This is a genomic window from Klebsiella sp. 64, assembly GCF_018223915.1.
Classification (GTDB): Bacteria; Pseudomonadota; Gammaproteobacteria; order Enterobacterales; family Enterobacteriaceae; genus Klebsiella; species Klebsiella pneumoniae.
Window position 1 is genome coordinate 1 of sequence record NZ_JAGRQZ010000037.1, and the last position, 50,869, is coordinate 50,869.

Genomic DNA, 50,869 nt, shown 5'->3' on the forward strand with positions numbered 1-50,869 from the left:
ATCAAGGGGAAAGGGGAGTGGCTGGCAGGTGGAGTTGGATTTGCGGGAGGGTGAGAGGAGGGGGCTGGTGGCAGTCGCGCTATGGAACGGCAGCAAAAGGTGACGCCGCGCAGGATAGCGCTGTTTTTTTCAACACTTAGCGCAATGACGGCACGCTGTCGCTTGCATGACCGCCGCCGACAGGTATAATCCAGAACGTTTCCGCATCCCCTTCAGTGCCGAAGTGGCGAAATCGGTAGACGCAGTTGATTCAAAATCAACCGTAGAAATACGTGCCGGTTCGAGTCCGGCCTTCGGCACCATCGGAACATCAATAGACGTCAACGGACGTCTTTTTTTGTGCCTGAAATCCAGTATCCGCAAGGCTATCCTCGCTTTTTCACTCAACCTAAGTCAACCTGATTCAATCTACATCAACTTACTGATGCGGGTACAACTGCGGGTATATCCCGGTTCGATAATGTTTGTACCCACACAGAACCCTTGAAAGGATACTCATCATGGCTCTGAGTGATGTGAAGGTTCGTTCGGCTAAGCCTGAAGCAAAAGCCTATAAACTGACTGACGGTGAAGGCATGGTTTTGCTGGTTCACCCTAACGGTTCTAAATACTGGCGACTTCGTTATCGCTTCGGCGGCAAAGAGAAGATGCTGGCGCTGGGGAAATACCCTGAAGTCTCGCTGGCAGATGCCCGGGCACGCCGGGATGAAGCCCGTAAGCTGTTAGCTAATGGTGTCGATCCCAGTGAGAACAAGAAAGCCGTTAAGGTAGAGCAGGAGCAAGAGGCGATAACGTTTGAAGTGGTTGCCAGAGACTGGCATGCCAGCAATCAGAAATGGTCTACATCGCATAGTGCTCGTGTATTGAAAAGCCTGGAAGACAATTTATTTGCTTCAGTTGGGAAGCGAAATATCAAAGATATTGGTACTCGTGACTTACTGGTTCCAATTAAAGCAGTGGAAAAGTCAGGACGCCTTGAAGTGGCTGCGCGTCTTCAACAGCGAACAACGGCAATAATGCGCTTTGCGGTACAGAACGGCTTAATTGATTACAATCCTGCACAAGAGATCGCTGGTGCGATCGCAACTGCTAAACGAAAGCATCGCGCTGCGCTAGATCTCAACCGCATTCCTGAGTTACTCCATCGTATTGATAACTACACCGGCAGACCATTAACGCGGTTAGCTGTGGATTTGACGTTACTGGTTTTCATCCGTTCGAGCGAGCTACGTTTTGCTCGCTGGACAGAAGTGGATTTTGAAACGGCTATGTGGACGATTCCCGGAGAGCGTGAACCGCTGGAAGGTGTTAAACATTCTCAGCGTGGTTCGAAGATGCGGACTCCACATCTTGTTCCCTTATCGCGTCAGGCCTTAGCGGTTTTGGAAAAGATCAAAAGTATGAGTGGGAATCGAGAGCTGATCTTCGTTGGCGATCACGATCCAAGTAAGCCGATGAGTGAGAACACGGTGAACAAGGCTTTGCGAGTTATGGGCTATGACACCAAAACGGAAGTATGTGGACATGGTTTCAGGACGATGGCGTGTAGTTCACTTATTGAATCAGGATTGTGGTCGAGGGATGCAGTGGAGCGGCAGATGAGCCATCAGGAACGTAGCTCTGTTCGGGCTGCTTACATCCATAAGGCGGAGCATCTCGGGGAGCGTAGATTAATGTTGCAGTGGTGGGCTGATTTTCTGGATGCGAATCGGGAGAAGCAGACTTCACCATTTGATTATTCTAAGATTTACAAACAGTCTTTTGACGATAGATAAATATGAATTATTAAGAGAACCCAAGTCAAAATTTACAGAGATTAGTATTAATAATCAACTGCTGTTTGTTCAGACTTGGGTTGTATAATTAGAAAATAACCCCAGATTGTATTTCTTTAACGAGTTCTCCCACGGAGAATACTTTCCAACCATCGACTTTTACCGGTGTTAAATTTACTGCAATTTTTGAAACCGGCCAGGCAGCTTCTACGGTAGCAATAATTTCATGCTCCGCGTTTTGTAAGTCTAATCCCGGAACTGGTGGCGGGTATCCTTTGTGTTGCATAATGTTTATATCACCATGAATCGATGGATCTGTCAGATCGTAAATATCCTTCCAGGATTCGGCCTTCAAAAGCCCTTGTTGGGAACGTAAGCGTTGAATGATTGCCATGTCAGCCTGAGTGACAAATATTCCTTCGTGCAAAGGTTGCTTTCGATGGCAATCTTTACACAAGACGAGTAGATTTTCAGCTGAGTTATCATATTTAATACCATTTTTGTGGTGAACATCGCATAGACTTTTCATGGACATTAAATTCACACCACAATCATTACATTTGTAGTTAGCTTGTTCTCGAGTAGTTCTGGATATATCCTTCCAATTTTCTACATAGCCGCTATTTGATTTATCATAGATTCCTTTAGGCATATGGCGAAAGCAGGTACTATAATCTGAAAAAAATTCATTCAAAGAAAATGATTTAAATATTACTCTTTTCTGTTGTTTATCTATACTTCCTTTGTAATTAAGGCGTTCTAGGCAGTTCATACAAACTTTAAGAGCGACATCTTGGCTCCGACCGAGCCCATCATCAATTTCAAATAAGCCATCAACACGATTTGTTGCATGATACCGTTCAAATCGATTTTTTTGGCGCATGTCATCTAATGTTCTACACCAGGCAATATGAAATCGCTTCCCTTTCTCTCCATCTTCAATAGCCGCATCATAACGTCCGGTATGGTCTCTAATATACAAAAGAACCTGTCTCCCTTGGTAGGAAATAAGACCACTGCCGGGATCAAGATCTTCAATTCTAACTTCTTTACCTGCAGAAAGTTCGATATCAATTGGATCAAAAACTACAGACGTTTCGTCAAGGAAAAAATCAACGCCTTCCGGCAACATTTTTCTTCCTAACTGAATAAGTTCAGAAATGTCGATAGATAATTTCATCTCTTACTCCTGAATTATTTTTCTAATCTGCAACTCGGCATTTGTTACAACTTTAAATGTTACTCGGCGAGAGCGATTGGGATCTTCTTTACCAGATTTATCAAGAATAGGGTGTGCGGAAGAATATCCAACGGCAGCAAATTTACTTTTTACCCACTTCTGGTGTGCTGCGCTTTCTTTTAAACCATAGACATACTGCAGTACTGCTCGTGTTCGCCCTTGCGAGAGTTCCATGTTATTAAAATAGGCCATGTCAGAATTGGACGCTCCATTCCAGTCAGTACTTGTATGTCCCTCAATACGTACTTCAGTAATATGTTCCTGGTAGTTATCAAGAACTTTAAGGTAGCGAGGGAAGAAATTATCAAGGATCTGTTTAAATTTTGGCTTAAGCTCTGTGCTACCTAAACCAAATAAGACATCGGGTGATTTAAAACGGACCTCAAGAGTTTGTTTGTCAATTTCAGCATCCCAAGCTGGCAAATCCTTTGTAAACTCAGTTTCTAGTGCATTATAGAGTTGAAGTTGAGCATTTTCATAGGCGACAGCCACTTCTTTAATTTTTTCTTTTTCAATACGCACATAGTGCATGTAGGCGATAGAAATAAACATAAATACCATCATCAGACCTGCCATTAAATCTGACATTGAAACCCAATGTTCATTATCTTGATCTTTTTTAGGGGCCTGCTTGCCAAGGATTTTATCCATTAGCAATTATCCTCGTTTTTGATTAGCAGAAATTAATGTTTGCAGTTGTCCCATGACAGCTTGATACTCTTTGAGTAGTCGCTCGTAGTTACCGACAAAACCTTTGCTGATTGAGAGCAGAGCATTCCCTAGTGATTGCATCTCACGATTCATTTCGCGCTCTGTTGCTTGCTCAAAAGCATGTAACTGCTCGTTAATTGAACTACCAAATTTCTCAATTGACTCTTTCACCTGAGATGTCAGTCCCGCGCTTGCTTTATCAAACGAAGATTGCATTGAACCAAACATGTTATCGGCATTGCTGGATAATTGTTGATTAAATTTCTCACCTGTCTTACTGAACATATCAATAACATTAGTAGTGTTTTGTTCCATATTTCGATGCAATTCTCTTGAGTGTGTTTCCAGAGATTTCAGGAACTCATCACCACTTTGTTTCATCTCCGTAATAGTGTCTCCTAGCGTGCTGGTAAGAGTTTCAGAGGAATTGCTGACATCATGGGCCATTGATGCAAAAGCTTGCTGTGTCTGAGTCACTGACTGTCTGAAACCTTCAGTGCCTTCATCAAGGGCAACTCGCATCGAATCAGCATTGATAAGTATCTGCTGACTGGTTTGTTCAAGAGACGCGCTGACATTCGCGGCACCTAATTTTAAGAGTTCACCCACTTCAGACATTTTTGTTTGAATTTCAGGTAAAACATCAGTTGCCTTATCGCGTATGGCGACAAAGGTTTCCAGATGACGGGAGAGTTCACCAATTTGGTGCTGATTCACTTGCAGCACGTCACGAAGCTCAGCCATCGCAAGAGGAATCTCTTTGCATTCTTCCCAGATCCCTGCGACAGCTTTTCTGGTTTCGACTAAAGATTCAACACTTTGTTGGTATTGCTCACCCATCTGCTCAACTTGGTTTTTATAGTTTTCCTGCCAGTCGACAAGTTTTTTTACAGAAGTATCAAGTGCTTTGAAATTCTCACCGAATTGTTCAGTTAAATTATTGTTGAAATCAATAATAACTTGCCTAAGGGCATCGATAATTTGTTCGGTTGCTCCTTTTGCCATCAGGTCTGCAAATTGCTGTAATTGTTCCCAGAGCTTATTACTGAAATTAGAATGGTTAGATATTTGTGCCCGGGAAGCATCACTGATTTCATTACGCAGTAGTTTTATTTGGGCAACAATGGAACCCTCTTCGCTACCACTCATGCCAGAGATTAACTTCACTAAATGTTTATTTTGTTCTTTTAATTCTTGATGGATATGCTCAGGAGTAACCGACGCTGGAGTATTCGCCTCCAATAGGCGACGTTTATTGGCAAAAAAGAAAGCATCTAATCCATTAAACAAAATTGCGAAAAACATTCCAACAATACTGGTAATGAATGCTGTCTTAAGACCTCCTAATAATACAGGGATGCTGGTATCAATGCTTTCAGTATTAAAATTAAGCAATCCAATAATGATACCGATAAAAGTACCCAGTATGCCTAATGCTCCCATTAATGTTGGAGCGTACTCTCGGAATTTGTTATGAATATTTTTATGATCACACCACCAAGCAGCACAAAATACAAAGATAACAGCCCAAATAAAAATGTTTGTGACGAGTGTGGAATCAATTGATTGAAACAAATGTTCAAAAAGCTGAGCTAACATTGTTATTCCTGTAATAATCACAGTTAGTAATGCTGGTGTAAAAATTGTATGTACACCTTGTAAAATATGTGGCCTTTAAACCAGTGAATCTTCGTTGATTGTATCAACTTTCGCCAAGATATACATGATTTCTATCATATTTTGTTGGTCTCAGGCGTTGAGCTTTCCTGCAATCATAGTAATCTGTTACTAATTGTATCAATCGAAGGCAGGTTGCTTGTGAAAACTCCCGTTAACCCACTTTTGCGATGGCTCAATGCGTTTTTTAGCAGTCGTTCATTACCCGGAGCTGATGGGAGGGCGCTGTATGCTTACCGTTGTCATGATGCAGAGTATGAAAGTTTGGCTGCTCTTCTTCGTGCCCATGTTCCACGTAACTACCCCAAAACCATATTCATTTCTTACAGTGATGTTTTGTTCAGCATATACGCCGCTGAGTTTATCCGCCGTAACCATACTGCAGGACATCCAAGATGGGACGTTATTTTAGAATCGATTGGCTGGAAGGTACCTTACGCACATCGGCAAAAGCTGGTAAATGATGGGATTCGTTACTGGAAAAGAAAGGTGAGAAGTCTGGGTCAAGCATCGGGTTATCTGCATACTCTGGCTTGCGAAGGCGGTTTGCCCATCCGGATGATTGAAAATGAAAGTGGCTATTTAATAACCTATTTCAAACGAGTTTATCAGGCACTACGTGGGCAATCGTCAAGGCGTCCTGCGGAAATAATCGCACAAGAACTGGGCGACACTATTCCTGCGACAATGCAAAATGAACTCGTCTATGAAATAGCTGGTGAATTTTGCGAGACACTTCATACGTTACTCAATGAGCATCCCACTCATGGTCAGGACCCCGTTTCCTCACTACGCAAACAATATCCTGACTGGCATCTTCAACTTCCGTTGGTACTCCCGGAAGAGAATGCCTCAGAGATTGTAAGACGATTACTTTCTCAATCTTCAGAGCCCCGTATATCAAGCAATGTGCTGGTTGAAAGGATATGGGTTGATGTTGATGACAGTTGGTATTGCGATGCCCGGTTTCGATTTCCGGCCACAATGCGTACTGAACAGTTAATATCCCTGTTTGAAAGCAATATTCAGCCGGAACAGACACGACTCATCATTTCTGCAAAATGGAGAAATGGTGGGGCCCGGTTGGCAATGCTAAGCCGTTATGAACAGCAAGATTGGCGAGTAGAGTTATTACCCTTCGCTATGCAAAAACTCTCTGGGGCAGATGCGATGACCGAAATATCGTTGTCGCTCCATGAAGGGCCGATTCTGCTAGGTCACGTAATTCCCAAAGGGGGTTATGAGCTTACCGAAGATTTACCATGGGTTTTTGAAGCGATGAATGAGAGCGAGTCGCAGTTAAAACTTGTCGGCATGGGCTCTGTTAGTTCCAGGCAAAACTCTCTTTTTATTTCGCTACCGACAAATAGTCATTTGGATATTAGTGGAGAAGGTGAGTTTGATATCCCGAGGTTGCTGAAAAATAGTGAACGTAGCTTAACTAAAATAAGCGGAGTATTCAGCGTTGTTTTACATGATGGCGCAGTTTGTACGATTCGCACGCAGCAACTTTATGATTCTGCGATTGAGTATTATATAAAACCGACAGAGATCGATCTGGTAAAATCTGATTATCCTGTCCATCGTGCTTGGCCAAAGATCGGCTGGAAAAAGGATATGCAGCATGGCATTGTCCCAGAGAACGAACTTTTTTGGCGATCCATTCGTTCAGGTAACAACTCCTGGTTTTCTGTCGCATCAGTAATGCCGAAAGGGCAGATAGAAGTCAGGCGAATAGTCAATGGTGAGGTTTTATTTAGCGGTAAAGTTGTGATTTTGCCAGCAGATTTCGATATTCAAATTATTCCCGAGACTGCTCAGCAAGGAGTTATTGTACTCTCTGGTATAACGGATGCAAGGGTTGATAAATATTCAAACAATGAAAAAGTAACACTTAAATCAGATTATTTGCAAAACGAGTGTGTTATTGATTGTAATTCATCACAGATGCTAGAGAGCACCATCAATTTACGAGTATCCTGGAAAGATGGTTCTAATCTTAAATTGTTATTACCTAAGCCCGTTAGCGGTGGACGGTTTGTAAGTAATGATGGTTCTGTTCATTTTGACGGTGTTGCATCTATAGCACATTTGCATGGCGTGGACGCTGAGCTGTTAACAATATCTTGTGCCGGGAAAGGATATCTTAATATCGAGTTGTTGGATGAAAACCCGATGTCTGAAAAATTTCATTATTTACATGCGGATATTCCATTGTTATCTGGCCGTAATGAAAAATTGCAACAGATTTCACTTTATGAGAATTATAATCTGCTGAACGCCATGCTTGTATGTGCATGGAAAAATGATAGTACATTACGTGTTGATTTTTACTCTGACAGATTTGGTAAGGACAAAACAACACTCAATATTAAACGCTACGATGGCCGTTTTATTGAGGGTGATGAAAGATTGCTGGTTGATATAAAAGATTCTATTGTTTTTCCTTACCATAAAATAGACGACATGGTTGTTGAAGCCATTTCTCTTAATACTCCTGACTTATGCACAGTCCTGCTGAAAAAAGATGAGTCTGGTTATGATTTCTCGACGTTGAATAATCAAGGTGGCCCATGGTTAATTGTGGGTAAAATTGATGGTGCAATTCGTATTGCACCAGTGATTAAATGGATGCTACCTACATTACAGACAGATGATTTATTTCTAAATGCTATATGCAACGCATCGCCAGAACAACGCAAGGAATATTGTAATGCGCTGTTTTTGGAAATGAAAAATAATCCTTTGCAAAACTCTTGTTATTTGTTGGTTGAGTACATTAAAAAATATAAGTTGAATAATAGCTTGCCTTTGCTGGAACTGGATTTATTTAGAGAAATTTCGAGTAATTATTGCGTGGTTGTTCAGTTGTTAATATCATCATGTCTTTCTGGGGATAGTGATGCTATTTATGATATACAGGAGGAATTACCCTTCTCATGGGGATGGATTCCTGTTTCAATATGGAAAGATGTCTTTGAACAGTGTTGGTGTTCTCTGGAAAAACAGATTAATGATAAGGCATTTGCATTAAATATACTACAGCCATTTATTGCATTTATAAATCATCAAGCGCATATCGATCGTCGATTAGTTCCCATCGCTAATATGTTGCTTACACATAGTGAGATATTACCTGCAGGTTGCACTGTATTGCCATCTGTAAGCCGCGAGCAGTTTAATGATGCCAAACAGATGTTATTAAGAAACCCAGATAGTTTTGGACGTGTCAGCATTTTTTCTAAAGAGCTTTGGGATAGTGCTATTACTCCAGACCTTAAATCTGTTTTTAATAAATTTTGGATCGAAAACACATATCACACTCGTTTTGAAAAACGTTTTAATTTGATGTTAGTCGCGGCGCTGCTTTCCCAAAGAAACAATAAACTTATGCATCAGCTAACTGCACTTTTTGAATTTCACTATCAGCAAGCCCCGCAGCAATTGGGGGTTATCTATCAGTATTATTTTGAACAAGCAGGAGTATGTCATTGATGAACGTTCAGCAACTGCATTATGCGCCACTTCTAAATCAGCTTCATCAGCGTGCGGTGAGGTCGGTGGTAAGTCAGCTGGCATTGCGGAGCAAGTCGTTGAGTCAATATCTGGAATCTCAATATTTCCAGCCTCCAGGTCTGGGGGGGTCACTGCTTGCAGATCCGGTATTCGAAAGTACGTTTGGCTGGATGCCCGCGGATGAAACAATGGAGGATTTGCGTGACAAACTGATCTCCAGCCCGCTGGTTGATGCTTTGAGCAATGCGCCAGTGCCGTTTCGTCATCAGCTAACTGCGTGGCGAACGATTCTTGAAGACAAGCAGTCCCTATTAGTGAGCAGTGGTACAGGGTCAGGAAAAACAGAATGTTTTATGGTGCCGGTGCTGGAAGATCTTATTCGTCAGCAAAATTTGACCCGGCAGTCACTAACAGGGACGCAGGCTATTTTCTTGTATCCGTTGAATGCGCTAATAAATAGTCAGCAAGAGCGGCTTCGCGAGTGGACTCGCGGGTTTAAAGGGAAGATACGCTTTGCGCTATATAATGGCGAAACCCGGCATACCAAATATGAAGTTCAGGAAGACCAGCTCAAAGTACCTGAACAGGCATTGAGTCGGGAAGCCATTTATGAAGCCCCACCGTCCATCATGGTGACGAATACCACGATGCTGGAATATATGCTGATTCGTCGCAAAGATGCCCCTGTCATTGAAAAGTCCCAGGGAATGCTGAAGTATATCGTCCTTGATGAGGCTCACAGTTATATTGGCTCTCAGGCAGCTGAATTAGCGCTGCTTTTACGTCGCGTCATGCAGGCCTTCAATGTTGGACCTGGTACAGATAAACCTGTGCAAATCATTGCTACCTCGGCCACTATTGGTGAAGATTCTCCTGAAGGTAATAAAGAACTTGCTAAATTTGTTGCCGATCTCGCGGGGGTCACAGAACGTGATGTAAAAGTAGTTCGCGGCTATCGACAAATACCGCCGATATCGGAGTCTCTTATTCGTCATGAATATCCCACATCTTTAGCATCTCTTAACTCACTAAGTTCTCAGGAACTTTACCAACAGCTGTGCCATTACCGTGTGGCCCAGCAATTGCGTCAGGCGTTAACTCGCCCCGGACGCCTGGCGGTACGTTTGAGTGAATTGCTCAATGTTGCCAGAAGAACCTGGCCAGACATTAATCACCGTGAGCTGCTGCAGCTTCTCGATCTGATGGCGAAATCGCGAGAGGGTGAATCTAAATTTTCACTAGCTTTTACGCCATTACGTATGCATGGGTTTATCCGAACACTCGCGGGCCTATGGGCATGTTCAAATAAACAATGCGCACATAAAGCGAGTGAATTAGGTGAGAGTGACTGGCCATTTGGTCAGGTATGGTTTGAACAACGCCAATATTGTGACTGTGGTGCGCCTGTATTTGAAATCTTACGTTGCTCCGGGTGTGGTTCAGCTTATTTGTCTGCCAAGGAGGAAGTGCGCGGTGATGGAACGAGCTGGTTGGTGGCGCAACCTGCTGCTGCCGAAGAGGATGAGTTTGCTCTTGATCTCGATGTTTATTCTGAAGATGAAGATAACAACGAATTAGAAAATAACTCCCAATTTGATCGTCTTATAGCGAGCGATGGTGAAAAATATATCATTTCACTGGAGGAAGCGACGGCGGGTAAAATCGACCGCGAGGCGCAAAAGCACTATGAGATAAATCTGCTAAGACCTGAATCTCGAGGTGAGGGACGCAATAATTCCTTTGCTTGTGTTTGTTGTGGTGACACCCAACGGAAAAATAATCCTTTGTTCCGTCCGCTTCGACTCGGTGCACCCTTTTTTTTAAATGAAATTATTCCTACTCTGCTTGAATTTTCGCCTTTACCGCAAACAAGAGAAGAGCAGTTAGGACCGTTTAATGGTCGACGTTTGCTCACCTTTACGGATTCACGTCAGGGAACCGCCCGTATCTCTGCCCGATTACAGCAGGACGCAGATAAAGCTACGTTACGAACCCTTTGTTATCAGGAACTGGCAAATATTAATGAGCCATCAGTAAAGCTCAGTCCGGCACATTGTGCATTATTAGAGAGTTTTATTACCCAGTTTTCTATCCCTCCGTTAAAAAATTCCATCGACGCACTGAGAAAAGCGATGGTTTCGAATGAGAAGCTTAGCCCAGCAGACGTTCAGGCGCTTAGAATTATCGAGCCGATGGTTAGTTCCTTAAGTCAGGAACATGCTGAAGCAATGCAAATACTCCTCGTCAATTCAGGCAATCAGCAGAAGAAAACCATGTCGTGGCATACTCTGTCTGAACAACTTGTTGGCAGTGTGGATCTTGCGGACAGAATGAGAGGCAGTTTTAAAGACTTGTCTGGACTTGAGCTTACTAAACAACAGTTTGCTGATTTTTGTTTATACAGTGAGTTTGGTCGCCGCCCTAAAAATGCCTGGACCCTCGAAAGTCTGGGGCTGGTGGCCATTCACTATCCATTTATTGATAAAGTCACAACCTGCCCGCAGGACTGGAAGACATTATTACCCGACCCCGATAAGCAATTACCGGAATGGCGTAATTTATTGAAGATTACCCTTGATTTCTTTATACGTGAAAACAGTGCCGTTTTTTACGAAAACGAGGAGTACCCTCGCTGGATGGGAGCACGTTTCCCGGTAAAAATGCTGCAGGGGCCAGATAAAAAATACAAAGGGCAGAAACGTGATCAACTTTGGCCACAAATACGCGATCGTCATTATAACCGGGTCATTAAGCTATTAATTGCTGTCTTTCCGGCAATACAGCCTGAGCAGGCTCACTGGAAAGCGCTGGTTAATTACTTAATGAATGAGGTCTGGGAAGCTATTCGACCATGCCTGCGTCAGTTTGAATCGGGTTATCAATTGGACATTAAACAACAAGCTGAATTTTACAGTCCAAAGCAAGTCTGGCGTTGCCCCTATACTCGCCGTGCGTTAGATGTCACTTTATTGGGTTATTCTCCGTATTTACCAGGTAGCAAAGAGATAGCACCTGAAAAAGCTGTATTGATTGAAATGCCTGAGCTTCCTGCGCGTCACTGGCGTTTATCTGGTGGTGGAGAAATGGCGCGAGAAGAGCGCCTGCACTGGCTGGAATGTAATGAACGCATTCAACATGCTCGGGAGGAGGGGGTATGGTCTACTCGCAGTGATCGATTGGCCCTGAAAGATAGCTGGTATCGTCTGGAGGAACACTCAGCGCAGCGAACACCAGAGAAGAACCAGTTTAATGAAAAACAATTTAAAGCAGGGAAAGTCAATGTGTTGAACTGTTCCACGACCATGGAAATGGGCGTGGATATTGGTGGTATGAGTTTGGTCGCGATGAATAACGTTCCTCCGGCTCCGGCGAATTATTTGCAGCGTGCTGGCCGTGCTGGCCGTCGCGGTGAAAGCGCATCTGCCGCCATTACGTTATGTAAAAACACCGCGCATGGAATGGAGGTATTCAAAGACCCTCTCTGGGCGTTCAACACCGTTGCGAGTGCCCCACGGGTTCGTTTTGGTAGCAGTAGTATTGTTCAGCGGCATGTTAACGCATTGGTTTTAGGTGCGTTTTTACGGGCTGAAGTTCCTGATGCGACAAAACTGAGTTGTAAATGGTTCTTTGAAGGTGATGAGAGCCAGTGTCTTCGTTTTCTCCATTGGTTAAATCATCAGGCCGATCAGCTGGCGGATAAACTTAAACGCCTTACCCAGGGAACTGTACTGATGTCATTGACGCCGCCACAGCTCTTGACTCGTACGCAAACGATGATGCAGCTGGTTGATACTCGTTGGAGAAGCCAACTTGCCATACTGTTGGAAAACATCGAAGCGTTGAAAGCAGATAACAGCGCGTGGGAAGAAACGCCAGCAGGCAAAGCAATCACTTATCAGCTTCGTGATTATCGCGGTGCTTATCTGTTTTCTAAACTCATCAGTGAAGCGTTCCTGCCGGGTCATGGTTTCCCGGTTGGCGTGGTCAATTTCAATTATCTGACTGCGGATGAACTGGAAAGACGTCGCGCAATAAAAGCCACTCAGGCTGACCCTAATGAAGGGGGAGAAAACTTTTCTCGCCGCATTGAAAAACTGCCCAGCCGTGACCTGCCCACAGCATTACGTGAATATGCTCCTGGTGCTGATGTGGTATTGGGCGGAAAAGTATATCGTTCCTCGGGTATTATGCTTGGTAAAGTACTTGCCAGCGGGCAGGAGCTGTCTGGCGATCATCATATTCCGTGGTTCTGGCATTGCCGTAAATGCGGCGCGGGAGCGACCAGCGCCACCCGGCCTGTCGAATGTTGCCACTGCAAGGCAGATATACAGCAGCTTGATGTGAAGCGGTATTTACAGCCTGTCGGTTTCGCGACAGACATTCGTTATCAGGCACATAATGATGTATCCATGCCTGCGCAACTTCCCTGGAAAGATCCTCGTGTTCTTGTACCTTCTTCGGTATGGGTCTCCTTACCCGATGCTGGACTCGGACGTTACCGTTTTAGTCATAGCGGGGAATTGTTCCACTTTAGTGAGGGTGAATTTGGTCATGGCTACGCAATTTGTCTTTCCTGTGGCCGGGCAGAATCTCAAACCCAGCCCCAGCGTACTCCGGAGAATCTAAAGAACCCGGAGAAGGAAAATACACACTACCTGTTGAGAGGCGGTAGTAATGATCGGCAGGGGAACAATAAATTGTGCCACGGTCATGTTCATAAAGATCTGTGGTTGGGATATAGCAGCCGTACAGATATGGTTGAGCTGCAACTCAGTGATGATAGTGGCTTACTGATCAGGGATGATGTTGCCGCGCGTTCCCTTGCGGTTGCTTTGCGTGAAGGATTAGCGCATAAATTGGGTATCGAAAATACTGAGCTGGGCGTGACGACACAGCAAGCGCGCGATATCGATGGCTTCACTGGATATTCTATCTTTATTTACGATAATAATGCTGGTGGTGCGGGTTATGCAGTGCAATTGATCGATAATTGGTCGGATGTCTTTAATTACGCCAGAAAATTGCTCGATTGCAGCTGTGATAAATTCTGCCACCACTGCTTGCTCAGTTACGACAGTCAGCATTATGTCGGCAAATTAGATCGTCACCAGGCATTAACCCTGCTCACTAATCTTCGTCTACAGCGGCTTAATCTCGCGCCAGAATATCAGTACTTCGGAGAAAGTAGTCGGGTTGAAACCAACCCACTCAGTTTGCGTATTGCGCAATGCCTGAACAGCGAGGTTTATGATTCTTGCTCGTTGGTTCTTGCTGGGTCGCAGGAACAGTGGAGTTTTGCGCAATGGCCATTATTTAAAGAGTTACTCCAGTTTGCTTCCTCTGGGGGCAATGTTGAGTTGCTGATTGCCACGCAGCTGGAAAACTTAGCTGATAGCACCAGACATCAGCTTTCCGCGCTAGCGGCGATACCGGGTGAATGCTTGCAAGTGAAATCTATAGACACTGCGCAACTTGTGCAAGGGAATGGGCACTTACTGGCACAGGTCACTCGTGAGGGGCAAACCCAACAGTGGGCCGCTGCCGACAGTGCCACCGTTTCGCCCGGTGAATTATGGGGACAAAGCTCGGCATCGCCGGTAGTGACGATTAAAGGGGCGTCCAGAAAAACATTCTCGGGTCAGACTTTGAGTGCAGAAGACTTACTGCCAGCATTGCCCGCCGGGGCGGTACGCATCAATCTCAGCCAACAACTTGACGGTCAGGTGGAAGGTTTTGGTTCGCGTTTCTGGGCACTGATAGCTCAGCAGCATGCTGACTGGAAGAAGGTTTTTACTAATGGACGCGAAATTACTCACGTCCATTATAGTGATCGTTATCTCAATAGCCCATTTACTGTACGTTTGTTAGGTGAAATTTTGACGGAATTGGTTGAACAGGGGCTGGCAGAACGTGCCGAACTCACTGTTTCAGTTAAAAAGTTAGAGTACAGTTCTCGCCAACACGATTCACTCTATAACGCATGGCTTGATGAGCAGGATCGCCAGCAAGTTATGACCACGTTGCTGGAAGAGGGCTACCTTGGGCCAGCCTGGTCAGGGAAAATCTCATGGTTAGCAGGAGATAATCAGAACACCGATCACGGACGTGAACTGACCGTGACCTTCAGCGATGGCAGTGAACATTATGTGTTGCTCGATATGGGACTGAGTTACTGGCGTTGTACAGGTGACACATTCTTCGATTTTTCAGGACGAATACCGAATCAGGTCGAGCGCCTGGCAACATGCCGGGCATTGGTTATAGCCCCGGATAATGGATTGAAGAGTTATATCATCGCAGGCTAAACGAATTCTCCCCCACCGACTCAGTGTGGGGGAGTTGACCCAGCTCACTTTTTAACTATCGTTGTTTGAAATTTATGCGTGATTTCTGCGCATTACATTCCATTTTATACCCCCTGACGCGGCCCTTCATGTTATCTTTAAAGCCCCCTTTTTTATCGCAGTGTGCCGCACCACATCGCTCGGGATAGTGTTACCGCCACTGCCTCATACAGACAGAAAAACCGATGAATAAGCAAAATTATGCACCTGGGATGCGGGTGGTTATTCGTGATGCAGAGTGGCGCATTCGCCGGGCGGATGACAGCGGAGATGGTGGTCACCTGCTGACCTGTGATGGAATTTCGGAGCTGGTACGCGGTAAATAAGGGCTATTTCTGACAAAGCTGGAGCAAAAAGTCGAGATTCTCGATCCAGCAAAAACAAATCTGGTGGAAGATGAGTCAGCCAATTACCAGGCGGCTCAGTTGTACATAGAGGGCCAGCTACGCCAACGCGTCCCGACTGACAGCAAAGTCCATTTTGGGCATCAGGCTGCGATGGACTCCATGCCCTTTCAGCTCGATCCCACGCGCATGGCACTGGCGCAACCGCGCCAGCGGATATTAATTGCTGATGCGGTAGGGCTGGGTAAAACGCTGGAAGCTGGTATCCTGGTTTCAGAGCTGATTCGCCGTGGACGTGGCAAACGCATTCTAGTGCTGGCGGTTAAATCCATGCTCACGCAATTCCAGAAAGAGTTCTGGAGCCGTTTTGCTATTCCGTTGACGCGACTTGACTCCGCTGGTTTACAAAAGGTGCGTAACCGCATCCCAACCAACCACAACCCGTTCCACTATTTCGATAAGACCATTATCTCCATCGATACTCTGAAACAAGACATCGAATATCGCCACCACCTGGAAAACGCCTGGTGGGATATTATTGTTATCGATGAAGCACATAACGTCGCTCAACGTGGGACCAGTTCCTTACGCAGCAAACTGGCAAAATTGCTCTCCGGGCGTAGCGATACGCTGATTATGCTCTCGGCCACGCCGCATGACGGTAAGGCTGAAAGTTTTGCTAGCCTGATGAACATGCTCGACCCGACGGCCATTGCTAATCCTAAAGAGTATGAATACGCCGATTTTGCCGACAAAAATCTGGTTGTGCGTCGCTTTAAAAAAGACGTAAAAGATCAGATGGCTGGCGAGTTTCCGGAGCGCAATATCGTCAAATTGATGCGCCCGGCAACCGGAGCTGAAGAAGAAGCCTACCGCCGATTGGTTGAGAGTCAGTTCCGTGACGATGATGATGAAGACTCGCGGTCAAATAAAGGCCGCCTGTTCAAAATTACGCTCGAAAAAGCGTTGTTCTCCAGTCCAATGGCATGTGCCAGCGTGGTGGCTAACCGCCTGAAGCGGCTGGAGAACCGCAAAGAAATAAACAGTCAGAGCCAGATTAACGAATTAGAGTCATTGCTGCTGGCACTCAATAATATTGATGCCAGTCAGTTCAGCAAGTATCAGTTATTGCTGGAGACCATCCGTAACGATCTCCGCTGGAAAACGAATAACACGGAAGATCGTTTGGTGATCTTTACCGAGAGTATCAAAACGCTTGAGTTCCTTGAGCAGCAACTGCGTTCCGATCTCAAGCTGAAAGACGATCAAATTGCCACGTTGCGAGGCGATCAGGGCGATACAGTTCTGATGGAAACCGTCGAAGCGTTTGGCAAATCCCAGTCTCCGCTGCGCCTGCTCATCTGCTCGGATGTCGCGTCTGAAGGTATCAACCTGCACCACCTCAGCCATAAAATGATTCACTTCGATATTCCGTGGTCGCTGATGGTATTCCAGCAGCGTAACGGACGTATTGACCGCTACGGGCAAAAACACCAGCCACAGATCCGTTACTTGCTGACTGAAGCCAGTGAACCGCAGATCAACGGTGATATGCGCGTGCTGGAAGTGCTGATCAATAAAGACGAACAGGCGCAGAAGAATATCGGCGACAGTTCCGAATTTACCGGCAAATTTACCCAGGAAGAGGAAGAAGAGCAGGTTGCTGAATTCATGATGCAGGACGATGGCGCCAGCCTGTTCGACGACCTGTTGAATAGCAATGTCACTGAAAATTCTGAACACGACCTGTTTGGCGAAATCTGCAGCGCAGTGTCCAGCGATGCCTCAACCGTGACCGAAAGGGACATTAGCCTGTTTGATAATGAGCAGGCATACTGCGAAAAAGCGCTGGGCTATCTGAAGGCCTGCGGCCAGACCGTGCAATACGATACCTTGCCTGATAACACCTTATCGCTGGTCGCACCGGAGGAGTTACGCCGTCGCTTTAACCAGTTACCGCCGGAAATTGCGCCGGAAAACTGGCAGCTTTATCTAAGCCAGGACAAAACTGTTATTACGGAAGCCATTTCGCGTGCGCGTGGTGAGCAACATGCCTGGCCCGATGTGCAGTATCTCTGGCAAATTAACCCGGTCGTGCAGTGGTTAGACGACAAAATTCAGTCCGCCTTTGGTCGCCACCAGGCTCCGGTGATGCGCCTGCCACACCTGTTTGAGCCTGATGAAGATCATTTCATCCTTTCCGGGCTGTTCCCGAACCGTAAGTCGCACCCGATGGTGAACCCGTGGCTGGTGGTCAGCTTTAACCGCGAAACGTTAAGCGGTAGCCTGCCTTTTGCTGAGTTCCTGAAACGACATCCGCAACTGAGTAGCAAGCTGACTAACAGTGGCGGCAAAGATCGCAACCATCAACGCCAGCAGGATCTGCTGGAGGCGGCAATCGCCCATGCGCGGGATGTGTTTGTTCACGATCGAAATGCTTTTGAAGAGCGTATCAATCAGCAGCTCAATGAGCATCTACAGAAGCTGGATGTTCTGCGTGGGCGTCAGCTGAGTCAACTGGAGCTGGATTTTGCCGATAATAAACAGCAGCTTTCGGTGAAACAGAGCCGCAAAGAACAACGTCAGCGAGAAATCGAACACAATTTTGACAGTTATATCCAATGGATTGAGGACACCATGACCACCGAAAAAGAGCCCTACATCCAGGTTATTGCTGTAATCACCGGAGCGGAGGGCTAATTATGGCGCTGGTCGGTATTAATAACGAAAACGAATTTTACTCCAACCACTATCTGGGCGAAGTCTTTACCAGCGACATCCGTGATGTTCTGGAGCCTTGGATTGAGCAGGAAAATGCCGCTCGCGAGGCTGAACGCGCTGCCCGTGAACAGGGCAAAGAGGTTGAGGCAGGCTACCGCGCGCCGTGGAACCAGCTTAACAGCCTGGCGACAGAGTTTTTCCGCAAACTCACTGATCATGAAAAACAGCGCCAGATCCCGCAGCGTCTTGCCGATCAACGCACTCGCTGGCAGCCGCTATTAAAGGCATTGGGTTATGAACTCAATCCGCATATTCAGATGCTGGATGACGATACGCCTTTGCCGGTACTGGCTCGTTACAACAGCACCGACGGCAGTCCGTGGCTGTGGATTGTCGAAGCACATGACCAGGAAGAAGGAACGCTGGATCCGCTGGCGCTGTCGCTGCTGACCGCGCAGTTCCCGGCAGATACCGATAAACATAAGCGCGACAGTCTGCGTAAAAAAGCGAACGGCGAATACCGCAGCTGGCAGGATCTGCTCTCCACGGTGGTCTTCACGCAAAATGAACCGCCGCGTTTTGTGCTGCTGCTCGGTAACCGCCAGCTGTTATTGCTGGATCGTACTAAGTGGGCGCAAAACCGCCTGCTGCGCTTTGATTTTGAAGAAATTTTAAGCCGTCGTGAAACGGATACGTTGAAAGCGACGTCGGTGTTGCTACACAAAGATTCGCTGTTGCCAGGCAGCGGTGCACCGTACCTCGATTCGCTGGATGACAATTCGCACAAACATGCGTTTGGCGTGTCGGAAGATCTGAAATATGCCCTGCGTGAGAGCATTGAGCTGTTGGGTAATGAAGCGATGCGTTATCTCATCGACAACGAGCTGGCTTATTATACCGGGAAACGTGCTATTAACCCGGATGAGTTGAGCCGCGAATGCCTGCGGTATATGTATCGTCTGTTGTTCCTGTTCTATATCGAAGCGCGCCCGGAACTGGGCTATGCGCCGATGACCGCCAAAACCTATCTGCAGGGCTACAGCCTGGAAACGCTGCGCGATCTGGAGATGATCCCGCTGACCAGCGAAGAAGATCGCAATGGGCGCTACTTCCACGATAGCCTGAATATGCTGTTCAAACTGGTGCGTGACGGCTACAGCGGCGGCGTGAAAATGCAGAGCGACCTGGAGAGCGGCGACCTGATCACTATTCACAGCCATCAGTTCAGCGTGCCGCGTCTGGAAAGCCATCTTTTTGAAGCGAATAACACCCGTATTCTTAACCGTGTGGTGTTCCGCAACGAAACACTGCAACAAATTATTCAGGCGATGTCGTTAAGCCGCCCGGGTAAAGGACGTTTTAATCGCCGGGGGCGTATCTCCTATCGCCAATTGGGTATCAACCAGTTAGGTGCAGTGTATGAAGCGCTGCTCTCCTACCGCGGATTCTTCGCCAGCGACGATCTCTACGAGGTGAAAAAAGCCGGAGAAGAGTTTAACGAGCTGGAGACGGGCTATTTCGTCAGCAAAGACGAGATCGGCAAATACCACGACGACGAGAAGGTCTACGAAAAAGACGGCAGCCTGCGTATTCATCGTAAAGGCAGCTTTATCTATCGCATGGCCGGGCGCGACCGCGAAAAATCCGCCTCTTATTACACCCCGGAAGTGTTGACCCGCTCGTTAGTCAAATATGCCCTGAAAGAGCTGTTTAAAGAGCAGATTGATCCGATTACCGATCTGCACGCCAAAGCCGATGCAATCTTAAACCTCACCGTGTGCGAACCGGCGATGGGCAGCGCAGCGTTCCTTAACGAAGCCATCAACCAGCTGGCGGAAGCTTACCTGTTCCACAAACAGCAGGCGGAAGGTCGCCGCATTCCTCAGGATCGCTACACCCAGGAGCTGCAACGGGTGAAAATGTACATTGCCGACAACAACGTATTCGGCGTGGACTTAAACCCGGTGGCGGTGGAGCTGGCGGAAGTGTCGCTGTGGCTGAATGCCATCAGCGGCGATGCATTTGTACCGTGGTTTGGCTACCAGCTGCACTGTGGCAACTCGTTGGTGGGCGCACGCCGTCAGGTGTTCAACAAGAGCGAGCTGACCTACAAAAAAGCGAAAGATCCGAGCTGGCTTAACAGTGAACCGGCCGAGCTGGCGATGAATATTCCACGCGAGGAGAAGCAGATTTTCCACTTCCTGCTGCCGGACAGCGGTATGGCCAACTACAGCGACAAAACCGTCAAACAGCGCTATCCGGATGATTTCAAAGCGCTGGACAGCTGGCGCAAAGAGTTTACCAAAAGCTTTGAAGCGCATGAGGTTGCTGATGTGCAGCGCATTAGTGGCAAAGTGGAAGCGCTCTGGAACACATTCCGACAGCAGTTGAAAGCCGAGCGCCAGAAAACCGCCGACAATTACCCAGTATGGCCTGCGGATAATACGGCTCAAGTCCGCTCTTCTATACGCAGTAAAGATGAAACCTTCAGCGGTCGCCTCGAAGATAACAGTACCTATCAGAAACTGCGCTGGGTGATGGACTACTGGTGTGCGCTATGGTTCTGGCCGATCGACAAAGTGGATGAACTGCCGGATCGCGGTATGTGGCTGATGGAGATGGAGACTCTGCTTGACGGTATTGTCGTCACGGAAAGAGTCACTGAAGCCGCAGAACAGGCCACCGGCGATCTGTTTGCCGACGAGGGCATGGTGCGTGAAGAGTCTTCGCTGTTTTCCGGCGCCGGTCGCCTGAAAACAGATGTGCTGTTCCGCCATTTGCCGCGTCTGGCGATTGTTGATGCGTTGAAGAAGCAGCACCGTTTCTTCCATTGGGATCTGGAATTCTGCGATCTGTTCGCCGAGTGCGGCGGTTTTGACCTGATGCTCGGAAACCCGCCGTGGTTGAAAGTAGAATGGCAGGAAGCTGGCGTGCTGGGTGACTACGAGCCGGAATTCGTGCTGCGTAAGCTGAGCGCCTCGAAGCTGGCGACGTTGCGTGCTGATACCTTTAACGCCATTCCGGCGCTGGAAGCGGCCTGGCGCAGCGAGTATGAAGGCTGTGAAGGGATGCAGAACTTCCTGAATGCGCAGCAGAATTACCCTGTACTGCGTGGTGTGCAGACCAATCTGTATAAATGCTTCCTGCCGCAGGCATGGCGCTTAGGGGCGCAGAAAGGCGTGGCAGGTTTCCTGCACCCGGAAGGGATTTATGACGACCCGAAAGGCGGTCAGTTGCGTGCGTCGGTGTATCCGAGGTTGAGGGCTCATTTTCAGTTTCAGAACCAGAGAATATTGTTCCCTATTGGCGATAGAGTTAAGTACAGCATTAATATTTATTCCAGTACAAAAAACGATCATGTTGAGTTTGTTAATATTGCTAACCTTTTCTCAGCCAAAACGATCGAGCTTTGCTTTGCTCATGATGGCTCCGGTGAAGTTGGTGGCATTAAAGATGACGAAACAGGTTCCTGGAATGAAGCGGGGCATCAAAGCCGTATTTTGGCTGTTGGAATGGAGCGACTTGCACTATTTGCCAGTCTTTATGATGAAGAGGGTACGCCGGCTCTTGAGGCTCGACTTCCTGCGCTTCATGCTGAACCGCTTGTTTCTGTACTTGAAAAATTTGCAAAGCAGCCCAGACGGTTGGGGGACTTGCAGGGGCAATATTTCTCCACCGTCATGTTTGATGAAACATATGCTCAAGCTGACGGAACGACTAAACGGCATACCCAATTTCCGGAAGACACATCACAATGGATTCTGTCTGGCCCACATTTCTATGTCGGAACTCCGCTTTATAAAACACCACGAGAGATTTGCACAGAGAAAGGACACTATGATTGCCTCGACCTGCTAACTCTGCCTGATGACTATCTGCCACGCACTAACTATATTCCGGCATGTGATGTGCAGGAATATGCCAAACGTACACCACGCGTTACGTGGACTGAACCAGGCGAAGATGAACCGAGGAAGGTGACGGATTATTATCGCTTGGCTCTGAGAGCTATGATTAGTATTGGAGCTGAAAAAGGATTAGTACCTGCATTAGTACCAAAAGATGTAGCTCATACTAACGGCGTGAGAACATATTGTTTTAATTCATCCGATTTACTTATTCGCGTCTCTGGAGCTGCATATTCTCTGATTTATGATTTCATGATGAAGTTGTCAGGCAGAACTAACCTTCATCAGAGTATAGAAGAATACGCGTTGCCTGATTTTGTTGAAACAGCGCATCACTTATCTGCTCGTGTCATGTCATTAAGTGCATTAACCACGAGTTATTCTGATTTCTGGCAATCCTGCTATACCCCAGATTTCAACACCCAGCGCTGGAGCCGCAATCTCCCGCAACTCCCACAAGATTTCTTCACCAATTTGACCCCAGAGTGGCAGCGTAACTGCGCCTTGCGCTCCGACTACAGCCGTCGTCAGGCGCTAGTGGAAATCGACGTACTGGTTGCGCAGGCGCTGGGGTTAACTCTCGAAGAACTGCTCACCATCTATCGCGTTCAGTTCCCGGTGATGCGCCAGTACGAAGCCGATACATGGTACGATCAAAACGGCCGCATTATCTTTACCCCAAGCAAAGGGCTGGTGGGCGTCGGCCTGCCGCGTACCGCGCGTAAAGCGGACCTGAAAAACGGCTTTGTCTTTGATATCGACAGCCCGGACTGGTCCGGTGGCGACTGTACCGATAAAGCTATTGGCTGGGATGATGTCAAGCATCTGCAAGCCGGTACCGTCAGCGTCACTTTTGATGACTATACCCGCAGCGATGAAAGCGAGCGCCGAACCGTCACTTGGCAGGCTCCGTTTATCAAACCCGACCGCGAAGATGATTACAAAGTGGCCTGGGCATTCTTTGCACAAGATAAGGAGAGCGCGTGATGCTGCCTTCTGTTGTCAGTCGGCAGGTTGCCGACAGCGTTGCTTCCTTTTTACGGGCAGCCTTCCCGCTTAACAGCCCGCTGTTTAATGGTGAAGAAAATAATAACGTCTCGATGCTGGAGCAATTTCTGTCCCAGCCGGAAACGCTGCTGAAAGGGCCGTATCTTTCCGCTCAGCTGCCGTTTCGTAAAAGTGACTTACCGCTGAACTTCTTCCCTAACCTGACGCTGCCGTTCCCACCGCACGCGCATCAGGCGCAGGCGTTTCAGCGCCTGGGTATCGAGATGCCTCAACCGACGCTGGTGGCGACCGGGACGGGTTCTGGTAAAACGGAATGTTTTATGTTCCCGCTGCTTAACCATTGTGCGGGGGCATCAGAGGCCGGTGTTAAAGCGATCATCATTTACCCGATGAACGCTCTGGCAACCGATCAGGCCAGCCGTTTCGCCAAAACTATCGCCAGCGATCCGCAGTTGCATGGCAAAGTAACCGTCGGCCTGTTTGTCGGCGACAGTGAAATCGAACCCAGCAAAAAGATGTCTGCGGATAAAGTCATCACCTGCAAACATACCCTGCGTGAGAACCCGCCGGATATCCTGCTGACCAACTATAAGATGCTGGATTACCTGCTGATGCGCCCCGGCGATCAGAAACTCTGGCGCTATAACCAGCCTGGGTCACTGCGTTATCTGGTGGTGGATGAACTGCATACGTTTGATGGTGCCCAGGGGTCGGATCTGGCCTGTCTGGTGCGCCGCTTAAAGCATCATATTGGTGTCGATGACAAGCGTTTTGCCTGCGTGGGGACGTCGGCTACCGTAGGTGACGAACTGGGACAACTACTCGATTACGCGAAAACGATCTTTGATCAGCCGTTTAGCGATGACGCGGTTATTCGCGAAGATCGCTACACGGCGGCAGAGTATCTGCAGGGTTATACCATTGAGTACAGTCAGTATCCGGGCCAGGAGGCCAGCGCTGTGCTGGATCCGCAAGCGTACGCCAGCCCGGTAGATTATCTGAACGGACAAATTCCGCTGTGGTTCCCGGATAGTTCACTGCAATTACCTGCCGATCTGGACAGCGATCTCGGACGTGAAAAGCGTATTGAGTTGGGCTCACTGTTACGTCGCCACAGCATCCTGCACGTACTCCTTGAGGATTTGCAGGGGGGAATTTTGTCGGAACAGCAGTGCCTGGAAAATCTCCAGGTGATGCTGGCGGAAAGCGCCGGGCATGCAACCCGCGTGCTGCAAAGCATTCTGGCACTAATTGCCCAGGCACGCCTGGAGGTTCCAGAAAAACAGGAAGATCGGGAAAAGCGCCTGCAGGCGAATAAAGCGCGTCCCGTTCTGCCTTTTGTGCAACTACGTTCTCAGCTGTGGTTGCGCGAGATGCGCCGCCTGGTTGCCAGCGTGTCAAAAACACCTAAGCTTGTCTTTGCCGATGATGTCGCGGTGGAAGATCGCGAACATTATCTTCCCGTTATTCACTGTCGTGACTGCCATGCTACCGGTTGGGCGAGCCTGCGCCATGGTCAGAGTGTTCAACTCGAAACCGACCTGGATGGTATTTATCGTCAGTTCTTCGAAAAAGGCCGTTCTATTGTGCTTGCCTTCCCGGATAACAACGATAAACCGGTCAGCGGTGTTCACCAGAAACTGTGCCCTTCCTGTTTAAAGCTTAACAAGCAGACTAACGTACAGTGCGGGCATTGTGGCCATACTGATCTGCTACAAGTACTCATCCCGGATATGCTCAAAGAGCGTAAGGATGAGCTGGAATTTGCTAACGAATGTCCGTACTGCAACAGCAAACAGAGTATTTCGATTCTTGGGTCGCAGGCAGCCAGCCTGTCGGCGGTGATGATCCATCAACTTTATGGCAGCCAGTTCAACGAACATAAAAAGCTGATTACGTTTTCTGACTCGGTACAGGATGCCGCACACCGCGCCAGCTTCTTTACCGCCCGAACCTGGCCGTTGATGGTACGCGGACAAATCGCCAGCGTGTTGGGTGAAAAAGAAACGTTACCGTTGGATGCCTTTGCGGCACGCGTCTGCCAGCAGACGCGTGAACGTTCACCGGATGATGCTCATTTTGCCGCGAGCTTCATCGCGCCCAACATGCAGTGGATGAACGATTACCAGACGCTGAAGAACGAAGGCCAGCTGGCAGAGAGTTCCGATTTACCGGAGCTGGTTTCTCTTCGTCTCGACTGGGAGGTATACAGCGAATTTACCCTACGCGCACGAATTGGACGTACGCTGGAGGCCACCGGTTACGCAGCTGCAGGAATTGATGTTGCACGTTTCAATTCAGCGATAACGGCGCTTCACCAACAGCTTGTCGAAGAGCTGGGTGATGAAATGGTTGGGGTTAGCGTTGAGCAAGTGGCACACCTGGTAATTGGTGTCCTTTGGCATCAGCGGCAGGCGGGAGCTGTTCTGCATCCGGCGTTCGAAAGTTATCGGCGTGAGGGTAAGACCTTTATGATGACGCAGAAGGAGCGAACTTCGCGCTATATGCCGTCTATTGGTCCGAAAACGCGTAAACCCGCCTATGCCTCGTTTGAAAAAATAAATGGCTTCCATCGCCTGATTGGTGCGAAATCTAACCCCAGCTGGTATCAGCATTGGATCAACCGAACGCTCAGCAACGGCAATAATCTGTTTATCAGCAGCCTGGCCGAGACGGTTTTACGACGTCTGTTTGCGACACTGAAAATGGCCGGGTTGGTAAAAGACTTTGACACAAAAGGCAAAGAAGCTTGGGGGCTGGTACCTTCAGCGCTGGTAGTGAGCCGAGATGTTATTCAGCTAAACTGCTCTTGCTGTCGTGAGGTTGTTCGGGCACCGGCCGATCAGGGGTGGCACTGGCGAAACGCGCCATGTCTTTCTCTGCGCTGTGAAGGCCGCTATCAGGAAGTTGAAAATGCTGTGACCTGGCACTGGGATAATATGGACATCGCGCGTGTTCAGGGGGCAGAGCATACCGGATTACTGAGCCGTGAAGATCGTGAGGCTACGGAACAATCGTTCTATCGTGGTAGTCAGCCATGGAATATCAACCTGCTTTCGGCAACACCGACGCTGGAGATGGGGATCGATGTGGGTGACCTTTCTACAGTATTACTCTGTTCTGTTCCACCCGCGCAGGCTAATTACTTACAGCGTATTGGTCGTGCCGGACGTAAAGACGGCAATGCACTTAACATCACGGTGGCTGAGGGGAACCCGCACGATCAGTTCTTCTTTGAAGAGCCTCTGGAGATGATGCAAGGGCAGGTACAGGCCCCTGGTGTGTTCCTGAACGCAACGGCTATTTTGGAGCGTCAGTTGGCCGCATTCTGCATGGACAACTGGGTGAAAACAGGTGTTCCGGTATCTGCTATCAGCAAAAACGTGAAGCAGATGCTGGACGAGCTGGAGTTTGGACACAAGTCTGGGTTCCCTTATAACTTCCTGCGTTATATTGATCAGCATCATGTGTATATTGCTCAGCAGTTCTCATCCATCTTCCCTGATCTTACGGAAGACACTCGTCTACAGTTACTGTCATATTTGCAAGGGGCACCAGGGCAGCGTTCTCTGGTTCAACGTATCGAACAAGCATTAAAACTGCTGGTGGAGGATCGCAAATCGTTGCGTTCCCGAATTGATAAACTCAAGCGCAGTATCGACAAGCTGGATAGCGACCCGCACGATCAAAACTTTGACAGCGATATGCGCGAGTTGACTTCGGAACGTCAGGCGCTAATGACGCTGGTGAACCAGATCAATAACAAGCAAACGCTTAATTTCCTCACCGATGAAGGATTACTTCCCAACTATGCCTTCCCGGAGGCCGGTATTACGCTGCGTTCTGTGCTGTGGCGGCGCAAGGACGGTGGGGAAACGCGTGAGTATCAGAACACGACCTACGAATACGAACGTCCGGCTTCAACGGCGCTGGCTGAGCTTGCCCCGTTGAATAACTTCTATGCGGGTGGGCATAAAGTTGAAATCGAACAGATTGATCTGAAAGTGTCTGAGCCTGAAAACTGGCGTATTTGCAGCCACTGTAACTACAGCGAGAATATCGATCAGACTGGCGATCAGCATAAATACTGTCCAAAATGCGGCACACCAGGTTGGGCTGATGCCGGGCAAAAAACGACATTACTGAAGCTTCGTCAGGTTTATGCCCGCTCAAGCGCGCGTGACAGCCAGATCAGTGATGAGAGCGATAGTCGCGAACCGGCATTCTTTCAGCGACAGCTACTGGTCAGCTTCGAAAAAGAGGATGTATCGGCCGCTTATGCTATTGATGAAGGAGAAATCCCGTTTGGCTTTGAGTTTTTGAGCAAAGTGACTCTGCGAGATATCAACTTTGGCAAAATGGCGGATGATGCCAATGAGCTGATGATCGCAGGAGAGGCAAAGAAACGCACCGGGTTTAAAGTTTGCCTCGGCTGCGGCATGGTGCAGCGCCCTCGAGATCATGAACCACGTCATGACCTGAGCTGTAAATATCGCGCTGAACCCGAAAAAGCGAAGTTTGAAGATTATCTCTACCTTTATCGCCAACTGGAATCTGAGGCATTGCGTATCCTGCTGCCAGTGACCAGCTACAGCAACGATCGCGTGGTGGAAGCCTCCCTAGGGGCAGCCATTCAGCTTGGGCTTAAACATTACTTCAAAGGTAACGTGGATCATCTGAAAGGCGTGGTGTATCGCGAGCCGGAAAATGAGGGCGAATCCTGGCGTCAGTATCTGGTGATTTACGACACCGTACCAGGGGGAACCGGCTCACTCAAAGAATTGATGCGTACACCTGACAACCTGCTGAAATTACTTGAGCTGGCCTACAAGGCGCTAGTGGAATGCAGCTGCAACCATGATACGCATAAAGACGGCTGCTATCGCTGTGTTTACGCTTACCGTGACCGCGGGCGTATGAAGTATGTATCAAGAGATCAGGCGCGTCTCTTACTGGCGAAAATCCTGAAGGCCAGTGCTGCTATACGCGTTATTGATTCCATCAAAAACATTTCGCTTGATGCCATGATGGGGAGTGAACTGGAAAAACGGTTCATTCACTGCCTGCAGGATAACAAAAATCTTCTCGTGAGCCGGAGTTATGCCCATCAGAATGCAGGCTGGATTATTAATATCCGTACAGAACCGGCGATGAGCTGGCATCTCAAAGCACAGGTTGATTTAGGGGTTAAAGAAGGAGTAGGCATCCTTAGCCGACCAGATTATGTGCTCTATCCTCTGATGCAGTCAGAAAAGATAAAACCGGTAGCAATTTTCCTGGATGGTTTTGCTTTTCATAAAGATAGCGTGTCGGATGATGTCCAAAAACGGCAGGCGATTAAAGACAGCGGTAATTTTTGGGTATGGACACTGACCTGGGCTGACCTTCAAGAACAAGGCATTAAACATGTACAGAATGTTATGGGGCTTGGCCATAATCCGGATATGAAACAGCCTAAGTTTTATAACCTGTTCCATGATACAAACTTTGCTACGCTTGAAGGTTCATTCCGGGAGAGAAACAGTTTTGCACTGCTACTCGATTATCTCTCTGATCCCGGTAATAAAACTATGCTATGGCAGAAAATGGCCGCTGCCTTTGCCTGGGTGTGGCTGGATCCTAAAAAGTCGCAGGATACTGGAGCCAAACAAAAGTACGCCTATGAAATGCAGGAGAACGCTCCCGCTTATCGGTTGAATGCACTTTTGCCTGATGAACCTTTTGTATTTGGTGGTTTACTGGATAGCTGTAGTTCATCACAACAGTTCATTGAGCTGGCAGCTGTTGTACCGCAACAAGCCATTAAATCAACGACAAGCATTGAACAAATGCGAAATTGGTTGAGGCTGCATATTTGCTTTGACGATCGTTATTCCCAGGATGATGGCTATGAAGCCGGATTTAACGGTTTCTGGTGGATGGTGAATTTACTGCAGTTCCTGCCAGATATGACATTTACCAGCCGTAAAGCGGTTCATTTACCGCAGGAGGCTGAAACGGTAAAAATGCAGACTTCGGTTGTAGTGGATATTCAGCCTGACGAGAGCTGGGCAGAAATACTTGAGTTTGGCTTATTGGGCGCAGAAGAAATCGCTTTGCTTCAGTCGTTATCACTACCGGCACCGACGGTTGGATATGAATTGCAGGATGACGATGGCGAAATTATTGCAGAAGCCGATCTCGCCTGGCCATTACAAAAGCAAGCCTTGATTATTGATAATCAGGAGTTTACTGCTTTATTCGCAAGTAAGGGTTGGCACGTTGCATTCGGGCCAATTGACGAAAATACATTGCAGCATCTGTCCGGAGGTGACAAATGACGATTCCAACGCCAAAGGTGGCACTTTCTGATGGTTTTCTGGGGGCTTTTGCGCGGATTCCTAAAGCGCAGCAAAAAAAGGTCCAGGAATTCATCTCTAAGTTCCGCCAGGATCCGACGAGTAATGGGCTGAACTACGAAAAGATCCACGATGCACGCAGCAATAATGTGCATTCCGTGCGTATAGACCAAACCTACCGGGGGATCGTCCTGAAACCTGAGCAGGGTGCTCTGTATATGCTGATGTGGGTGGATAAGCACGACGAAGCCTACGACTGGGCGCGGCGACACGAATGTGCGATTCACCCGGTAACCGGTGCGATTCAGGTGATTGATACCAGCTATATCAAACCTACCCCCGAGCCGACTGTTGTCGATAAACCCAAACTCTTTGCTGCGTATACGGCAGAGCAGATCCTCGCACTGGGTGTTCCTCCTGTGTTTATTGAGCAGGTGATGGCTCTTGTGGATACCACAGGGCTGAATCAGCTGGAAAGCGTGATGCCAGCAGAAGCCTGGGAGCCCCTACACTGGCTGGCAGAAGGTCTGGATTACCAGGAAGTGCTGGAGGAGTTTAACGATCACCGTGATGAGCCTGTTGATACCAACGACTTTATTGAGGCAATTGAGAGAAGTAAACGTCGTTTCCATGTCGTTGAAAATGAACAGGAGCTACTGCAAATGCTCAATGCGCCACTGGAAAAATGGCGTGTATTCCTGCACCCGAGCCAGCGAAAACTGGTGGAGTCTCCGGCAAATGGTCCGGTGCGAGTGTTAGGTGGTGCAGGCACGGGTAAAACAGTTGTTGCGATGCATCGTGCACGTTGGTTATCCCAACGCCTGGCCGATAAACCCGGTAAAAAAGTTCTGTTCACAACCTTCACCCGTAACCTGGCGGCGGATATTCGCGCCAACCTCCAGCGTTTGTGTAGCCGTGAGGAGATGGCGCGTATTGAAGTTGTTAACATTGATGCCTGGATGAGCGAGCAGCTTAAACGCCATGGATATGATTTCCGCGTGGTCTATGACAGCGATGAAGGGCGACGTAAATGCTGGAACTATGCCTTGCAGCAAGTTCCTGCTGAATTGGGATTACCGGATAACTTTTATTCTGAAGAGTGGCAACGTGTTGTTCAGCCGAATGCGGTTTACAGCCGTGAAGAATATCTGAAGGTGAGTCGTATTGGTCGTGGCACGGCGTTATCCCGTATTCAGCGTGCGAAAATCTGGCCTGTGTTCGAAGAGTTCCGGGCACAAATGGCGCGAGCCAAACTGCGAGAGATGGGAGATGCCATGCATGAGGCTATCATTCTGTTTAAAGAAAAACAGGTGCAATTGCCTTATAGCAGTATCGTAGTCGATGAAGCTCAGGATATAGGCGCACCGGCCTTTACCCTTATTCGTAGCCTGGTTCCAGAGTCTCCTAACGATCTCTTTATCGTGGGTGATGGACATCAGCGTATTTACCGCAATAAAGTCGTTCTAGGTCAGTGTGGGATTAACGTTCGTGGGCGCCGTAGTAAAAAACTGAAAATTAACTACCGGACTACAGAAGAGACGCGACAGTTTGCTGTCGGGTTGTTAACCGGCGTTAAGGTTGACAACCTGGATGGTGAAACTGATGCCAGCAACGATTATTTATCATTGCTTCATGGTGAAAAACCCATGATCACTCATGCTTCAGATTTTAAAGAAGAGGCTGCGACGATTATCAAGCAAATTCAGGCGTTGTTAGCCAATGATGTCCGTTCCCAGGATATCTGCATTACCGCTCGTACGAAGCATGCTTACGAGCGTTATGCTTCTGCTCTGAATGATGCTGGAATCGAGACCTATAATTTAGGTCAGGATAGTGGTGATAGTGATCAACGCCCTGGTGTGCGTATGGCAACGATGCACCGCATTAAGGGGTTGGAGTTCCAGTATGTGTTTCTTGCGGGCATCAACGATGGTGTTGTGCCGGAAGTCAAAGCAATTGCATCTGATGACCCTGTAGAACAGCGCGATGCATTATTTAATGAACGAGCGTTGCTCCATGTGGCTGCAACGCGCGCGGTAAAAGGATTGTTTGTTTCGTCTTACGGTAAACCTAGTTTTTTACTGGAGCCTGAAAGCGAGTAATCCAGCCAGATAACCAGAAGCTACAGCTTCTGGTTATCTGCATTTTAGCACTCATCAATATCGGCCACTGATTTGCTGATTTGGTAAGTGCCAGGAAAGAAAGTGGAACATGGAAGGGCTTTCGCAGTGCACTGATTGCGTGTTGTTAGCCCTGTGGGCATAAGCGACTGACGCAACGAAATGTACATCGAGAAATTTCTGACTGAATACGATGACTCGCTAACGGGTGAGTTGAATGTGGATCCGCTTGGGCAATTAGTCATCTGGTCGTCCTGGGGGCAGGACATCTTTCATAGCCGTATTACTTCTATCGCAAATGATGTACGGCAATATACGCTGAATCTGCTGCATCACAGCGTATTGCGCCAGATACTGGTCGATGAAAAGCTGCAAACTTCAGGCGTGATGAAAGGTCTGTATCCCAAAAAGCAATTACATGAGTTTAGAGTTGCCTGTCTGATCCATTTGGAAAATATTTATATCTACTCCATGCTGGCGGCTGAAAAAAGAGGTGTCACTCTCACTGGTGTGCAGGGTATTAATAAAGCCAGATCTAAATGGAACGCTGCAAATAAAAATCCTCAGATATTTTTTGGTCATGAGAAAAGTAGTGAGTTACTGACTAATCAGATCGCTCTTGGTACCAATGGGCGCTATAAATCGCCAATGATGAAAATGCATTTTTTCTCTACTGATTATCGCTATGATCTGCCGGAAAGCAAGCCAGTGTGGCAGGCAGCAGAGGCATTTATTCGGAATGTACCAGAGCTGAAAAAATTACATGCAGCGGCATTGACTTACATGCAATTGAAAATGCAGGCCTCACATAAGCGCGACCTCAACCCATTTTTCGAAGATATTCCTTTCGGCCTAAAAAAGGCGTATGTAAAGGCATTCCGCGACCCGAAAATGGTCGGGGATTATTCGCGAATATTCTGGCTACAAAGAACGGGGTTAGATAAATATGCAGCGGGTGCTATTTATCGGGTACTCAAGCAGGAACGTTTGGACGAGTTAGAGCTTACAGATGCTGAAGTTTTCAAACGTGCCATGCATCAGGCGAAAAGTATGCCTGAAATGAATGAAAGTGACCTCAGGGCGTTACAACATATCAGTCAGGCGGAGCCATTTTTATCCCTGATCGACCTGATGTTTTCAGGCTTACGCCGACAGAGTAGTCAGACTTTGGCAGAATTTCGTCAATTCTGGCAGTCGCGCGGTCTTACGGAACTTGATCTGCCACAAAAGGCGGCTCAGCTTCTGGAAAATGATGTGCTCCTTTCCTCGCTTTCCGGTACGCCCGCCAGACGTTTTCAGCAACTATTAGCACTGGCCTGTATGCCGTCGCTGGAAGATCAGGTTCGAGGCTTGCTGGATTATCATCACAAGATAATGGAGTCAAGGGGGCAGTTCCCGTGGCTCCTGCTTGAAGGTGATGATATTTTGCTGCAGGTACCACCATGTTCGCTACGCGAAGATCGTCAGAATAGCGACTGGGTAAACCGTTATTATCTACCACAGTTCAGACATTTGCTGAACGGTTTATGGGGGCATTCTGCATGAAGCTGTTAGATGTCTTCAAAAAGCAAATTGCTGATATGGGTATGTTGAAACGTGTCTGGCTCACCACCTTTAATCTGGATATCTCTTTTGTTGAAACGTGGGTACTTCCTGCTGTGTTGGGTATGGACCCGCCCGTTAGTCGTATGGATTACGAAGGTCTGCAGCGTGCGCTGAATGAGAGTGGTATTGATTTCCGCATCTACTGCGATCCGCGCATGATTGCGAAAGAAAAGCCGAAACGTACCTCCATTGCGGTATATCCGGTGTCGGTGCGTAAGCTGGCTCAAAGCGAAGAGTCTTATCTGGATAAAGAGCGCGGGCTGTTTCACCCAAAAGTATTTTATCTCGAAGATCACTACAGAAAGATTATTGTGGGTGCGGGCAGTGCCAACCTTACGCTTAGTGGGTGGGGGCGAAATCAAGAAACTGTGGATTTTCGTTGTGTTGCAAGTAATGCCCAATACCAGCAGGTAAAACGATTTTTTACCACAATTGATAACAGTCTGAATGATGAAGAATTTTTCCCAACCCGTCGCAAGTTTCTCGGTGATGATCCTGATTGGTCATTTATTCACAGTCTGGCTGGTTGCACACTGCTAGATGCATTAAAAAACGGCGGTGAGATTCATACACTCAGTGTTTGGTCGCCTTATCTTGCTGAGGATTTAGCAGGGTTTATCGACAATATTGGGCATGAAGTGCTCGTAGAACTGGTTCCGGATTTGGTTGAGGGACGTTATATCCGCACTCGATGGAGTGACAGTATTCAGGCAATGATTACAAATAAAAAGCTTACCGTGTATCGCTCTCCAGTGCCCAAGGACGATAGGGCATTGATGACCCACGCCAAGCTCTGGCTGGCGAAAAGCAATACCGGTACGCAACTTGCCGTGGGGTCCTGGAATTTCACCAACCCGGGTTGCAGCAGCTTACCTGAGGCAAACTGGAATGTAGAAGCGGGAATTGTGCATCCGGTCTCTCGTAACATCACGATTTGCGGCAAAGAATGGGATGATGTTAATGAAGAGAATTTCGCCAGTGAAGCATTGTTGGAGGAAGAGGCGCTGGAGCCTGATGAACTTCAACCTTTCGATCTGAGCGTTATTTTTGACTGGACTCGATGTGAGTATCAGATTTCCGGGCAATGGTTCGGTGGTAAGCCTGCGTCAGGTTATCAACTGATATTGCCCGGTATCAACGGGGCAAATGAATTGGTATGGAAAGCTACCGGTATAGGTCTGAAATCGCCCCGGCAATTGACGGTATTAAAAAGCAATGCCGTATTGGATAACCCTTTTTATACCCTTCGTAGAACTGGAATAACCGACTGGCAGGGCATGATCGTTGAAAGCGGTATTGAACACCGGCGTGCGTTGAGCTTTAAGTCGCTAGATGACTTACTTAACAGCTATCTGAATTCAGTGGATCCCGCATTGAGTGATCGCCTTATGCTGCGCTGTGCTGGCGCGCAGGATGAAGAGCAAAGTGAGGGGATGGCGCAAGCCATGAATTTAGATGCCACTAGCTATTTCCGCCTCTTTCAGGCTATCCAACAACGGCGCAACTGGCTAGCAGACGCGGACGATGGCACTCAGCTGTATCGTCGTTTGTTCAGTGAACCAGGTTGCTTACAGGAATTGGCTGAAATAGCCAGGGAGCGTATAAATCAACCGACTCAGCTAGTATTTAACTGGTTTCTGGCCCAAGAAGTTAACACTCTGGCCGCTCTGGCAAGAAAGCGTGTTAAAAGCATACGTCACAAACAAGGGGCTGAAGCCATATCTGTGGCTGTGCACTTGTGGGAGTCTCTACAGGTTGCAATTCCCCCCCTAACTAGCGATGCCACTAGCCTACGTTATCTCGCTGCTATCATGGAAGACTGTAGTTATGGCGAATAAGTTAAAACAGATCATTACCCCGGTTGAGGTTTCAGCCGTGATGAATTTCGATGCAACTGATACGCACTGGCAGTATCAATCCGGTGCTTCCAGCATGGCGGCGAAGCAGGCAGAGGGGGTGGCTGGGTTGTGGAATTTGCTGAATAAACAACGACTGGCACTCCTTGCTGATGAAGTCGGCATGGGGAAAACTTATCAGGCGATGGGAGTAATGTTGTTGTTATGGCAGGCAAAACCTGATGCACGCATTCTGGTAATGGCACCTAACAGGACGCTCTGTGATAACTGGGAGAGAGAATTTAGCATTTTCACAGAGATACACTATCGGGCTGAACATAATGCCTTTACCACTTTAGAGGGTAAGACAAAATATGCCCCACAAATTTATGGCAGACTGGCGGAGCTGGCGGCCGCTGTGGAAAAAAAATCTCACCATTTTTACCTTACTACTATCCATTCACTAAGCGGTCTGGTCCCTCCAGATGAAAAAAAAGATGCTTTAAATGCTGCCGCGTCTTATGGCGTGTTATATCGTCAGCAGATTAAGCAAGCTCTTGGAAAAGGAGGGTTTGACTTAATTATAATCGATGAGGCTCATTACTTTCGTAACCGAAGCGGATCACAGCGTGCCGCCGCCGCTCAGGCCTTCTTTGGTGATGCGCAGGACCGGCTGGGGAGCAATGTACTGTTGTTGACGGCAACTCCAAATCACTCAGCATCGCGAAATGTTTATGACATATTTAGCTACTTCAGTGACATGCCAAAACGTTATGCAGAGGATGATGTCCGTGCGCTGATGAATGATTTTGCCATCCGCCGACTGCGCAAAATGCAGGGCAGAGAGAGCAGCCACAGCAAATATGAATATCGTCATGAGCGCGCTAGCATTTCCAGTTTTACTAATAAGATGGATGCTGAGTTGTTTTTTGCTCTATATCAGAAACAACTCGTGGTTCAACTGGACAAAGAGAAAAAGGCAGGTGGCGGCAGGCGCATGCTATATGGCTATCTTGAAGGGTTTGAATCAACGGGCAGTACCGCAAGTGAGCGGGATAATAGTAGTGATGAAGAGGGGCAAATCCATAATGACTTCAACCACGCGCCGGATTCTGCTCTGCTCAATAGCTTGACCCGGCAGTTTCACGATATCTATAACCGCTTTCCAGATCATCCCAAATACGACACTCTGGTAGAGGCCTGCTTTACCAGTGATCCGTTCAAGCAGTCTCAGCCGCTACATTGTAGTAAGCATTTGGTTTTTGTTCGTCGAATACCATCTGTACGCGAAATTACTCAGCGCATCAACGCACGTTATGATGAAATAATGGCTGAGCGATTGATGAATGTCTGGCAGCTACCTGCAAAGGCGCTGGCAGAATGGCGAGAGTCGGGTTGGTCCCGAGATATTTTTGTTAAGCTTTTATCGGAAAAATCCAATGAAAAGTCCGATTTTGATGAGCATATGCTGGAGGACGGGGAGACAGATGAGCCTGAAACGGATAACGAGCTAAAGCTTTCAAGTAAAATTGCCGAGCTATTTGTTATGAAGAAAACGGGCCTGCGCAGTACCGACTGCGCCAACGTTAGTTTGCGTTTCCGTCGCCCTGAAAGCCTCTTTTCATTATTTCTTGAGCCTGCATTGGATGGTACGACCGGGACTTATCATTATCATTACCGCAAAGAGTCTGGTGAACGTCAACGTGACAGCTATGGTGATGCCGCGAGAGATGCCCGGCTGCAGCAGTCGACAACAGCTCAGAAAATCAAATATATCACTGCTTTGCCCACAGCCTGGGGATTGATGTTTCATGAGCTGCCGCGGCCAGCAAAAGAGCAATTGATTAAGTGGCGTGACCAGCCTAACGGTATGGCAATTATTGAGAACTTTGCCAACTATCTTCGCACGGGTTACCTGTTTGCCAGTCCTGTGATCATTGAGCTCTATTGCTGGTTTACAGAGTTCAACCGTCGACCTCAAACAGGTGAGGTCCAGCAGCGATATCAGCATTTTGTAGAATGGGTCACCCCAAAATTGAATGGATCACTGATGCTACGTTATTTTGTGGCTGCCGTTGAAACTTTCGAAACGCTATGTGTGAAAATTGTTGGCCAGAAACTAGATAATACTCAATATACTTGGCGCGAGTTCACTAGCTTGAGTAGTCCAAGTTGGTATGCCAGCGGGCAGTCAAAAAATCGCGAACGTTTAATTCGTGGATTTAATTCACCTTTCTTCCCTAATGTGCTGGTAGCAACCTCTGTGTTGCAGGAAGGCGTGAATCTTCATCTTCAATGCAATCAAGTTCATCATTATGGCATCGCCTGGACTCCTGGCGATAACGAGCAGAGGAATGGACGGGTTGATCGCCTCTTTGGTCGAATCAATACAATGCTTCAAGTCCAGGGGGCGGCTGAGATGATTATCAATTATCCCTACCTTGCAGGTACCTTCGACCAGGATCAGTTGGCATCATTTATACGCCATAAACACAGTGTTGAAGAGAAGTTAGATAGTTGCGAGCTGGAGGATTTTGACAGCGAAATTGATATTCAGGAGGATCCTCAAGGTTGGCAAAAATGGCTACGGCATCCTTGTAAGGATAAAGATAAAGAAGATCCTTACCCAGCCAAGTTTGATCAGTAGTGTTTATCATTTATGCGGTAATAATATATCAGGTGGTTACGAGCAGTTTTTTGCAGGAAACTATTTTAAATAGAAACTGGGGTCACAACACCACAGGTCAGGCAGTATTTTTTTCCATCGCAATCATTTTTACATAAAACGCAGTGCCAGAAAAAACAGTGGTGCAGACACTAGTTCTGCCAGCATAAATCTCAGTTTTCTTTGTCGGCAATTATCCTGACCCTGAGGGGGCCAGAGCGTTATCGTCGAAAGCAATCAAGGAGTTGGCAAAAATAGTATTGGTTCCTACCAGACAATTCGCAGGTCTAACCGTCCCAGCAGGACTGACAGACACCGTGCGGTTGGATGGTTTAAAGGTGTTATGAGGGTGGGAGTAGTGTGGTTCTCACACGATGAGATGCTGGCGTAAAAAATTGCCTTACTTAGAAGACATTCCTACGTGGCCGTCTGCTTGAAGGTCGTTCGGGGACCTCATTGCAACCGAACAGTAACAGCCCATATTTCTGCTGGGTTTTGGTCATATACACCAGTACAAACCGGCTTGCTGTGCCCAGGGATAGGTATTCTGAGTTTTACTACCATCCAGCCAGAACACGACATGAGCATGGTAGTGGTGGTCTTCTGTCCATTCGATAACCCAGAAGAAACCGACCACCGCTTCGAGTTGCATCATACGGTTCATCAGCTTTCGGATATCTCATTCGAGTTGCCGATGATCCCGCAGGAAAAACTTAGCGGTATGATCCTGGTAAAACAGATCTGTTCGGAGTGCCAGCAGGCAGGAATAGCGCTCTATCAGTTTGTCGATATGGTTGTTCAGAAGTGACTGTCGAAACCAGTCTGGCTCCCATCGTTGTTTGTTTTGCATAGGATGAATTTCTTTAGTGCTGGCGAGGGCCAGTCAATGGAATGCACCTGGCCTTAAGGAAGAGCCATGGCTGGGGTAACCGCATGGATTAAGAGGATGGTTGTAAAAAGGGATTGCCTATTAATTATATTAATTAACCTAAATTAATTTTCACTCCCCAATAACCCTCAAATCCCTTGCATGACTATGGATGAAGCCTGATTCAGTGGCTCCGCTGTCGTCCGCCATGCAAAGCAGACATACTCGTCCATCAGACTGGTCAGCGCAGGGTTTTCAGCCTGCCGGTCATTGATCCAGATATCCATCTCCTTGTCTTTTTTGAACCTGAGGTTGTCGGTCCAGTCATCAAGGCAATCAGGCGAGAGGGAGCTGAATCTGAGCGAAGCCGATGAGCTTGCCGATACACAGCTCCGTTTCCCGGCGTTTTTGCTGGCGACGCATTACTGGGAAGGTCGGTGGCTGATGGATATGGCGAATATCGATAACCTTCAAGAAGAAAAAGGTCGCAAAGGGGCGAAGACTATTAAAGCCCGCTGGCTGCGAAGAATGAAGCTCACCCCTTGTGTCGTCATGACCTCCTTTATGCTTCCTCATCATATGCTTATCAGAGAACATGTTAGCGGTAAGAAGTATGATAATGGTTATTTATACAACTTCGCCGATTTGTTGATCGTCGATGAAGCGGGGCAGGTGCTTCCTGAGGTTGCTGCAGCTTCTTTCGCACTGGCGAAGAAAGCTCTGGTAATTGGCGACACAGAACAGATTGCGCCTATCTGGAACAGCCTGCCTTGTATTGATATTGGCAATATGGTTGAGGAGCATATCCTTCCAGAAGGTTCTCAGGAAGAACGTACTGAAGCTTATGCTTTGGTGTGTGAATCAGGAAAGAGCGCTGCATCCGGCAGCGTTATGAAGATTGCGCAGTTTAACTCGCGCTACCAGTACGATCCGGATCTGGCGCGGGGGATGTATCTGTACGAACACCGTCGCTGCTTCGATAACATCATTGGCTACTGTAACACCCTTAGTTATCACGGTAAGTTGCAGCCCAAACGAGGGGAAGAAAAAGGGACAATATTCCCTGCAATGGGCTATCTGCATATAGATGGTAAAGGTATGCAGGCCAATGGTGGAAGTCGTTATAACGACTTTGAAGCGAGGACGATTGCTGCATGGCTTGCAGCGCACAAAGAAGAGATTGAGCATCACTACAGTAAACCGTTACATGAATTAGTCGGCATTGTGACACCATTTTCGGCGCAGGTCAGTGCGATTAAATCGTCATTACTTAAGCTGGATATCAATTGTAGTGGCGATGAAAATTCGCTGACAGTGGGCACGGTTCATTCATTGCAGGGGGCGGAACGGGCAATTGTGCTGTTCTCTCCTGTGTATTCGAAACATGAAGATGGCGGATTTATTGATAGAGACAGCAGCATGCTGAACGTTGCCGTTTCACGTGCTAAAGATAGCTTTTTGGTCTTTGGCGATATGGACCTGTTTGAGATTCAGCCCGCTTCTTCGCCGAGAGGGTTGCTTTCAAAATACCTGTTTGCATCCGATAATAATGCACTGCAGTTTGAGTATAAAGAACGCCAGGATCTTAATACAGCGCAAACACAGATCTCTACCTTGCACGGTGTTGAGGAGCATGATGTTTTCCTGAATCAGACTTTTGATGCTATTGGTAAAAGTATTACTATTGTTTCCCCTTGGCTGACCTGGGAAAAATTGGAACAAACCGGTTTTCTGACATCAATGATCCAGGCTCGTGCTCGTGGTATCGACATTACTGTTGTAACGGATAAAAGCTTTAATACCCAAGACGTCAGTTATGAAAAGCGCAAAGCAAAACAGCAGCGCCTTAATGATGCAGTGGAAAAACTAAATGCGCTGGGCATTGTGACTATGTTGGTCAACCGTGTTCACAGTAAAATCGTGATTGGTGATGAAGGGCTGCTGTGCATAGGATCGTTCAACTGGTTTAGCGCTACGCGTGATGAGAAGTACAAACGATACGATACGTCGATGGTATACCGTGGCGAAAGCTTACAAGCGGAAATTAAAACGATTTATTCCAGCCTGGAACAGCGGAAGTTATAGGGAGCTTAAAGCAATGCAGGTATCGAATGTGTTGAATTAATTTAGCGCTACTCAAGGAGGTATAGCTTCAAGATACTATGCCTCCAAACCATGCGGTTGCATTTGGATGGCTTGTTTGGCGAGGGTGGTTTAAATCATCAGTTAAACTTATAAAAGGCCACTTTTTTGAATGGCCTTTAGTCTAAGGGGAATTTATGCCGTTGCCCTGTGGTTCCAGGAATCTTTGTAAATGATATTCCCATCGCAATGTTTCCAGGTGATGGCCTCATACCTTAACTGAATCGTTTCGCTATGTGTGCCTGTACCAGAATCAGGAAATAAGTTGGGGGTAATTCCAGTTACTTTTACATTCTCTAATATAATATTAAAATATTCGCTTTCAACACCTGCATCAAGGATCTGATACATCTTTATGGTTGCCGACTTTAATGTTTGGTTCTCACTCAGCGCTTTGTATAAAAGGGGTGTTGTTTTATCAAAATCTTTCTGTACCGTAATAGGCGTATGTACTCTGGTTCCTGTTAATCTCCCGGTGTTTCCATCCACAGGAATGGATAGGTGGTGCGTTACCGCTTTTAATTCAATAGCGCCAATACGCCCTGTAACGAGAGAACTACCAGTTATAGGGGAGCCGTTTGTATCGGTTAGCCAAAGATATGCTGGATTTGACATGATTATTCCTTATCTCTATTTATAAATGAAGGTAAACAAAACATTATAATGACCCATAAAAACAGACCAATAATCTTAACCGGCCACGGGTCAAGTAAGGCTATGCAAACAATAGCGCCTATAATTAGTAGCGGGCCTGATAGTAAATTAAAAACACCGCTTAACACACCTATCTTTGTTCCCAGCAATCTATTCAACGCAATGGCGATGATATAAGTGCTGCCGATTGTAATCGTTACTGCGATTATTTTATTCTGCCAGTTATTAAACTCAGCCAAGCAAATAAAGCATACAGTAATAATATAGGTGCAGAGAACTATATCGACGAGTGGCGTGATAATTTTTTTCATATCACCCAGCCTTAGCATTCGTATTTAAATGATCTTCCACTCTTTTCATAATCTTGTCGAACACGGGGTTGCCCTCAGTGTACCCTGCATGGATGGCATCCACAAAAGGTTGTACCGCATCGGCAAATAAGAAATAAAGAAGATCATAATCGCGGGGTCTTAACAACGAGTATACCTCGGGCGCTTCATTCCTGAGTTTATCAGACGTCCTGATGGAACGCTCTGCCATTCCACCAAACAAGAGGATAGTACTTAAAAAGGCTATTGGATTCCCTTTCCACTTAAATACTACATAAGTAAATGACGTTTTTTCTATAATAGCTTTAGCGATGTTCGATGCGATAATATTCGTAGAGATTCTACCCACGATAGAGGTAACTACACTTCTGTATATTCTATCTTGTTCTGATTCGGATAGATATTTATTAAATAACTGAAAGATTAATTTAACTGCATTAACGATATTTTCATAGTTAAGGATGTCGTGTCTTATCGCGGTCATCATACGGATTCTTTCTGTTTCACGTTCATATCTTGTATCCGTATCAAAGATACCGTAAATCAGATAACCATAATCTAAAGGAACAGATAACCCACCATTGATAAGCCCTGTAACTGTATCAGGAGAGATAATGATGTTATATAATTTCCGCGCTATCCCTTCTATGTCTGCCATATAGCTATCCTATGTTTAAATAAATGACTGAGGATGTACATCATTTTTGCAAGAAATAATCGATGGTAATTTACAAGAGAATAAATAACTTGATAAGTGTTACCATAACCTAATTGTTACAAATTGTATTGTAAAATGGTTTTGAACCATTGATTTAAATAAGGTGTAAAACATCATTGTGTATCAGTTTACGGTGAATTACTATGATGAATGTTTTTGGTTTGAGATGTATTAATTCAATAAATAATAAAATCAATATAAGTATTCTATTAGTGATTGGATACGCAGAAATAGGGATGTTAAAATTATTAGTTTATATGCATTTGCGCGGACTTGTTCATGGCAGTATCAGGTTTATGACTCATGAACAGGCGGTTTATGTGAACACATCGACAGCCTCATGTTGTGCCGTTGCTATCTTTCACGAGCAAACATTGACGGATTCACCAGAGTGATATCCGCTTCCGGCGTGAGAGCGGGGGTTATAGCCAAGTGTTTTAAAATAAATAAAAGCAGGGCTAACACCAATCGTTTCATTACGTCCTGCCGCGAACTACGGCGGGGGAATAGCGATTGGTTTGCGTTATGGCGTGACGACCGCGGAATTGACGATGAGACGTGGGTAGAGGGTGTGAAACGTGGTAACTTCCGTTTGCATCCGGGTACGGTTTCCGAGGGTTGTATTACTATCGCCCATAATTCTGATTTTGCCATGATCCGGAATGCGCTTATGAATACATCGTTAGTACAGGTTCCCTGCATCCGTTCCCTGATGGCTCGCGGTTGGGTGGAGGTTGTTGCCAGTGGCTCTAATAACGCTTGCCCGTAAAATCAGTAAGATTATTTATTTTATATTGCTGTTTTGGGTTCTGGGACGTGCACTTCCAAGGCCGGAAATCTATCTCGATTATGATATCGCAAGGGATATTTGCCACTTCTTGTTCGGGAGTGTGAACGCCGATACGATGTATGACACTTTCTTTTATATATCACTGATAATAGTAATATTCCTTTCAGCTGTACTCTACATTATTACATTGCAGCTAATTTCAACGATAAGGAGCAAATGAGATGCCAATTCCTCCGTATATGTGTCTTAAAGACGATGGTGGCGCAGACACGAAAGGAGCTGTTGATGTTCAGGAGCGAGAAGGCAGCATCGAAACCCGCTTATCACCATCCCCCCTCACCCCCTGAACACCTCCCGCCGGTGCCATGCCACAAACCCTTCCTGCGGATAGCATTCTTTCCCCTGCGGCAAGGTAATCGGCTGACCATCAAAATCCCAGAACAGCCTGCCAACAATGCCCCCGCCGTTCACCGCTGGCGAAACCTGGATGCGCATATCCTCATCCAGACCAATGGAGCCTTTATCAAAAGCCTTATGGTGAATCGCGCAGAGCGCCAGGCCGTTAGGGATTTCGCATGGGCCGCCGTGCTGCTTCCATTTGATATGGGCCGCTTCCAGGGCGACGGAGGTATTATCATGGCGCATATTGAAGCCGCAGATAGCGCACTCATAGTTATAGGCGCGCAGCACCTGCTGGCGAAAATGCGGGTCGCGCTCTTTGCGGATCTGCAGCAGATCAAACCCCATCTCTTCAGCCAGTTCTTCCTGAATACTCTCCGGAAAGTGCGCCTCGAGGATCTGATGGGCGAGGGTATTGATCAGCTTCTTATTTCTGTTAAGTAACGCAAAATGCTGCTCATCAAAGCCGCCGGCGACGTGGTAGAGCTCCAGCTCTTTGCCGGGCGGCTGTCGGCTGCCCTGGGTTGAGCACTGTTCGCTGTTGTGTAGCTCCCAGAAGCCGTCGCCTTTCAGGCGCCAGAAGGGCATGTCCGGCCGGTACTGGCGGCGCTGCGGGCCAAAGCGTTCCAGCAGGCTATGCAGCTCATCACGTATCTCCGAGGCGTAGTCGAACATCCGCGCATGGCCGCGCTGGTATTGCGAGAGGACGTACAGCAGCAATAGTGGTTTATGCGGCGCACGCTGTTCGCCTTTGCGCCAGATGGTGATGTTCTCGATCGCGTGTTGCAGGGTCGTGCTGGAGGGCATAGCGTTACATTGGCAGCTAAATAAATGCGATGATGCTCGCAAAATCCTTGCCGATCAACCCACCAGATGCGGCGATTCTACGTGGATCGCTATTTAACTATCACTGCTAGTTATTTGTTCGAAAAGCCCATAGCTTTCTATTTATACTCAAGCTTCGCGCCATCCGATAGCTATGTCTTATGAAAAAACTACCGGACCATTTATCCAGGGAATGCATCATCGCTGCCATTCGCGCTTACGATGCAGGCGTTGCGCATCAGTTTAAAAGCGCGCGTCTGTATGAGATCGAGTTTGAGGGGCGTCGGTATCCTTCAAAAGCCATCGTCGGGTTAGCGGCCACGCTTGCCACGGGAACGGAATTTACCCCGGCGGATTTCAGCGGAGGGATTAAATCCAAATGCGTGCGCCTGTTACTGGAGCAAGGATTTACGATCGCGTCGCAGGGCGCTGGCGATGACGAGGCTGCGCTTTTCCCCGATGAGGGACAGACGACTATGGAGTTCGTGGAAGGGGCGGCGATGCAGGTGGTGGTCAATCGCTATGAGCGCGACCGTCAGGCTCGTCAGGCGGCGCTTCGCCTACACGGCTGCCGGTGTCAGGTATGCGGTCTGGATATGGCCAGCCGCTATGGCGAAATCGGCCAGGGTTTTATCCATATCCACCATCTCATTCCGCTGGCCGGGATAAAGCAGAACTACCGTCTGAACCCTGAAACCGATCTGATCCCGGTATGTCCCAATTGCCATGCAATGCTGCACCGGCGAGATCCGCCGTTTACTCCCGAAGAGCTGAAGGCCCGGCTGCGCCCCGCAGACTGACATCCGACAGCACTCGCTTTAATTACATCACACACAGCACAAACCCCACGCTACCTTACCGGTAGCGTGGGCTCACACTCCCTTACTTATCCCGCGTCTCGCCAGCCTCCCAGCTGTAGCTCCCATCGGCCGCTAACCTATCGCCCAGTTCCTGATACTCGAACTGATAAAACTCAGCCTGGGTGCCGTACCCGGCGTAGTCTACTGCCGCCAGGCCGACGAACGCCCCGGTAAAGAACCCGCCGTAGCTCTGCAACACATAGTCATCGGACAGCACTGCGGCATCCAGCTGGACCGGGATCTCGGTGAACGTCACGCCATCGAAGCTGTATTCATAGCTGTAGGTCTGCTTGCGGACCTTGGTCCGGAACCAGACGTATTCCACGCCGTCCGGCACCTTGATGGCGTTATCTTTCAGGTACGACGTGTATTTTCCGCGGTTATTTTCGCCGACTTCGATGACTTTGCCGTTAATTTCATTCCAGGTCAGGAAGACGAAGCTCCAGTGGCGGTCGTTATAGTAATTCGTTAACCCGGCCATCTGCTGGTAGCTGAAGGGCTCGAATTTCACCTTCACCGCGGCGTCAAAATAGAAGGCCTGCCAGCGGCGGGCAATCAGCGACAGGTCATGCGTATTGGCTAACGAACCCTGGCCGATTAAGGTTAATTTGCCGTCGCCGGTGGTGCCCATTTTGGCCGTAAACGGCACCCGCAGGGTATTCCAGTTCGGGTCGAGCGCTGGCGAGGTAAAGTCATCCTGCTGGCTATTATCGCTGGCGCTTTCGGTGAAGATGGCGTCTTTCGGCCCTTCGACGAAGGTTTTCCCGCCGTGACCGCCTTCAATACGCGGCCAGCCCTCGTCGTCCCAGTACACTTTCTGGATCGCGGTTTCCCGGCCGAGGGTTGACCAGCCGCGCGGGTCGTAGATGGATTCCCCCGGGCGATTCCACGGCCTGGCGCAGAGCGAGGCGTAATACCATTCGCCTTCCGGGGTGGAGACCAGCGCGCCATGGCCCTGTTTCTGGATGTAGCTGTCTGGGGTATCGACGTTGGTTAAGAACACGTCGCCCGGCTCGGTTTCGAAGCTGTCGGCCTCGAGGGTTTTCGACCGCGCCACCACCTCCTGGTGGGTAAACACGGTGCCGCCCTGGGCGGCAAACAGATAGTAGTAGCCGTTCAGTTTATAGAGGTGCGGCCCCTCGACCAGCGCCACGGCGGTGCCGCGGTAGATGGTGCGCGCGGTTTCCGGCATTAACTTCAGCGTCTTGGTATCCAGCTCCGTTAAGGTAATGCCATCGAAGGGGTGATGGTACTCCCGGTGATCCCAGGTTTGCTGGACGATATATTTCCGGCCATCGTCGTCATGGAACAGCGAGGCGTCAAACCCGACGCCGTTCAGCTTGATCGGGTCGCTCCACGGGCCCCGAATATCCTTCGCCGTGGTCAGGTAGTTGGTCATGTCTTTAAAGGCGCCTTCGGTGACCTTCACATCGGTATACACCAACCAGAATTGCCCATCGGCCCAGGAGAGCGCCGGCGCCCAAATGCCGCCGGAGGAGGGGTTGCCCTTCATGTCCAGCAGGGTGGTGGTGGAGAGCGGCGAAGGCAGCAGGTTCCAGTTTTTCAGGTCTTTCGACTCATGTAAACGCACGCCCGGAAACCACTCAAACGTCGAGTTGGCAATATAGTACGTATCCTCGACGCGAATAATACTGGGGTCGGCATTAAAGCCGCGTAATATCGGGTTTTGAATAAGTGACATTTCATTACACCTTTTAAAATGGAAAGTTAAGGATCGGTCTGATTTATAATTTTTTTAACTACACGCGGATCTCATCCAGCTGACGGTTGATGTCGGTAACATGTTTATCGGAGATCGGATAAACCTGCATGATCACCATCGAAATAGCGGCCAGCGCAATTGGGATCCACACCGCGGTCATAATGATCCCGTCGATGGCGCTGGCGCTCTGCACGGCGCCGCTTTCATTAAATCCATACACCGCCAGCAGCCACAGCGGGATAGCGCCGCCGATGGTGAAGCCGATCTTGAAGAAGAGTCCCATAATGGCATTGATAATGGCGGCATTGCGTTTGCCCGATTTTAATTCGCCGTACGCGATAACTTCCGGTACCAGCGCCCACATAAAGCCGGTGGCGGAGGTTAAGCCCCACTGTTTAATAAAGGTGGCGATGTAGGCCAGCCACAGGGCGTCGTGCATCCCTTCGCGGGACCAGACGTAGGTCAGCAGTTCGCCGACGATGAACATGGCGAGGAACAGATGGAAGAAGCCTTTTTTACCAAAGATTTTTTTCAGTTTCGGCCAGAACACCGGGAAGGCGATGCCGGGAATAGACGCGACGAGACCCACGGCGCCCATCCATTCTGAGTGGCCGACGACGAACTGGTTGAAGAAGCCGTTAACGGTGTTCATGAAGAACATGAAGGTAAAGGCCAGCATAAAGAACATGCCGAGAATAACCAGCGGACGGTTATGTCTGAGCTCGTGGAAAAGGTCGGTAGTTTTGACGTTGGCGGTCTGCTCGGCGGTCGCGACCACGCGTTCTTTGGTGCATTTGTAGCAGATAAACAGGGCCACCGCGCCGATGATCATATAGATGGCGTACACGCCGAACCAGGCGTAGTTCGCCGACGGATCGGTATAGTTGCCGAGATTCAGCTCAAGGCCAAAAAAGCCGGTGTCTTTCAGGCTGCGATCTTTCGGCGCCGCCATCTGCACAAACATCGGGAACAGGGTATAGACCAGCAGGTTGGCGCTGTTGGCCAGCATCATGCGGGTACTGGTCAGCTTATCGATCGATTCCGGGGCGCGGGTCAGCGACGCATTCAGCGAGCCATAGGGAATATTGACTAAGGAATAAACTAAGTCCAGTGCCAGATAAATAATAAAGGCGAAAGCCACCGAACCTTTCACCCCAGGGATGGGCGCGAACAGTAATGCCGACAGGATCACCAGCGGCACGCCGGCTCGTAACAGCCACGGACGATATTTCCCTGCTTTCGAGGTTCGTTTATCCACGTAGGTTCCGACCATCGGATCCCAAAACACATTAATGATACGGACAAAAAGAAAAATAAAGCCTGCCGTTGCCGTGCTGATGGTATTTACCGTCAGCATATGCAAAGCCAGAAAACCCCCAATTGTGCCGAAAACCAGGTTTTGCGCAAAGTCGCCCATGCCATAACCAATTCGTTCTCCACGGGTTAATTTATGATATTCATCATGCCGACTGTGCATTATGTTTTTACTCATTCTAAGCAGACTCCGGTTTGTTTTGTGTAGGTGAAACACTTTCTGACACAGTTGACCTGGAAGAATCTATTACGTTTTTAAATTAAGTAATTATGTTTTTTTACTTCTGTGATCCTCGAAGCAAAGGCCTGTATCACCTGCGTTGAATCGTTATCCGCCGCTAATTTTCGGGCAGACAGGCAATGTGACAAAACCGGCATTTTAATTCGCTATGTTCACCTGAATTCCCCAGGAAGTGTACGCTATACGCGCGCGAAGCGAGATATTTAAAATAGTTTTATTTGCGAGATGGCTCACATTTGAGCATTTTCTCAATCGCCGAGTGAAATAACGTAATTGAGCAACCGACGATGAGAATACACGATGTGTCACAGTTGTTAATTTTCCTGTTTCTCAATTTCGGAGTTCATCATGCAAACCTATTTCGACCAGGTTGATCGCGTTCGCTTTGCCGGACCCAAAACCGATAATCCGCTGGCGTTTCGCCACTATAATCCGGATGAAATCGTGCTGGGAAAACGCATGGCAGATCATCTGCGTTTTGCCGCCTGTTACTGGCATAATTTCTGCTGGAATGGCGCGGATATGTTTGGCGCCGGCTCGTTTGAGCGTCCCTGGCAGGCCGCGGGCGATGCGCTGGAAATGGCCAAACGCAAAGCGGACGTGGCGTTTGAATTTTTCTACAAGCTCAACGTACCGTATTACTGCTTCCACGATGTCGACGTCTCGCCAGAAGGCGCGTCGCTGAAAGAGTATTTGCATAATTTCGCCATCATGACCGAGGTGCTGGCGGAGAAACAGCAGCAAACCGGCGTGAAACTGCTGTGGGGCACCGCCAACTGCTTTACCCACCCGCGCTATGGCGCCGGGGCGGCGACCAACCCCGACCCGGAGGTATTTGCCTGGGCGGCCACGCAGGTAGTGACCGCCATGAACGCCACCCACCAGCTCGGCGGCGAAAACTATGTGCTGTGGGGCGGCCGCGAAGGTTACGAGTCGCTGCTGAATACCGATCTGCGTCAGGAGCGTGAGCAGATTGGCCGCTTCCTGCAGATGGTGGTGGAGCACAAGCATAAGATTGGCTTTGGCGGCACGCTGCTTATCGAGCCGAAACCGCAGGAGCCTACCAAGCATCAGTACGATTACGATGTCGCGACGGTGTATGGTTTCCTGAAGCAGTTTGGTCTGGAAAATGAGATCAAGGTGAACATTGAAGCCAACCACGCCACTCTGGCGGGGCACTCTTTCCACCATGAAATCGCCAGCGCCATCGCGCTGGGCATTTTCGGCTCCGTTGATGCCAACCGCGGCGATGCGCAGCTCGGCTGGGATACCGATCAGTTCCCGAACAGTGTGGAAGAAAATACCCTGGTGATGTACGAGATCCTCAAAGCCGGGGGATTCACCACCGGCGGCCTGAACTTTGACGCCAAAGTTCGCCGGCAGAGCACCGACAAATACGACATGTTCTATGGCCATATTGGCGCCATGGACGTGATGGCGCTGTCCCTCAAGCTGGCCGCGCGCATGATTGAGGATGGCAAGCTCGATCGGGCTCTGGCAAAACGCTATGCCGGCTGGCAGGGCGAGCTGGGGCAGAAAATTATGAGCGGGCAGATGTCGCTGGATAATATTGCCCGATACGCTGAGCAGCATAATCTGAATCCGCAGCCTCAGAGCGGGCGTCAGGAATTACTCGAAAATCTCGTCAATACCTATATCTTTGGTTAATTTTTGCTGACATGCCCCTGCGGGGGCATGTATTCCGCCGTCTATCCGCTGCCGGGAAATAGCGTTTATTGGTTCGTGCTGTGTTTTTTTGTCAGTGGCGAAAGACCACCTGTTTAATATCAGCGAAGGAGGAAGGGTAACGATAATTGTGTAATACCTCTGTGACCGTACAAAATAAAAAATAACTTGTTCTGATGATAGCGACATATTCTGTCAGCTCAGAATAGGCTGGTTATTGTCTGAATAAAATTAACCTATATTGAGAAACTCATGACAATGATAAAAAAGCTTCCATTAACCATGGCGGTTATCGCTGCGTTTTTTCCGCTTACCTCTGTAATGGCGCAAGAATTTACTCAGGAACAGATCGACGCCATCGTCGCCAAAGCCGTTGATAAAGCGCTGGCCGACCGCCAGGCGAAAATCGACGCCGCGGCCGACAAAAAGGTCGACGTGATCACCAACCCGCAGACCACCGCCGCCTCGCCGGATATGGCCATTCCGTTTGGCCTCAAGTTCAGCGGCTACGCC

Annotated in this window: 22 protein-coding genes, 1 tRNA gene and 6 pseudogenes; 18 read left to right on the forward strand and 11 right to left on the reverse strand. The window is 48.1% G+C overall.

Features of this window, described 5'->3' with window-relative positions:
• The first annotated feature begins 217 nt into the window (after positions 1-217).
• Positions 218-302, forward strand: a tRNA-Leu gene (locus tag KHQ23_RS23105).
• 198 nt (positions 303-500) lie between these two features.
• Entirely contained in the window at positions 501-1,775 is a 1,275-nt protein-coding gene (locus KHQ23_RS23110) for an integrase arm-type DNA-binding domain-containing protein (protein ID WP_032435496.1), read from the forward strand.
• An 88-nt stretch (positions 1,776-1,863) separates the two neighbouring features.
• Here KHQ23_RS23110 and zorE read toward each other — a convergent pair whose 3' ends face one another.
• The 3 genes from zorE to zorA2 are packed head-to-tail and all read right to left on the reverse strand — an operon-like array spanning position 1,864 to position 5,325.
• Positions 1,864-2,955 (reverse strand): type II Zorya anti-phage system protein ZorE, encoded by a 1,092-nt coding sequence (gene zorE, locus KHQ23_RS23115; RefSeq protein ID WP_032435498.1) that lies wholly within the window; start codon positions 2,953-2,955, stop codon positions 1,864-1,866.
• Positions 2,956-2,958: 3 nt separating this feature from the next.
• Positions 2,959-3,666, reverse strand: coding sequence for a type II Zorya anti-phage system protein ZorB2 (gene zorB2, locus KHQ23_RS23120; protein WP_032435500.1), 708 nt, complete (start codon positions 3,664-3,666; stop codon positions 2,959-2,961).
• Between the two features lie 6 nt (positions 3,667-3,672).
• Positions 3,673-5,325: a type II Zorya anti-phage system protein ZorA2 gene (gene zorA2, locus KHQ23_RS23125; RefSeq protein ID WP_017694609.1), complete on the reverse strand. Its 1,653-nt coding sequence runs from the start codon at positions 5,323-5,325 to the stop codon at positions 3,673-3,675.
• 213 nt (positions 5,326-5,538) lie between these two features.
• On the opposite strand from zorA2, the gene KHQ23_RS23130 reads away from it, so the two are divergent.
• The 9 genes and pseudogenes from KHQ23_RS23130 to KHQ23_RS23170 all read left to right on the forward strand — a co-directional run bounded on the left by KHQ23_RS23130 (position 5,539) and on the right by KHQ23_RS23170 (position 37,789).
• Entirely contained in the window at positions 5,539-8,898 is a 3,360-nt protein-coding gene (locus KHQ23_RS23130; protein ID WP_123193195.1) for an STY4851/ECs_5259 family protein, read from the forward strand.
• Positions 8,898-15,224 (forward strand): DEAD/DEAH box helicase, encoded by a 6,327-nt coding sequence (locus KHQ23_RS23135; RefSeq protein ID WP_064141451.1) that lies wholly within the window; start codon positions 8,898-8,900, stop codon positions 15,222-15,224. Before KHQ23_RS23130 ends, KHQ23_RS23135 begins: the two co-directional genes overlap by 1 nt.
• A gap of 224 nt (positions 15,225-15,448) precedes the next feature.
• Positions 15,449-18,307, forward strand: a pseudogene (locus tag KHQ23_RS23140) (DEAD/DEAH box helicase).
• A 2-nt stretch (positions 18,308-18,309) separates the two neighbouring features.
• Positions 18,310-23,223, forward strand: a complete 4,914-nt coding sequence (locus KHQ23_RS23145) for a class I SAM-dependent DNA methyltransferase (RefSeq protein WP_032435509.1) — start codon at positions 18,310-18,312, stop codon at positions 23,221-23,223.
• Entirely contained in the window at positions 23,223-29,564 is a 6,342-nt protein-coding gene (locus tag KHQ23_RS23150) for a DEAD/DEAH box helicase (protein WP_073553744.1), read from the forward strand. Before KHQ23_RS23145 ends, KHQ23_RS23150 begins: the two co-directional genes overlap by 1 nt.
• The gene (locus tag KHQ23_RS23155; RefSeq protein WP_023343028.1) at positions 29,561-31,684 is read left to right on the forward strand and encodes an ATP-dependent helicase; all 2,124 of its coding nucleotides are present in this window, start codon (positions 29,561-29,563) and stop codon (positions 31,682-31,684) included. Before KHQ23_RS23150 ends, KHQ23_RS23155 begins: the two co-directional genes overlap by 4 nt.
• A 180-nt stretch (positions 31,685-31,864) precedes the next feature.
• Positions 31,865-33,247, forward strand: a complete 1,383-nt coding sequence (locus KHQ23_RS23160) for a hypothetical protein (protein WP_032435513.1) — start codon at positions 31,865-31,867, stop codon at positions 33,245-33,247.
• The gene (locus tag KHQ23_RS23165) at positions 33,244-35,145 is read left to right on the forward strand and encodes a hypothetical protein (RefSeq protein WP_031518861.1); all 1,902 of its coding nucleotides are present in this window, start codon (positions 33,244-33,246) and stop codon (positions 35,143-35,145) included. Before KHQ23_RS23160 ends, KHQ23_RS23165 begins: the two co-directional genes overlap by 4 nt.
• On the forward strand, positions 35,135-37,789 hold the full coding sequence (locus KHQ23_RS23170; protein WP_032435518.1) for a DEAD/DEAH box helicase family protein: 2,655 nt from the start codon (positions 35,135-35,137) through the stop codon (positions 37,787-37,789). The genes KHQ23_RS23165 and KHQ23_RS23170 overlap by 11 nt, the downstream gene beginning before the upstream one ends.
• A 422-nt stretch (positions 37,790-38,211) precedes the next feature.
• On the opposite strand, the pseudogene KHQ23_RS26425 reads toward KHQ23_RS23170, so the two are convergent.
• Both KHQ23_RS26425 and KHQ23_RS23180 read right to left on the reverse strand, forming a co-directional pair.
• Positions 38,212-38,657 (reverse strand): annotated as a pseudogene (locus KHQ23_RS26425) (inovirus-type Gp2 protein).
• A gap of 167 nt (positions 38,658-38,824) precedes the next feature.
• A pseudogene (locus KHQ23_RS23180) lies at positions 38,825-39,013 on the reverse strand (hypothetical protein); the annotation flags it as partial.
• A gap of 1 nt (position 39,014) precedes the next feature.
• Between KHQ23_RS23180 and KHQ23_RS23185 the strand changes: the two are divergent.
• Positions 39,015-40,760, forward strand: a pseudogene (locus tag KHQ23_RS23185) (AAA domain-containing protein); the annotation flags it as partial.
• Between the two features lie 192 nt (positions 40,761-40,952).
• On the opposite strand, the gene KHQ23_RS23190 reads toward KHQ23_RS23185, so the two are convergent.
• From KHQ23_RS23190 to KHQ23_RS23200, 3 genes are read right to left on the reverse strand one after another with little or no spacing between them, the layout of a single operon-like run.
• Positions 40,953-41,432: a type VI secretion system tube protein TssD gene (locus KHQ23_RS23190; protein ID WP_004192264.1), complete on the reverse strand. Its 480-nt coding sequence runs from the start codon at positions 41,430-41,432 to the stop codon at positions 40,953-40,955.
• Positions 41,433-41,434: 2 nt separating this feature from the next.
• Entirely contained in the window at positions 41,435-41,782 is a 348-nt protein-coding gene (locus KHQ23_RS23195; protein WP_032435545.1) for a hypothetical protein, read from the reverse strand.
• Between the two features lies 1 nt (position 41,783).
• Entirely contained in the window at positions 41,784-42,458 is a 675-nt protein-coding gene (locus tag KHQ23_RS23200) for a hypothetical protein (RefSeq protein ID WP_064141453.1), read from the reverse strand.
• 451 nt (positions 42,459-42,909) lie between these two features.
• Here KHQ23_RS23200 and KHQ23_RS23205 point away from each other — a divergent pair, with 451 nt between their 5' ends.
• The 3 genes and pseudogenes from KHQ23_RS23205 to KHQ23_RS23210 all read left to right on the forward strand — a co-directional run.
• A complete protein-coding gene (locus tag KHQ23_RS23205; protein ID WP_071995253.1) occupies positions 42,910-43,287 on the forward strand; it encodes a DUF2778 domain-containing protein in 378 nt (125 codons plus the stop codon).
• Entirely contained in the window at positions 43,262-43,528 is a 267-nt protein-coding gene (locus KHQ23_RS26430) for a hypothetical protein (RefSeq protein ID WP_032421987.1), read from the forward strand. Before KHQ23_RS23205 ends, KHQ23_RS26430 begins: the two co-directional genes overlap by 26 nt.
• Before the next feature lies 1 nt (position 43,529).
• Positions 43,530-43,622 (forward strand): annotated as a pseudogene (locus tag KHQ23_RS23210) (type VI secretion system tube protein Hcp); the annotation flags it as partial.
• Between the two features lie 22 nt (positions 43,623-43,644).
• Here KHQ23_RS23210 and KHQ23_RS23215 read toward each other — a convergent pair.
• A complete protein-coding gene (locus KHQ23_RS23215; protein WP_032421988.1) occupies positions 43,645-44,514 on the reverse strand; it encodes a phosphorothioated DNA-binding restriction endonuclease in 870 nt (289 codons plus the stop codon).
• Between the two features lie 179 nt (positions 44,515-44,693).
• Between KHQ23_RS23215 and KHQ23_RS23220 the strand changes: the two genes are divergently transcribed.
• Positions 44,694-45,332 carry an HNH endonuclease gene (locus KHQ23_RS23220; RefSeq protein WP_032421989.1) on the forward strand — a complete coding sequence of 213 codons (639 nt, stop codon included), beginning with the start codon at positions 44,694-44,696 and terminating at the stop codon, positions 45,330-45,332.
• Positions 45,333-45,414: 82 nt separating this feature from the next.
• Here KHQ23_RS23220 and KHQ23_RS23225 read toward each other — a convergent pair whose 3' ends face one another.
• Together KHQ23_RS23225 and KHQ23_RS23230 are read right to left on the reverse strand one after the other, a co-directional pair.
• Entirely contained in the window at positions 45,415-47,094 is a 1,680-nt protein-coding gene (locus KHQ23_RS23225; RefSeq protein WP_002887062.1) for a glycoside hydrolase family 43 protein, read from the reverse strand.
• A 58-nt stretch (positions 47,095-47,152) separates the two neighbouring features.
• The gene (locus KHQ23_RS23230) at positions 47,153-48,592 is read right to left on the reverse strand and encodes an MFS transporter (RefSeq protein ID WP_073553749.1); all 1,440 of its coding nucleotides are present in this window, start codon (positions 48,590-48,592) and stop codon (positions 47,153-47,155) included.
• Positions 48,593-49,018: 426 nt separating this feature from the next.
• Between KHQ23_RS23230 and xylA the strand changes: the two genes are divergently transcribed.
• A complete protein-coding gene (gene xylA, locus KHQ23_RS23235; protein ID WP_032421993.1) occupies positions 49,019-50,338 on the forward strand; it encodes a xylose isomerase in 1,320 nt (439 codons plus the stop codon).
• A 270-nt stretch (positions 50,339-50,608) separates the two neighbouring features.
• Positions 50,609-50,869: pseudogene (locus KHQ23_RS23240) on the forward strand (carbohydrate porin); the annotation flags it as partial.

Bases quoted from the DNA above. Each gene is read 5' to 3' on its own strand.
- KHQ23_RS23110 (WP_032435496.1), top strand. From the start codon at position 501: ATGGCTCTGAGTGATGTGAAGGTTCGTTCGGCTAAGCCTGAAGCAAAA.
- zorE (WP_032435498.1), bottom strand. From the start codon at position 2,955: ATGAAATTATCTATCGACATTTCTGAACTTATTCAGTTAGGAAGAAAA.
- zorB2 (WP_032435500.1), bottom strand. From the start codon at position 3,666: ATGGATAAAATCCTTGGCAAGCAGGCCCCTAAAAAAGATCAAGATAAT.
- zorA2 (WP_017694609.1), bottom strand. From the start codon at position 5,325: ATGTTAGCTCAGCTTTTTGAACATTTGTTTCAATCAATTGATTCCACA.
- KHQ23_RS23135 (WP_064141451.1), top strand. From the start codon at position 8,898: ATGAACGTTCAGCAACTGCATTATGCGCCACTTCTAAATCAGCTTCAT.
- KHQ23_RS23145 (WP_032435509.1), top strand. From the start codon at position 18,310: ATGGCGCTGGTCGGTATTAATAACGAAAACGAATTTTACTCCAACCAC.
- KHQ23_RS23150 (WP_073553744.1), top strand. From the start codon at position 23,223: ATGCTGCCTTCTGTTGTCAGTCGGCAGGTTGCCGACAGCGTTGCTTCC.
- KHQ23_RS23155 (WP_023343028.1), top strand. From the start codon at position 29,561: ATGACGATTCCAACGCCAAAGGTGGCACTTTCTGATGGTTTTCTGGGG.
- KHQ23_RS23160 (WP_032435513.1), top strand. From the start codon at position 31,865: ATGTACATCGAGAAATTTCTGACTGAATACGATGACTCGCTAACGGGT.
- KHQ23_RS23165 (WP_031518861.1), top strand. From the start codon at position 33,244: ATGAAGCTGTTAGATGTCTTCAAAAAGCAAATTGCTGATATGGGTATG.
- KHQ23_RS23170 (WP_032435518.1), top strand. From the start codon at position 35,135: ATGGCGAATAAGTTAAAACAGATCATTACCCCGGTTGAGGTTTCAGCC.
- KHQ23_RS23190 (WP_004192264.1), bottom strand. From the start codon at position 41,432: ATGTCAAATCCAGCATATCTTTGGCTAACCGATACAAACGGCTCCCCT.
- KHQ23_RS23195 (WP_032435545.1), bottom strand. From the start codon at position 41,782: ATGAAAAAAATTATCACGCCACTCGTCGATATAGTTCTCTGCACCTAT.
- KHQ23_RS23200 (WP_064141453.1), bottom strand. From the start codon at position 42,458: ATGGCAGACATAGAAGGGATAGCGCGGAAATTATATAACATCATTATC.
- KHQ23_RS23215 (WP_032421988.1), bottom strand. From the start codon at position 44,514: ATGCCCTCCAGCACGACCCTGCAACACGCGATCGAGAACATCACCATC.
- KHQ23_RS23220 (WP_032421989.1), top strand. From the start codon at position 44,694: ATGAAAAAACTACCGGACCATTTATCCAGGGAATGCATCATCGCTGCC.
- KHQ23_RS23225 (WP_002887062.1), bottom strand. From the start codon at position 47,094: ATGTCACTTATTCAAAACCCGATATTACGCGGCTTTAATGCCGACCCC.
- KHQ23_RS23230 (WP_073553749.1), bottom strand. From the start codon at position 48,592: ATGCACAGTCGGCATGATGAATATCATAAATTAACCCGTGGAGAACGA.
- xylA (WP_032421993.1), top strand. From the start codon at position 49,019: ATGCAAACCTATTTCGACCAGGTTGATCGCGTTCGCTTTGCCGGACCC.